The 57,200-nt window shown below is 58.2% G+C and carries 50 protein-coding genes, 4 tRNA genes and 1 pseudogene (1 of these 55 running past the window's edge); 21 read left to right on the top strand and 34 right to left on the bottom strand.

Going from position 1 to position 57,200, the window contains the following annotated elements:
* The 7 genes from ADG881_RS01835 to ADG881_RS01805 form a co-directional block, all read left to right on the top strand.
* On the top strand, window positions 1-1,051 hold the 3' end of the coding sequence (locus ADG881_RS01835; protein ID WP_007149192.1) for a heavy metal translocating P-type ATPase. Its footprint begins 1,316 nt before the window's first position; only the last 1,051 of its 2,367 coding nucleotides appear in the window; the start codon falls outside the window, past its left edge; its stop codon occupies window positions 1,049-1,051.
* Window positions 1,030-1,272 (top strand): cbb3-type cytochrome oxidase assembly protein CcoS, encoded by a 243-nt coding sequence (gene ccoS / locus ADG881_RS17310; protein ID WP_083787443.1) that lies wholly within the window; start codon window positions 1,030-1,032, stop codon window positions 1,270-1,272. Before ADG881_RS01835 ends, ccoS begins: the two co-directional genes overlap by 22 nt.
* Window positions 1,262-2,044, top strand: coding sequence for a sulfite exporter TauE/SafE family protein (locus ADG881_RS01825; RefSeq protein WP_007151454.1), 783 nt, complete (start codon window positions 1,262-1,264; stop codon window positions 2,042-2,044). Before ccoS ends, ADG881_RS01825 begins: the two co-directional genes overlap by 11 nt.
* A gap of 73 nt (window positions 2,045-2,117) precedes the next feature.
* Complete coding sequence (gene hemN / locus ADG881_RS01820; protein ID WP_007150135.1) at window positions 2,118-3,491, top strand: oxygen-independent coproporphyrinogen III oxidase; 1,374 nt, start codon at window positions 2,118-2,120, stop codon at window positions 3,489-3,491.
* A gap of 35 nt (window positions 3,492-3,526) precedes the next feature.
* Entirely contained in the window at window positions 3,527-4,282 is a 756-nt protein-coding gene (gene fnr, locus ADG881_RS01815; RefSeq protein WP_304411966.1) for a fumarate/nitrate reduction transcriptional regulator Fnr, read from the top strand.
* On the top strand, window positions 4,279-5,211 hold the full coding sequence (locus tag ADG881_RS01810) for a universal stress protein (RefSeq protein ID WP_007149746.1): 933 nt from the start codon (window positions 4,279-4,281) through the stop codon (window positions 5,209-5,211). The genes fnr and ADG881_RS01810 overlap by 4 nt, the downstream gene beginning before the upstream one ends.
* Window positions 5,212-5,232: 21 nt before the next feature.
* A complete protein-coding gene (locus ADG881_RS01805) occupies window positions 5,233-5,538 on the top strand; it encodes a hypothetical protein (protein WP_007149397.1) in 306 nt (101 codons plus the stop codon).
* A 48-nt stretch (window positions 5,539-5,586) separates the two neighbouring features.
* Here the strand turns inward: ADG881_RS01805 and yaaA are convergent, their stop codons facing one another.
* Window positions 5,587-6,366, bottom strand: coding sequence for a peroxide stress protein YaaA (yaaA, locus tag ADG881_RS01800; protein WP_007150213.1), 780 nt, complete (start codon window positions 6,364-6,366; stop codon window positions 5,587-5,589).
* Between the two features lie 74 nt (window positions 6,367-6,440).
* Here yaaA and ADG881_RS01795 point away from each other — a divergent pair, with 74 nt between their 5' ends.
* Both ADG881_RS01795 and ADG881_RS01790 read left to right on the top strand, forming a co-directional pair.
* Complete coding sequence (locus ADG881_RS01795; protein ID WP_039925943.1) at window positions 6,441-6,923, top strand: hypothetical protein; 483 nt, start codon at window positions 6,441-6,443, stop codon at window positions 6,921-6,923.
* 72 nt (window positions 6,924-6,995) lie between these two features.
* On the top strand, window positions 6,996-7,832 hold the full coding sequence (locus ADG881_RS01790) for an MBL fold metallo-hydrolase (RefSeq protein ID WP_007150739.1): 837 nt from the start codon (window positions 6,996-6,998) through the stop codon (window positions 7,830-7,832).
* 51 nt (window positions 7,833-7,883) lie between these two features.
* Here ADG881_RS01790 and corA read toward each other — a convergent pair whose 3' ends face one another.
* Complete coding sequence (gene corA / locus ADG881_RS01785; RefSeq protein WP_039925941.1) at window positions 7,884-8,834, bottom strand: magnesium/cobalt transporter CorA; 951 nt, start codon at window positions 8,832-8,834, stop codon at window positions 7,884-7,886.
* Between the two features lie 55 nt (window positions 8,835-8,889).
* Here corA and ADG881_RS01780 point away from each other — a divergent pair, with 55 nt between their 5' ends.
* The gene (locus ADG881_RS01780) at window positions 8,890-9,537 is read left to right on the top strand and encodes an alpha-ketoglutarate-dependent dioxygenase AlkB (RefSeq protein ID WP_050760102.1); all 648 of its coding nucleotides are present in this window, start codon (window positions 8,890-8,892) and stop codon (window positions 9,535-9,537) included.
* 26 nt (window positions 9,538-9,563) lie between these two features.
* Here the strand turns inward: ADG881_RS01780 and ADG881_RS01775 are convergent, their stop codons facing one another.
* Window positions 9,564-10,787, bottom strand: coding sequence for a nucleoside recognition domain-containing protein (locus tag ADG881_RS01775; RefSeq protein WP_007151274.1), 1,224 nt, complete (start codon window positions 10,785-10,787; stop codon window positions 9,564-9,566).
* A gap of 163 nt (window positions 10,788-10,950) precedes the next feature.
* Between ADG881_RS01775 and ADG881_RS01770 the strand changes: the two genes are divergently transcribed.
* Window positions 10,951-13,059 carry a carboxy terminal-processing peptidase gene (locus ADG881_RS01770; protein ID WP_007150227.1) on the top strand — a complete coding sequence of 703 codons (2,109 nt, stop codon included), beginning with the start codon at window positions 10,951-10,953 and terminating at the stop codon, window positions 13,057-13,059.
* Between the two features lie 129 nt (window positions 13,060-13,188).
* On the opposite strand, the gene ADG881_RS01765 is transcribed toward ADG881_RS01770, so the two are convergent.
* Window positions 13,189-14,331, bottom strand: coding sequence for an oxygenase MpaB family protein (locus ADG881_RS01765; protein WP_007150024.1), 1,143 nt, complete (start codon window positions 14,329-14,331; stop codon window positions 13,189-13,191).
* A 94-nt stretch (window positions 14,332-14,425) separates the two neighbouring features.
* Entirely contained in the window at window positions 14,426-15,196 is a 771-nt protein-coding gene (locus tag ADG881_RS01760) for an alpha/beta fold hydrolase (protein WP_007149135.1), read from the bottom strand.
* 90 nt (window positions 15,197-15,286) lie between these two features.
* Between ADG881_RS01760 and ADG881_RS01755 the strand changes: the two genes are divergently transcribed.
* From ADG881_RS01755 to ADG881_RS01740, 4 genes are all read left to right on the top strand, one after another.
* A complete protein-coding gene (locus ADG881_RS01755; RefSeq protein WP_039925938.1) occupies window positions 15,287-16,714 on the top strand; it encodes an AarF/ABC1/UbiB kinase family protein in 1,428 nt (475 codons plus the stop codon).
* A gap of 232 nt (window positions 16,715-16,946) precedes the next feature.
* Complete coding sequence (locus tag ADG881_RS01750) at window positions 16,947-18,170, top strand: Re/Si-specific NAD(P)(+) transhydrogenase subunit alpha (protein ID WP_007150483.1); 1,224 nt, start codon at window positions 16,947-16,949, stop codon at window positions 18,168-18,170.
* Window positions 18,170-18,445 (top strand): NAD(P) transhydrogenase subunit alpha, encoded by a 276-nt coding sequence (locus ADG881_RS01745; protein ID WP_007151153.1) that lies wholly within the window; start codon window positions 18,170-18,172, stop codon window positions 18,443-18,445. Before ADG881_RS01750 ends, ADG881_RS01745 begins: the two co-directional genes overlap by 1 nt.
* Window positions 18,446-18,448: 3 nt before the next feature.
* Window positions 18,449-19,831, top strand: a complete 1,383-nt coding sequence (locus ADG881_RS01740; protein ID WP_007151206.1) for an NAD(P)(+) transhydrogenase (Re/Si-specific) subunit beta — start codon at window positions 18,449-18,451, stop codon at window positions 19,829-19,831.
* A gap of 279 nt (window positions 19,832-20,110) precedes the next feature.
* Here the strand turns inward: ADG881_RS01740 and ADG881_RS01735 are convergent, their stop codons facing one another.
* Both ADG881_RS01735 and ADG881_RS01730 read right to left on the bottom strand, forming a co-directional pair.
* A complete protein-coding gene (locus tag ADG881_RS01735; protein ID WP_039925934.1) occupies window positions 20,111-20,896 on the bottom strand; it encodes a YdiY family protein in 786 nt (261 codons plus the stop codon).
* Between the two features lie 10 nt (window positions 20,897-20,906).
* A complete protein-coding gene (locus ADG881_RS01730) occupies window positions 20,907-21,725 on the bottom strand; it encodes a mechanosensitive ion channel family protein (protein ID WP_007148906.1) in 819 nt (272 codons plus the stop codon).
* 300 nt (window positions 21,726-22,025) lie between these two features.
* Between ADG881_RS01730 and metH the strand changes: the two genes are divergently transcribed.
* Window positions 22,026-25,727: a methionine synthase gene (gene metH / locus ADG881_RS01725; protein WP_039925930.1), complete on the top strand. Its 3,702-nt coding sequence runs from the start codon at window positions 22,026-22,028 to the stop codon at window positions 25,725-25,727.
* A 103-nt stretch (window positions 25,728-25,830) separates the two neighbouring features.
* On the opposite strand, the gene ADG881_RS01720 is transcribed toward metH, so the two are convergent.
* From ADG881_RS01720 to ADG881_RS01710, 3 genes are all read right to left on the bottom strand, one after another.
* Window positions 25,831-26,628 carry a DUF2189 domain-containing protein gene (locus ADG881_RS01720; RefSeq protein WP_007150116.1) on the bottom strand — a complete coding sequence of 266 codons (798 nt, stop codon included), beginning with the start codon at window positions 26,626-26,628 and terminating at the stop codon, window positions 25,831-25,833.
* An 84-nt stretch (window positions 26,629-26,712) separates the two neighbouring features.
* The gene (locus tag ADG881_RS01715; RefSeq protein ID WP_007149953.1) at window positions 26,713-28,746 is read right to left on the bottom strand and encodes a PEP-utilizing enzyme; all 2,034 of its coding nucleotides are present in this window, start codon (window positions 28,744-28,746) and stop codon (window positions 26,713-26,715) included.
* Between the two features lie 63 nt (window positions 28,747-28,809).
* Entirely contained in the window at window positions 28,810-29,559 is a 750-nt protein-coding gene (locus ADG881_RS01710; protein WP_039925928.1) for a DUF1461 domain-containing protein, read from the bottom strand.
* Window positions 29,560-29,606: 47 nt separating this feature from the next.
* Between ADG881_RS01710 and ADG881_RS01705 the strand changes: the two genes are divergently transcribed.
* Window positions 29,607-31,292 carry a CocE/NonD family hydrolase gene (locus ADG881_RS01705; RefSeq protein WP_232211667.1) on the top strand — a complete coding sequence of 562 codons (1,686 nt, stop codon included), beginning with the start codon at window positions 29,607-29,609 and terminating at the stop codon, window positions 31,290-31,292.
* Here the strand turns inward: ADG881_RS01705 and ADG881_RS01700 are convergent.
* The 21 genes from ADG881_RS01700 to uvrY all read right to left on the bottom strand — a co-directional run bounded on the left by ADG881_RS01700 (window position 31,281) and on the right by uvrY (window position 51,281).
* Window positions 31,281-32,564, bottom strand: a complete 1,284-nt coding sequence (locus tag ADG881_RS01700; protein WP_039925926.1) for a hypothetical protein — start codon at window positions 32,562-32,564, stop codon at window positions 31,281-31,283. The two genes, ADG881_RS01705 and ADG881_RS01700, sit on opposite strands and share 12 nt — an antisense overlap.
* 43 nt (window positions 32,565-32,607) lie before the next feature.
* Complete coding sequence (gspM, locus tag ADG881_RS01695) at window positions 32,608-33,126, bottom strand: type II secretion system protein GspM (RefSeq protein ID WP_007150511.1); 519 nt, start codon at window positions 33,124-33,126, stop codon at window positions 32,608-32,610.
* Entirely contained in the window at window positions 33,123-34,262 is a 1,140-nt protein-coding gene (gspL, locus tag ADG881_RS01690; RefSeq protein ID WP_007150935.1) for a type II secretion system protein GspL, read from the bottom strand. The genes gspM and gspL overlap by 4 nt, the downstream gene beginning before the upstream one ends.
* A 118-nt stretch (window positions 34,263-34,380) precedes the next feature.
* Complete coding sequence (gspK, locus tag ADG881_RS01685; RefSeq protein ID WP_198004981.1) at window positions 34,381-35,442, bottom strand: type II secretion system minor pseudopilin GspK; 1,062 nt, start codon at window positions 35,440-35,442, stop codon at window positions 34,381-34,383.
* Entirely contained in the window at window positions 35,433-36,092 is a 660-nt protein-coding gene (gene gspJ, locus ADG881_RS01680; protein WP_007148524.1) for a type II secretion system minor pseudopilin GspJ, read from the bottom strand. The genes gspK and gspJ overlap by 10 nt, the downstream gene beginning before the upstream one ends.
* On the bottom strand, window positions 36,089-36,469 hold the full coding sequence (gene gspI, locus ADG881_RS01675) for a type II secretion system minor pseudopilin GspI (protein WP_007148932.1): 381 nt from the start codon (window positions 36,467-36,469) through the stop codon (window positions 36,089-36,091). Before gspI ends, gspJ begins: the two co-directional genes overlap by 4 nt.
* Window positions 36,466-37,194, bottom strand: coding sequence for a type II secretion system minor pseudopilin GspH (gene gspH, locus ADG881_RS01670; RefSeq protein WP_007148805.1), 729 nt, complete (start codon window positions 37,192-37,194; stop codon window positions 36,466-36,468). The genes gspI and gspH overlap by 4 nt, the downstream gene beginning before the upstream one ends.
* A 1-nt stretch (window position 37,195) precedes the next feature.
* Window positions 37,196-37,621, bottom strand: a complete 426-nt coding sequence (gspG, locus tag ADG881_RS01665) for a type II secretion system major pseudopilin GspG (RefSeq protein WP_007149656.1) — start codon at window positions 37,619-37,621, stop codon at window positions 37,196-37,198.
* Between the two features lie 9 nt (window positions 37,622-37,630).
* Complete coding sequence (gene gspF / locus ADG881_RS01660; RefSeq protein ID WP_007148325.1) at window positions 37,631-38,848, bottom strand: type II secretion system inner membrane protein GspF; 1,218 nt, start codon at window positions 38,846-38,848, stop codon at window positions 37,631-37,633.
* A 15-nt stretch (window positions 38,849-38,863) separates the two neighbouring features.
* Window positions 38,864-40,366 carry a type II secretion system ATPase GspE gene (gene gspE, locus ADG881_RS01655; RefSeq protein ID WP_007150248.1) on the bottom strand — a complete coding sequence of 501 codons (1,503 nt, stop codon included), beginning with the start codon at window positions 40,364-40,366 and terminating at the stop codon, window positions 38,864-38,866.
* Between the two features lie 3 nt (window positions 40,367-40,369).
* Window positions 40,370-41,506: a response regulator gene (locus ADG881_RS01650; RefSeq protein WP_007149262.1), complete on the bottom strand. Its 1,137-nt coding sequence runs from the start codon at window positions 41,504-41,506 to the stop codon at window positions 40,370-40,372.
* A 7-nt stretch (window positions 41,507-41,513) separates the two neighbouring features.
* The gene (locus ADG881_RS01645) at window positions 41,514-42,059 is read right to left on the bottom strand and encodes a chemotaxis protein CheB (protein ID WP_007149002.1); all 546 of its coding nucleotides are present in this window, start codon (window positions 42,057-42,059) and stop codon (window positions 41,514-41,516) included.
* Window positions 42,060-42,091: 32 nt separating this feature from the next.
* On the bottom strand, window positions 42,092-42,574 hold the full coding sequence (locus tag ADG881_RS01640) for a two-component system response regulator (protein ID WP_007149919.1): 483 nt from the start codon (window positions 42,572-42,574) through the stop codon (window positions 42,092-42,094).
* A gap of 13 nt (window positions 42,575-42,587) precedes the next feature.
* On the bottom strand, window positions 42,588-43,451 hold the full coding sequence (locus ADG881_RS01635; RefSeq protein ID WP_007151311.1) for a protein-glutamate O-methyltransferase CheR: 864 nt from the start codon (window positions 43,449-43,451) through the stop codon (window positions 42,588-42,590).
* 60 nt (window positions 43,452-43,511) lie between these two features.
* Window positions 43,512-47,186 (bottom strand): response regulator, encoded by a 3,675-nt coding sequence (locus ADG881_RS01630; protein ID WP_007150685.1) that lies wholly within the window; start codon window positions 47,184-47,186, stop codon window positions 43,512-43,514.
* Window positions 47,187-47,507: 321 nt separating this feature from the next.
* Window positions 47,508-47,594: transfer RNA gene (locus tag ADG881_RS01625), tRNA-Leu, on the bottom strand.
* Between the two features lie 133 nt (window positions 47,595-47,727).
* Window positions 47,728-47,801: transfer RNA gene (locus ADG881_RS01620), tRNA-Cys, on the bottom strand.
* Window positions 47,802-47,855: 54 nt separating this feature from the next.
* Window positions 47,856-47,931 (bottom strand) — tRNA-Gly (locus ADG881_RS01615).
* 95 nt (window positions 47,932-48,026) lie between these two features.
* On the bottom strand, window positions 48,027-48,632 hold the full coding sequence (gene pgsA / locus ADG881_RS01610) for a CDP-diacylglycerol--glycerol-3-phosphate 3-phosphatidyltransferase (RefSeq protein WP_007149445.1): 606 nt from the start codon (window positions 48,630-48,632) through the stop codon (window positions 48,027-48,029).
* 93 nt (window positions 48,633-48,725) lie between these two features.
* Complete coding sequence (gene uvrC, locus ADG881_RS01605; RefSeq protein ID WP_007150067.1) at window positions 48,726-50,558, bottom strand: excinuclease ABC subunit UvrC; 1,833 nt, start codon at window positions 50,556-50,558, stop codon at window positions 48,726-48,728.
* A gap of 69 nt (window positions 50,559-50,627) precedes the next feature.
* A complete protein-coding gene (uvrY, locus tag ADG881_RS01600; RefSeq protein ID WP_007149235.1) occupies window positions 50,628-51,281 on the bottom strand; it encodes a UvrY/SirA/GacA family response regulator transcription factor in 654 nt (217 codons plus the stop codon).
* 282 nt (window positions 51,282-51,563) lie between these two features.
* On the opposite strand from uvrY, the gene ADG881_RS01595 reads away from it, so the two are divergent.
* The 3 genes from ADG881_RS01595 to ADG881_RS01585 are packed head-to-tail and all read left to right on the top strand — an operon-like array spanning window position 51,564 to window position 54,546.
* Window positions 51,564-53,237 (top strand): carbon starvation protein A, encoded by a 1,674-nt coding sequence (locus ADG881_RS01595; RefSeq protein ID WP_007149430.1) that lies wholly within the window; start codon window positions 51,564-51,566, stop codon window positions 53,235-53,237.
* Window positions 53,237-53,503, top strand: coding sequence for a cory-CC-star protein (locus ADG881_RS01590; protein ID WP_039925920.1), 267 nt, complete (start codon window positions 53,237-53,239; stop codon window positions 53,501-53,503). Before ADG881_RS01595 ends, ADG881_RS01590 begins: the two co-directional genes overlap by 1 nt.
* Window positions 53,503-54,546: an ArsA family ATPase gene (locus ADG881_RS01585; RefSeq protein WP_007151486.1), complete on the top strand. Its 1,044-nt coding sequence runs from the start codon at window positions 53,503-53,505 to the stop codon at window positions 54,544-54,546. Before ADG881_RS01590 ends, ADG881_RS01585 begins: the two co-directional genes overlap by 1 nt.
* 101 nt (window positions 54,547-54,647) lie before the next feature.
* On the opposite strand, the gene ADG881_RS01580 is transcribed toward ADG881_RS01585, so the two are convergent.
* Window positions 54,648-54,735: transfer RNA gene (locus tag ADG881_RS01580), tRNA-Ser, on the bottom strand.
* Window positions 54,736-54,838: 103 nt separating this feature from the next.
* The gene (locus ADG881_RS01575; RefSeq protein WP_007150614.1) at window positions 54,839-55,522 is read right to left on the bottom strand and encodes a hypothetical protein; all 684 of its coding nucleotides are present in this window, start codon (window positions 55,520-55,522) and stop codon (window positions 54,839-54,841) included.
* A 223-nt stretch (window positions 55,523-55,745) separates the two neighbouring features.
* Here ADG881_RS01575 and ADG881_RS01570 point away from each other — a divergent pair, with 223 nt between their 5' ends.
* Window positions 55,746-56,429, top strand: coding sequence for a Bax inhibitor-1/YccA family protein (locus ADG881_RS01570; protein WP_039925918.1), 684 nt, complete (start codon window positions 55,746-55,748; stop codon window positions 56,427-56,429).
* 18 nt (window positions 56,430-56,447) lie between these two features.
* Here ADG881_RS01570 and ADG881_RS01565 read toward each other — a convergent pair.
* Window positions 56,448-57,200, bottom strand: a pseudogene (locus ADG881_RS01565) (BREX-1 system adenine-specific DNA-methyltransferase PglX); the annotation flags it as partial.

Raw genomic sequence — 57,200 nt, 5'->3', positions numbered from 1 at the left:
GCACTGGCCCGCCGGCGCGGCCATGGCGTTCGAACATACCCTGGCCGTACTGGTGGTGACCTGCCCTTGCGCCCTGGCTCTTGCTGTTCCCCTGACTCTGTCATCGACGCTGGGCACTGCATTGCGCGAAGGCATCCTGGTTGCTTCCCCCCGACAGCTTCTGCGCTGCACCGCGGTGAAAGGCGTACTGTTTGATAAAACCGGCACGCTCACCGCCGGCCAGTTCCGGATTGTCGACACCGAAACCGTCAACAGTCTGCTGCCAGAACAGGACCTGCTGACGATTGCCGCCGCACTGGAGTGGAATAATCCACACCCGCTGGCAAAGCCCTTTCAGCAATACTCCCGGCATCCCGACATTACCGCACTGCACGCGGACCATAGCGGGGTCAGCGGAGCGTTGCAGGGAGCGACATGGCGTATCACCGGTGCGCCGGATCAGGCGCGTCCCGACACAACATGCCTGCAACTGCTTTGCGATAATGAAGTACGGCTTTACGTATGGCTGCAGGACCCGATTCGTCCGGAGGCTCGCGCTGTGGTGAAGAGCCTTGCTGATCTCGGCATTACCTCGCGCCTGGCCAGTGGCGACAATGTTCACGCGGTGAACGCGGTGGCCGATCAGCTGGAGATTGGTGAGCGACGCGCTCAACAACGCCCCGCCGAGAAGGCCACCTGGCTCACACAACTGGAAAGCGGTGCGCCGCAAATGATGGTCGGTGACGGCATCAATGATGCCCAGGCCATGGTCGCCGCATCGGTCTCCGTTGCGACGGGAAATGCGACCAGCCTGGCGCAGCGTGCTGCCGGGCTGTTTCTGCTCCATGACACGCTCAACGCCGTTCCAGCCTTGCCCCGACTTTCCCGGCTTTGTCAGCGTACCATCCGGCAAAACCTAGCCTGGGCATTGCTTTACAATATCCTTGCCGTCCCGTTTGCTGTCAGTGGTTTGCTGCCGCCATGGGCCGCAGCGCTGGGCATGTCAGCCAGCTCGCTTCTGGTCACATTCAACGCCACCCGGGTGACTCGATGGAAATTGTCTTCCTGCTGATACCGCTAGCCTTGCTGTTCCTGGCTGGTGCCATTGCTGCCCTCTTCTGGGCACTGCGCAAGGATCAGTTTGATGATCTGGACAACGCTGCCTGGCGAGTTGTATTCGAGGACAGGGAGCAGCGAAAACAGGCTAGAACACAGACTCCAAAAGAACAGCACCACGCTGACAGAACAGATAGCACCCAGGATTCACCATCGAGCCCTCGCGATGACCATTGAAGCCCTTGCCTCCTTGATTGCCAGTGCCGCCCTGATCGCCAGTGCAGGTTCCGTCCATTGCATTGGTATGTGCGGAGGCATCAGCAGTGCCCTGACCTTTTCCATCCCGGAATCCCGCCGCCAGGGAATCGCCCTGTGGGGCTGGCAGCTGTTATTCGGGCTGGGCCGCGTCGGCACCTACAGCGCCCTGGGTGCATTAGCGGGCCTGCTCGGCGGCGCCTTCCTGACACAACTTCCCGGCCCCTCCATGGCGGTGGGACTGATACTGTCCGGCCTGTTGATGTTGTTGCTCAGCGCGTACCTGCTCGGTCGCGGTGGACTGCTTCAGCGCGTGGAGAAAATTGGCCAGCGTCTGTGGCGGCGTCTGCAACCGGTTACCCGCAAGTTGATGCCCGTCGATCACCCGGCAAAAGCCCTGGGGCTGGGGGCGCTGTGGGGATTTCTGCCCTGCGGGCTGATCTATACCGCCTTGGCACTGGCGGCCACTGCAGGCACGGCCCTGGCGGGGGCGCTGGTTATGCTCTGTTTCGGTGTCATTACCGTGGTGCCAGTCGCCACCACCGGCGTGTTGGCGTCTCAACTACAGCGTTTTCGCCGTGGCGCCTGGCCCGTTCTGGCCAGCATCCTCACCCTGTGCCTGGCACTGGTGTTCTTCTGGCAAGCCATGAGCATGATGCAGCATGGCCATGGCCCACACGCCATGCCCTCTCATTCTGCCGCCGAACATGATGAACAAAGGCACAATACGCATCAGCATCACGCCCACCCTTGATCTGGATCAAATAGCGCCGCGCCGGCAGGAGGATAATCAGCCTCACACTGATGTGCGGCCGCAGGAGGCGCCCATGATTCGCTGGAATACATCACTCATTCGGCAGTACGGCGGCCCCGGCCCACGCTACACATCGTATCCGCCGGCCACCAGTTTTCACGCTGATATCAGTGAAGAGGACTTCTGGCTGGCACTGGATGAAGGCAATGTGGCTCGCCGGCCGTTGTCGCTATACATGCACATCCCTTTCTGTGACAGCGTCTGCTATTACTGTGCATGCAATCGCATTGTCACCGCCAACAAGGCGCGAGGGGCGGAGTATCTGCAACTGCTGAAACGCGAAATCAAACGCAAGGCCACGCGAGTCGACAAGCGACGGCCGGTAACGCAGATGCACTGGGGCGGCGGCACCCCCACCTTTCTCGATGACGGGCAGCTCACCGAGCTGGTATACGACCTGGCCCGCCACTTCAATCTGCGCGATGACGAACGCAGTGATTATGCCATCGAGATCGATCCGCGCACCGTGGATCAATCCCGGCTGGGATTGCTGCGCGGGCTCGGTTTTAATCGCGTCAGCCTGGGTGTGCAGGATCTGGATCCGCGTGTGCAGAAAGCGGTAAATCGTGTCCAGCCCTATGAGCTGATCCGTGACACCATGGCGTGGAGCCGCGACTTTGGCTTTCGCTCTATCAATACCGATCTGATTTACGGCCTGCCCTGGCAATCGGAATCGAGTCTGGCGCGCACGCTGGAGCGACTGCTGCCACTTCGGCCAGACCGCATCTCTTTGTACAACTATGCCCACCTGCCTTCACGGTTCAAGGTTCAGCGTCAGATCCAGGAACAAGCCCTGCCCGGCCCGGAAGAGAAGCTCGGCATGCTCACCCGGGCCGGAAAAATGCTTCAGGAGCAAGGCTACCGCTATATCGGCATGGACCATTTTGCGCTGGAAAACGACAGCCTCTCAGTGGCACAGGAAAACGGACTGCTGCATCGCAATTTCCAGGGTTACACCCTCCACGGTGACGCCGATCTTTTGGGGCTCGGCGTGAGCGCCATCAGCCAGCTCGGCAATCTGTATGCCCAGAACCACAAGACGCTGGACGACTGGGGCCACGACTTGTCGCAGCGTCGTCTGCCGATTGAAAAAGGCTTCATTCTCAATCGCGACGACCAGATCCGTCGGGCGCTGATTATTCAGTTACTGTGTGACCTGTCCGTGGACATGTCCGTATTCAGCGAAACCTGGGGAATCCATTTCCCGGATTATTTTGCGGATGCCATGGCTGAATGGGTGACATTTGAAGCCCGGGGGCTGGTGGCAGTAGAAAAGGATCGGCTCCAGATCACCGACAGCGGCCGTCTGGTCAGTCGGGCTCTGGTGATGCCCTTTGACCGCTACACCCCACAACAGCAGCAAGCCCGGTTCAGCCGGATTATTTGACCTTTATTCTACTATTTTCACTCTATACTCTAAGAGTGACGCTTTACGCAGCGATCAACCGGAGTCTGACCGTGTCTCATCATGTTTCCTGCAACGACTGCAGCCTCAGCCCCATTTGCCTGCCCCTGGCAGTGGCCCCGGCACAACTGGATCAGCTGGATCGTATTATCCACCGAGGCCGCCCACTGAAACGCGGCGAGCACCTGTTTCGTGCCACAGACGGATTTGATTCTGTGTATGCCGTGCGCTCTGGCGCCCTGAAAACCTATGTGGTCAGCGATGAAGGAGAGGAACAGGTCACCGGGTTTTACCTGCCCGGCGAGGTGCTGGGCATGGATGGCATCAGTACCGCGCACCATGTTTCCAATGCCAAGGCGCTGGAGACCGCCACGGTGTGCGAGATTCCCTTCTCACAACTCGAAACGCTGTCCCAGCAGATCCCCTCTCTGCAGCATCATTTCTTCCGTTTGATGAGCAATGAAATTCGCTCGGATCGGGAGCTGCACATGCTGCTCGGCAAGAAAAGTGCGGATGACCGCGTGGCCTCCCTGTTGCTGTCACTGTCTGCAAGACATCAGCGCCGAGGACTGAGCGATCATCGTTTCCGTCTGCCCATGTCCCGCTACGATATCGCCAATTACCTCGGCATGGCCGTGGAAACGGTCAGCCGCATTTTTACCCGTTTCCAGCAACAGCAATGGCTTCGGGTAACCGGCCGCGATATTGAAATTCTTGATCGTGCCCGCCTGTGTGGCCAGAACCACGATCCCGCTTTGGAGTTCACACTGTGACAGCACCTGTCGTTGCGATTCTTGATCGTCATCTGAAAGCCGACCAGCCCGCCCTGAGCAAGGCGCAGCACATCGCAGCTGCGGCCGGGGCGCCGCTACAGATTATTATCAATGCGTATTCTTCCGCGATGGTGCGTGCCGTTGGCCTGGATACCGAACGCCAACAGGCGGCCCGGCAGCAGATCAGCAAAGCTTGGCACAAACGCGTCACCGCACTGCTGGGCGAAGACGCAGGAGAGATTTGTGTTCTTTGGGAAAAAGACAGCATGGATGGGTTGCGCAAGGCCATACTGGCGCTGACTCCGTCATTGGTGGTAGTGCATACCAGCGACGACAGTGCCCTGCGTCGCCACCTCTTTACCCCACGGGACTGGCAATTAATTCGCAAGGCGCCCTGCCCGGTGCTTTGCGTGCATAGCCGGGAGTGGAATGCTCCCCCTCGCATTCTTGCCGCGCTGGACCCGGGCACCGGGGAAGCCTCCGATGACCGGCTCTCTGTGCGGGTGCTGGAAGGCGCACGCCAGCAAGCCGCTCTGCTTGGCGCTGAGCTCACCGCATGCCACGTGCTCGATGAAATGGATGAAGGCCTGATTATGGTGGCGGGCGAAGCCATTCCGGACTACACCGGCAGCATGGAAAAAGTCCGCGCCTACCATCGTGATAATTTCTTTCAGTTCGGGGCCGCCCAGGGGCTGGACCAGAACCAGCTGGTGACACTGAATGGGCCCATTGCCCATAGCTTGTCCAGCTACTGCGACAAGGAAGATGTGGATCTACTGGTGCTGGGGACCGTCCACCGCAACCTGCCGGAACGGTTACTGCTCGGTTCCACTGCGGAATCCGTGATTACTCGCGCCAATGCCGATGTGCTGGTGATCAAGCCTGACGATTTCCAATCGCCCTGGCGTGACAATGACGATGACCAATGACGCTCACACTAGAGAGGCTCCATGATGTCAGATAAAAAGGACTTTACTGCCCGCGCCCGTCAGCAACTTGAAGATTGGGACTATCAACTCGATCGCCTGTCAGCACGGCTGAATGATTTGCGTGATGAATGGCGAGATGAGGCCCGGGAAAAACTCAACGAAATGAAAGGCCGGCGCAGCGAGTTCGAGGAAAAACTGGAGCGGCTGGAATCCCATGGCGATGACGCCTGGGATGACATCAAGGCCGGGCTTGAAATTGCCTGGGATGGCCTGAAAACCGGCTTCCTTGCGGCCAAGAGTGAATTCGAGGATAACAAGAAGCATTGATGAACGCGATGACGCGGCCAGCTTGACCGCGTCATCGTTGGGTGCCGGTCAGGCGCCCTGCTCTGCCCGGCGAAACACCGGCTTCAGCGCGGTGGATTCCGCCTCACAATAGCGGTAGCCCGCCACATCAAATTGTTTCAGCTTGCCCGGATCTTTCAATCCTTTCCTGATAATCCAGGCCGCCATCAGGCCGCGCGCCTTCTTGGCATAAAAACTGATAACCTTGTACTTACCGTTTTTTTCGTCCTGAAAAACGGGCTCGATGATGGTGCCGGCAACGTCCTTCTTCTTGACCGATTTGAAGTACTCGTTGGACGCCAGATTCACTAGGGTATCGGTTTTGGCCGCCTTCATGTCCTTGTTCAGCAAGTCGGTAATGGTGCTGCCCCAGAAGGCATACAAATCCTTGCCGCGAACGTTATCCAGCCGTGTGCCCATTTCCAGCCGATAAGGCTGCATCAGGTCCAGTGGGCGCAGCACCCCATACAAGCCGGAGAGCATACGGAATCGCGACTGGGCATCGTTGAGCTGGTTGTCAGTGAACGATTCGATATCCAGGCCGGTGTACACATCGCCCTTGAAAGCAAACGCCGCCGGGCGCGCATTTTTCTTGTTGAAGGGGCGAGCCCACAACGAAAAACGTTCTGCATTCAGATGGGCGATTTTGTCACTGACACTCATCAGGCTGCTGATATCTGCCGGCGAAAGCTGGCGTGCACGCTCAATCAGCACCTCGCTATCATCAAGCAAGCGGGGTTGCGTGGCTTTCAGTGCCGGTAATTCACTCTCGTAATCCAGCGTTTTTGCCGGCGAGACAACAATCAACATGCCCTTCTCCTTTACATATGCCTGCTGGGATTATATGAATCAGGAAAGGTCAGGTCTGCATCTGTGGAGGATAAATGCGCCTATTGCTTGTATTAACTGTGGTTATCGCGGTCTCTGCCCTGTTATGGGGGAGCTGGCAGTGGGGCCGGCGTCCGTTTTTGCTGATCGCCAGTCTGGTTCTGGCCGGATTGATCGTGCTGGCCGTCGGTGTGTGGCAAGGCGGGAAGGATGATCAGGTATATTTGCCACCCGAGGGAGTGGAACTGGCCCTTTCGGAAATTCGGGACTCGGAATCCGGCGTGCGCCTCAGCGGGACGGTTCGCAATGAGGGCACGCAGGATGTTGCCGCACTTTCACTGCAGGCACAGGCGCTGCATTGCCAGTCAGCGGAGGATTGTCAGGTCATTTATCAGCAGCCTATTACCCTGCAGATGTATCTGCCCCGGGGCAGTGAATATCAGTTTGCGGTTGTCAGTCGTCACCCGGAGGAAAAAACGCGGGTGGATCGCTGGCAACTGAGGGTGGTGGAAAAGCTGGCCTACCCGGAACAGAAATAAGGGTGCGAGACCGGGCTGGCATGATCTGGCATGAATCGTCACAATGCGGCTTCCAAACTCCCAGGAGTCATTATGGCATCACTGATTCCCGGCCAGCTCACCCCCATCGGCGACCACGCCTGGCGGGTACTGGCGCGCAACCCGGGCATGATGACCGGGCCAGGCACCAACAGTTATTTGTTTGGCAGGGACAGCCTTACCGTTATTGACCCCGGTCCGGAGGACCAGGAGCATCTGCAGGCGCTATTGCAGGCCGCCCGCACTCTGGACAAACCGATCACCCAGGTCATCGTCACGCATACTCACCGTGACCATTCTCCGGGTGCACTGGCTCTGGTGGCCGCCACGGGCGCTCGCTGCCTGGGCCCTTCTGTGCCGGATGACGGACTGCAGGATGAAAGCTGGAATGCGGATCGACTGCTGGGTGAAGGTGATACGGTGGACTGTGGCGGCGTCAGCCTCACCGCCATTGAAACCCCGGGCCATGTGGGAAACCACCTCTGCTACCTGAGCGAACAGGGTTTGCTGTTCACCGGCGACCACCTGATTCAGGGCTCCACCGTGGTCATCGCTCCCCCTTCCGGTTCCATGCAGGCGTACTTTGCGTCACTGAGAAAACTGCAGAATCGCGGCATCACCCTGATGGCTCCAGGACACGGCGATGTCATCAGCCACCCGGAAGACACCCTTTCCCAGACCCTCGCCCATCGCCAAAAACGCGAAGACAAGGTGGTTGGCTGCCTGACGGCAACGGCACAACCGTTGGCGACCCTGGTAACGGCGGTGTATGACGATGTGCCGGTATTTTTGCACGGGGTGGCACAGCTTTCGCTGAGCGCGCATTTGATCAAGCTTGCCGCAGAAGGCAAGGCATCTGAAACGGCGAGTGGCTGGGCGTTGCAATCCTGACGCCCGACGCCGCGTTTTACCAAAGATCAGGACCAAAGGTCAGGCCACCCGCTATAACCAGCCCTTTCGTTTGAAATACCAGTACGGCGCCATGCCGGACAGCACCATCAGCCCAATGGCCATCGGATACCCAAAGCGGAAATCCAGCTCCGGCATGATCTCGAAGTTCATCCCGTAAATGCTGGCAATCATGGTGGGTGGCAGGAACACCACCGCCGCGATGGAAAAGATCTTGATGATCTGGTTCTGCTGGATGTTGATGAAGCCCTGGGCAGCATCCATCAGGAAGTTGATCTTGTCGAACAGGAAGGTGGTGTGTGACAACAGGGTATCCAGGTCGTGCTGGATTTCCGCACAGGTACGCCGGCGCACCTTGTCCGATCGCACATAGCGCTGAATAAACGAGATGGATCGTTGGGTATCCATCAGACACAGGCGGATTTTCCCGTTGGTGTCTTCCAGCTGTGCCAGGCGTTCAATGTCCTCTTCCAGCTCCCCGTTTTCCTCTTCGAGCACGCTATAGCCGACTTTTTCCAGGTCCCGGTGCACGTCTTCCAAGGCATCCGCCAGGTTTTCCACTTTCTGGTCGAGAATACTCAACAGGATATCCAGGGGTTGCGATACCTTGACCCAGCCGCGCCGCACTCGCAGGCGCAGCAAGCGGAAATCCGGCAATCGGGAATCACGGAACGAGAGCAGCCGCCCTTCCTGTACCACAAAGGCCACCGTGGAAGTCCGGGCCCGACCTTCCGACTGGAACAGGAACAGGGAGTGAACGTGGAGCCCCTGCTCATCACTGAAAAAGCGGGCCGAGGCTTCAATTTCTTCCATGTCGTCGGAATCGGGCAGTTCCGCCTGAAGAAATTGCTGGACCAGGTTCCGCTCGTCTTCCTCGGCATCAACCAGGTCGATCCAGCTACCGTCCTCTGCCAGTGATGGCATGATGGTGTCCACATCCTTTTCGCGCAGAACACCATTTTCGATCCGAAAGATATGCAGCATGATGTTTCCCTGATCATCCTCGCCGGCAGCTGCCGGCAATCTTTGTAGAGCCGTTATGTGTTTACCGATAACCGGGCCCCAGGCTCGGCAAACTGCTTCCCTTATCGACCTGAGCAGCGATGCGCAGCTGCATCGCTGGGCGGGTTTGATGGGACCATCGCAAGCAGACCGCCTGCTGGCTACGTTAAGCCAGACTCTTGATTGGCAACAACCCAAGATTACCGTGTATGGGCGGCAGCACCCAGTCCCGCGGTTAACCGCCTGGCACGGTGACACCGGGCTACGTTATCGCTATTCCGGGCATACGCATACCGCGAGAGGATGGCCTGCTGCCCTATTACCGATCAAGACAGCTGTCGAGCAAGTGACCGGCAAAACCTTCAACAGCGTCCTGGCCAATCTGTACCGTAATGGTGACGACTGCATGGGCTATCACAGCGATAACGAACCGGAGCTGGGCCATGCGCCCTGGATAGCGTCCTACAATCTAGGCGCTTGCCGGGAGCTGACTTTTCGGCCGAAAGGCCCGGGCAGTCAGCGTCAGTGCCTGAGTGTACCGCTTCATCATGACGATCTTTTGTTGATGTCGCCGGCAGTACAGGCCCACTTTGAACATGCCCTGCCCCGCCGCCGCAACCGGCCGGACCCGCGCATCAACCTTACCTTTCGGTACATTGTTCCTGAACAGAGCGCGGGCATTTGAAGTCGCGCCCTGCTGCACTGCAGCGTTCAGGCAAAAAACAGGTAACTCAGGAAAATGGCGCTGACCAGCCCGGCGGCATCTGCCGCCAGCCCGCACCACAGCGCATAACGAAAATCACGGATGCCGACGCTGCCGAAATACACGGTCAATACATAAAAGGTGGTTTCCGTGGAGCCCTGCATCACCGCCGCCATCCGCCCGGCCAGCGAATCCACGCCATGGGTCTGCATCACATCCACCATGGCGGCCCGCGCTCCGGAACCGCTCAAGGGCTTAAGCAGCGCCACGGGCAGTGCATCCACAAAGCGGGTGTCCAGCCCAAGCGCGCCAACCCCGCTACGAATGCCGTCCAGAAACAAGCCCAGCACGCCCCCGGCCCGCAGCATGGCAATGGCTGCCAGCATGGCCACCAGGTAAGGAATGATTTTCACCGCAAGCGTGAAGCCCTCCTTTGCCCCCTCGACAAAGGCATCATAGCTATCCACCCCGGACCGCCAGGCGGCGATAAAGAACACACTCAACACAAGCAGAAGAATGCCATTGCCCAGCAGGCTGGCGAACGTGTTGGCGGCCTCTGCCGGGGCCAGTAACACAACGGCGCCAAGCAAACCCAGAACCGCCAGCCAGACACCCATTACCGTGAGCAATAGCGGGCTGGCCAGGGGCAGCTTTTGCACCCTGGCGGTAACAATCACGCCTACCAGGGTGGAAATGGTGGTTGCCATCAGCAAAGGCAGGTACACCAGCGCCGGGTCTTCTGCGCCTTGCTGAGCACGAAAAAGCAGTACTGTGACCGGAACCAACGTCACCGATGACGTATTGAGTACCAGAAACATGATCTGGCTGTTGGTGGCGCTGCGTGGGGACGGGTTGTCTTTCTGGAGCGACTCCATGGCCTTGAGCCCCAGTGGCGTCGCGGCGTTATCCAGCCCCAGCATGTTGGCCGCCAGGTTCATGGACACCGGAGCGGCGGCCTCCGGGGTTCGGGCAATGCCTGGCATGACACGGGCCAGCACCGGCGTCACCCAGCCGGATATCCGATCGGCCAGCCGGCTGGCTTCCGCCAGGCGAAACAGGCCGCTCCACAGGGCCAGCACCCCGATCAAGCCCAGGCTCACTTCCACCGCCAGATCAGCAGATTCCCACAGGGCATTGATAAGGCGCCCCGGTGCCTCCATGTCCCCGGCCATGAGCTGGATCACAGCCCCGGCGATACCCGCCAGGAAAAACAGGCTGAACAGTCTGTGCAAAGTATCTCCCGTGCGCTAGGGTCATAGAATTACGCCGATAGACGGCGCCAGGCACTGCAACTTCGTGCCATCACGATAGTCTACACCGATAGCCGGCGATTCAACCCTGAATGACCGCTCCCGGGCTGTCGGCTATACTGAAAAAAACTGTTTGAGAGCCAGTATGTCATTACTCCGTAAGCTGTTCCCTCTTGCACTTGCCCTGTTGCTGCTGGGCGGGGCAATCAAAGGCGGCGGCGCCCTTCACGACTCATCGCCGGATATTCAGGGCGACCTGAAGCCGACGGAAGAGCAACTGGAAGCGGCTGAAGAAATTGCTGACAAGCTCAAGTATCACTATCGCCAGCTCGATTTCGACGATCAGCTTTCCGAACAGGTACTGCAACGCTACCTGAAGGACCTGGATCCCAATCGTCTGTATTTCCTGGCGTCCGACATCAAGGACTTCCAGCGCTATAACGAGATCCTGGATGACCAGCTACGCAAGGGCCAGCTGGAAGGCGGTTATACCATTTTCAATCGCTTCCAGCAGCGCCTGGAAGAGCGCCTGACCTGGTCACTGGAGACCATCGCCAATGACCTGGATTCGCTGACCTTCGACAGCGAAGAGTCGGTAAGAGTGGATCGTGAGGATGCCCCCTGGGCCAAGGACAAGGCGGCTCTGGATGAAATCTGGCAGCGCCAGCTGAAAAATGCGGTGCTCTCCATGCGCCTCAACGATTCCAGTGCGGAAGATATCGAAACGCGGCTCACTCGTCGCTACGAAAGCCAGTTGAAGCGGATCAAGCAGAATACCCCTGAGGATGTGTTCCAGGTGTACATGAATGCGCTGACGCAGACATTTGATCCCCACACCACCTACTTCACCCCGCACAATTCGAAAAACTTCGACATCAGCATGAGCCGCTCACTGGAAGGCATTGGTGCAGTACTTCAATACGAAGACGGCTACACCAAGGTGGTGCGTCTGGTCCCCGGTGGCCCCGCCGCCAAAGGCGGCCAGCTAAAGCCTGCGGACCGCATCGTGGGTGTCTCCCAGGATGAAGAAGACCCGGTACCGGTAATCGGCTTGCGTCTGGATGAAGTGGTCGACCAGATCCGTGGGCCCAAGGGCACCAAGGTCAATCTGGAAATTATCCCCGCCGGCAGCCCCAGCGAGCATGACACTCGCACCATCACCATTGTGCGCAACAAGGTGGTACTGGAAGAACAGGCCGCCAAGAAAGACATCATTCACGTTGACCGTAATGGCCAGGATCTGAAACTGGGCATTATCGAAATCCCCGCGTTCTATCTGGATTTCGACGCCTACCATCGCGGCGACCCGAAATACACCAGCACCACCAGCGATGTGGCGAAACTGCTGGTCGAGCTGCGCAAGGAAAATATCGATGGCCTGGTCATCGACCTGCGTAACAACGGCGGCGGCTCGCTGCTGGAAGTGAACAAGCTGGTCAGCCTGTTTATTAATCGGGGCCCGACGGTGCAGGTTCGCGAATCCAATGGCCGGGTCAGTGTCGAAGGCGACAAATTCCCCGGTGTCCTGTTCGCCGGCCCCATGGCTGTCATGGTGAACCGCTACAGCGCCTCGGCATCAGAAATTTTTGCCGGCGCCATGCAGGACTATGGCCGCGCGCTAATCGTCGGCGACCAGACATACGGCAAAGGCACGGTGCAAACCCTGCTGGATCTCAATCATGGCAAGCTGAAGATGACCAATGCCAAGTTCTATCGGGTGTCGGGCTCCAGCAACCAGAACCTGGGCATCGTGCCGGATGTGGATTTGCCCTCCCTGGTAGACAAGGACGACGTGGGGGAAAGCTCTCTGCCCAACGCCCTGCCCTGGGATGAAATTAAATCGGCCAATTTCCAGCGTGTCACTGACCTGGTGCCTTTCCTGCCACAACTGCGTGAGCGCCATGAAGAACGCACGGATAGCGACCCGGAATTTGTCTACGTGCATTCCCTGCGCAAGCTGCTCGACGTGAACCGTAACCGAACGGAACTCTCGCTGAACGAAAAGGCGCGCACTCAAATGCAGACCGAGTTCGACAAGGAACGGCTGGCCATCGAAAACAGCCGTCGTCAGGCCCGCGATGAAGACCCCCTTGAGAGCATCAAGGAGCTGCGCACGCTGGAAGAACAGCGGGCGCTGGATCCGGAAAGCCATGACGAAGCCATGGATGAAGACCCGTACGTCCGTGAAACCGGCGAAATACTGGTGGATTACATGGATTTGCTGCGAGAAAACCAGGTCGCCCGCAAAGGCTGACTTTCGCCGCAGCGCAAACGCAAGACATAAAAAAACCGGCTTCAAGGCCGGTTTTTTTATTTGCCATTATCGGCAGGTCAGCAAGTCAGGAAAGAAATCGCCTGGCATTCACGCTGTGCGCCGCTGCTATCAGGCCAGAGCCTTGAATCCCCAGCGGGCCGGGTTGTCGCCCAGTCCGGCTTTCAAGGTGCGCCGGCCCAGCTGGTGATTCAGCCCTTCCAATGCCCGTTTGGCCGGGTCCGGCAACAAGCGCAAACCGAAACTGGCTGTGGTGATCGCTGTCTTCACCACTCTGACGGCGGCGGAGGCAGGAATGGTGCTGTGAATATTCAGATCATCCGCCACCTGGTCACCGATCAGGTAACGGCTGAACGCCAGCAGCACATCGTAGGAAAGATTAAAGGGCGGCTTGCCGGACATGTCCTTGAGCAAGGCCTTGGCCAGGGACTCACTATCCGGCGTGGGATCGTAGAGATGCGAGGTCAGCTGCATAGCCAGGACACTCTGCTCTTCCAGTGTGCTGGTCAGCAAGGCCTCGTTCACGCCCAGCAGATACCCGGCATAACGCCAGAAATAATGCATGGACTCATGCTCACGCCGGGAAATGGGCAATCCGAGGCGCTTAAGCCCCCGAACCACCATGAAATCAAACTCCAGCACCGTGCCGGCCATATCTTCCTGATTGATCGGCAGGTCATACTTTTCATTGTCCCAGCGCGGGTTGCTGGCCAGGAATTGCCGGACCGCCGCATGTAGCAGCCGGACTTCCATCAAGGTTCGGTGCCCCAACCCGCCGGGGCGAATGCCGTCATCCCCGACAATATTGTGCAGCATCTGCCCGGTTTCATAGATCCGCCGGGACACATCCTTCTGTAGCCGTCCGGTGGCAACCAGCACCTGGGACGGCTTGTTGTGCGCATAGCCTTCAACCAGGCTGGAACACATCAGCACCAGCCCCTGCAGGGCGCCATTGCGACGATACATGCGTCGCCCCAACTCCATCTCCTCGAAATCCACCCAGCTCGGTACGGTATGGCAATGATCCAGGAAGGCCTGAAAATCGCCCCCCTCCGTTTCAGCGCGCCGCTCCACCTCATCAAGCAACCCGGACGGCCGGGTGAATTTAATCTGTGCGGCACAACGATCCGCTAGCGGGTCCTGTACCTGGCGCCAGGCATTCAGCTTCTCGTGGGAATAGCGGTCCCACCAGATACGCTCCTGGGGGGACTGTGGGCCTTTCGCAAAACGGGTCAATTCCTGCGGCGTTGCCATGCATACCTCTTCATTGTTGCTCTATTCAGAATCCACACCAGAACTCGCGGGTTCTGAATAGAACTTAGGGCAGCGGGCAGTTGCGGTCAACACACTAAACAGAGGAATCTGTTACCCCCTCAAGAAGCGTATTGATAAGCCATCGGGGCGCATCCAGCGGAAGATCATGGCCCGCTTCAGCATGCACTTTCAGTGGCAGTTGCCAGGCGGCGGCCAGGCGGCGGGAGCAGCTGGGGCTGACCAGGCGATCCCCCTGCCCGTTAACAATGATTACCGGCACAGAATCCGGCAGCGCCACCGGCGCCCTGAAGCGTATGGCAGCCAGAAGCTGGCGCAGGCTGTTGTTGAGCGACACCGGCTGCGAGGCTGCATAGTCAGCCCATTTTTCCGCCAGGGCGTGAAGAAAATCACGCTCGCGCATATTCGAGGTAATCTCAAGGATGGCGGTCTCTTTGCGCAGGGTGTCGCGGCTGAACACGGCCTCTCGCAACAATCGGCGGTAATTCATGGGTCGCAAGCGCTGCCAGAAAGGACTGAAGCGGCTGGCGCTGGTATTGATCAGGCCGGCAAACGCCACCTCATGGGGAGCCTGGCAAAGCCACTGCACCGCCATCATCGCCCCCAGCGACAGGGCCACCACATGATAAGGACCGCTATGCCCTTGCGAGTGCAGCTGCTCACGGGCATGGGCCACCATGGCCGCAATCCGCGTCGGGCTGCGCTCCTGCCAGAATTCGCCGTTACCGGGCAGGTCCAGCGTAATCACCGTATCCTGCGGCACCGCAGCCTGAAACTGCTCCGGGAACCCTTCCCAATGCCGCTTTTCACGAACCAGGCCTCGCAATAACACCCAGGTTCTCGCCATTTGTTATCTCCTTGGGACAATGACCCGCTTTGCAATACGGGCTAGAATGCCACCGGCTTTCAGGATGGCAAATGGAGTTTCCTCGCGACTATGGCACGTAAAACAGTAAAACGGGTTAAAACAGGTTCTGTGGAGCGGCGCTTCTCAATGGCCAAAGCCGGCTTTCTGGCTGGGGCCAAGTATGCCACCGCCAGCGCAGGCACACTGTTCACCGCTAAAGACAAACGTGATGACCGGCGCAAGGAAATCTTGTCTGCCCGTGCCCAGGAGCTGGTGGAAGAGCTGGGCAGCCTGAAAGGTTCGGTGGTGAAAATTGGCCAGATGATGGCATTGTTCGGCGAACACTTCCTGCCAGAAGAGGTCACCACTGCCCTGCATACACTGGAAAACCAGACAACCGCACTGGAATGGCCAGCCATCGAGCGGCACCTCAAACGCCAGCTCGGTGAAGTTAAACTGGCTGAGCTGGAGATTGAAGAGCAACCGCTGGGGGCCGCCTCGCTGGCGCAGGTGCACAAGGCCGTGCGCAAGTCAGATGGCAAGGAACTGTGCCTGAAGATCCAGTACCCCGGCGTCGCTGACGCGATTGATTCCGACATGCGTGCGCTGGTGCGCCTGCTGAAATTGAGCCGCCTGGTGCCCATGACCGAGCAATTCAACATGTGGCTCGATGAAGTGCGCGAGATGCTCAAGCGCGAAGTGGATTATGACCTTGAGGCTCATACCACCCGCCATTTCCGTACCGCACTGGCCGATGACACGCGTTTTGTGGTTCCGGAAATTGTTCCTGAATTCTCAACGCACAACATCATGTGCATGACCTTCGAGCGAGGCATTGGCGTCAATGATCCCGCCGTGCTTGAGTTGTCCCAGACCCGCCGCAACTTTATCGGCCGCGCCATCATGGAGCTGTGCTGTCGGGAAGTGTTCGAATGGAACAAGATGCAAACGGACCCGAATTTCGGCAACTACCTGCTGCGTATTGGGGAAACCCCGGAGCAGGACCAGATCGTGCTGCTGGATTTCGGCGCCATCCGTGATTTCGACAACGAAGTGCTTGGCCCGGGCCGGGAGATGATTCGTGCCTCCTTTTACCACGATACTGACCGGCTGATCCGGGCGCTTAACGCCCTGGACTTTCTGGCCCGTAACGCCCCGCGCAAATTGCTTGAGGAATTCTCCGAACTCTGCTTCGAAGCGGTTGAAGTGTTACAGGACCCGGACCGTTTTCCGCCCCCGGCCTCCGTACTGAATGAGAATGGCGAGTACTGCTGGGGCAAGAGCAACCTGCCCAACCGCATCATGAATCGTGCCGGCCGCAACGCCCTCTCGGTGCATTTCGATGTGCCGCCCAAGGAGTTCATCTTCCTGGCCCGCAAGCTGCTTGGCGCGTACACCTTTTTGCATGTAATCGAGTCTGAGGTGCGTGGCAACACCATCCTTGAGCCCTTCATTCACATGCAGGAAGAGGACGATATCGCCCTGGTTGATCAAAAAACAATCAGTCCGGGCGGATAATCCCATGATAACGGGTGCCGATAGGCCAAAACGCTCATTTATCGGCCACTTATCGGTACGATAACCATTTGTCATTTGCCAAGCTGGCACGTGCACAATAAGGTTAGCACCCTGCTCATCGGCCGGTTCACCTGAACCGGCCGTTTTTCGAGGCTTTCAGAGGTTTCGGGTTGCCAATATCCTCCCTCCTGAATAGCCAATTATTTGCGAACCACAGACGGGGGTAACGCAGGTGATTATCGGTGTTCCCAAAGAAATCTGCCCTGGCGAGCAGCGCGTTGCTTTAACGCCTGCCAATGTCAGCGCACTGCTGAAAAAACAAGGTGTCGAGATCATCATCGAGCGCGGCGCCGGCGATATTGCCGGTTATCCGGACAGCACTTATGAAGCTGCCGGAGCCAAGCTGGTTGATCGCGATGAGGTGTTCTCTTCCGCTCAAGTTGTTCTGCAGGTGCAAACGCCTGGTAGCAACATCAAGAACGGTGACGAGGATCTGAACAAGCTGAAGGAAGGCCAGGTTCTGATCGGCATGACCGATCCGCTGGCCAACCCGCAATTTGCCCAGTCCCTGGCCGAAAAGAAAGTTTCCGGCCTGGCGCTTGAGCTGGTACCGCGTATTACCCGCGCCCAGGCAATGGATGTACTGTCTTCCATGGCCATGATCGCAGGTTACAAGTGCGTACTGCTCGCCGCGACCGAATCCCAACGCATGTTCCCCATGAACATGACCGCTGCCGGCACCATGAAGCCGTCACGCGTGTTCATCATGGGTGCGGGTGTTGCCGGCCTGCAGGCCTGTGCCACCGCCAAGCGCCTGGGTGCTGTCGTTGAAGCCTACGACGTTCGCCCTGCTGCCCGTGAACAGATCCTGTCTGTTGGTGCCAAGCCGGTCGAGCTCGATCTGGATACCGGCGAAGCGGAAGGCTCCGGCGGTTACGCCAAGGCCCAGGGCGAAGACTTCCTCAAGCGTCAGCGTGAGCTGATGACCGAAGTCGTGAAGGAAATGGACGTTATCGTCACCACCGCGGCGGTTCCCGGCGCCAAGAGCCCGATCCTGGTTACCGAAGACATGGTGAAAGCCATGAAACCCGGTTCCATCATTGTGGATCTGGCTGCTGAGCGTGGCGGCAACTGCGACCTGACCGAGTCCGGCAAAACAGTAGTGAAGCACGGCGTGACCATCATCGGTCCGGAAAACGTGCCCTCCTCTGTGGCGTTCCATGCCAGCCAGATGTTTGGCAAGAACATGGAAAACCTGCTTAACCTGCTGATCGACGATAACGGCGAGCTGCAGCTGGATTTCGAAGACGAAATCGTTGCCGAAACCGTGATCAGTCACGATGGCGACGTTCCCCAAGCCCGTCTGCGCGACATTCTGGGTCTCCCCGCTCTGGCCAAGCCTGAGCCGGAAGCCGCGGAAGAAGCGTCCGACGCGGACAGCAAGGAGGAAAAGTAATGGATTTCGTAGCCCAACTTACCCTGTTTGTGCTGGCGATCTTCCTCGGCGTGGAGCTGATCACCAAGGTTCCGCCGACCCTGCACACCCCGCTGATGTCCGGTTCCAACGCGATTTCCGGTATCACCGTGGTGGGCGCCTTGATTGCGGCCGGGTCTGATTCCGGCATGTTGATCAATGTGCTGGGCTTTGCCGCGGTGGTTCTGGCCACCATTAACGTGATTGGCGGCTTTATGGTCACCAATCGAATGCTGGCGATGTTCAAGAGGAAGTAAACCATGCACGTTTCTCAGAACTGGATTGATATCGCCTACTTGATCGCCGCCTGCCTGTTTGTGCTGGGCATCAAGGGGCTGACCAAGCCGAAAACAGCGGTACGCGGTAACCTGCTGGCAGCAGCCGGTATGGGCGTAGCCGCCTTGGTAACCCTGCTCAACGAGCATATCGTTACCTACGAAGTGATCATTGCCGGCGTCGTCGTCGGTGGCCTGATTGGCGCCATCATGGCCAAGAAGGTTCAGATGACCTCCATGCCGCAGATGATTGCGCTGCTCAACGGTTTTGGTGGCGGTGCCTCCTTTGCTGTTGCCTCAGCGGAATTCTTCCGTGGTTCCGCCAACGATACGGTATCCATCATCGCCACCGGCGCGGCCGTATTGATTGGTGCTGTTACCCTGACCGGTTCTCTTGTGGCGTTTGCCAAGCTGCAGGAACTCATCGACGGGCAGCCCATGGGCTTCCCCGGCATGAAACTGGTTAACGCCATCCTGTTTATCGGCTCTCTCGTCGGCATCGGCTACCTGGTGGCTAACCCGGGTAACGAAATCGTGTTCTGGAGTCTGGTGGCAGCAGCCATGGTGCTCGGCCTGTTTCTGGTACTGCCGATTGGCGGTGCAGACATGCCCGTTGTGATCGCCCTGCTGAACTCCTACTCCGGTGTGGCAGCCTCTGCAGCCGGTTTTGTCATGGGCAACAGCGCCCTGATCATTACCGGTTCCCTGGTGGGTGCATCTGGCCTGATCCTGACCAGCATCATGTGTAAAGCCATGAATCGCTCTCTCACCAATGTGCTCTTCGGTGTGATGGCAGAAGCCGGCGAAGCCATGGATGCGGACGAAGTCTACGCAGGCAAGGTGAAGTCCACCTCTGCTGACGAAGTAGCGATGATGCTGGAAACCGCTCGCCGCGTCGTTATTGTTCCCGGCTTTGGTCTGGCAATGGCCCAGGCGCAGCACGCCGTTCGCGAAATGGCAGACACCCTGGAAGCTGCCGGTATCGAAGTGGAATACGCGATTCACCCGGTAGCGGGCCGCATGCCTGGCCACATGAACGTACTGCTGGCCGAAGCGGAAGTACCGTACGACAAGCTCAAGGATATGGATCAGATCAACCCAACCTTCGAGCAAACCGACGTGGCTATCGTGCTGGGCGCCAACGACGTAACCAACCCCATGGCCCGCGAAGACAAAGGCAGCCCGATTTACGGCATGCCCATCCTCAACGTGGACAAGGCCAAGACCGTGGTTGTGGTAAAACGCTCCCTGAGCGCTGGTTTTGCTGGCCTGCCCAACCCGCTGTTTGCCAAGGACAACACCCTGATGTTGTTCGGCGATGGCAAGGGTGCAGTGCTGGACATTACCACTGCCCTGAAAGAAGGCTAATCCACTGCCTTCGTAAAAAAGGAGCCTTCGGGCTCCTTTTTTTATGCCGCTTCGCGGCCGCAGCACGCTAACCAGGCCCTCCTCCCCCTGCTGCGCCCTGTCCAGGGCCTCAAAAGCTCTATCGCAGAGTCGATTCTCCGGGGTAATGCTTTGCCATTTTCCACCCGGTGCGATGCTTTAGCCCACCACCATTTTGCTATCCAGTCTCGCCCACTAAACGCCACCCATAAAAAAACCCCGAACCTGAAAGGCCGGGGCTTTTGCGCTACCAGGGACGTTCTACTGAAGGGTGTAAACCACACCGACCGAGAACGTATGGTCCGTTTCCTTGGTGCCTGGCGGTACCGAGGAATTATGCTCCAGCAAGTGGCGCAGGCGCAGGGCAAAGCTGGAATTAATCGCCGTGGTCAAAGACGTTTCAGCACGTGTGTCAGAGCCCTCTTCACCTACCTCGGTAGAGAAATCTTCCTTGAAGGTGGTGTTGTCACTGACACGCAGCTCGTACTTGATACCAATACGCGCAATCGCATCTTCTTCGGAGTTATGACAGGTCATATAGGTGTCCTGGGGCTCCAGACACTTTACGCGATAACCCGGACCGATTTCTGCATCCAGAGTCTGCAGATCCGAATCAATCCAGCGGCGACCCACACCGATGGCATAACTGGCTTCGTAGTGATAACCCGAAAAATTATCTTTCTGGTAGGTCAGCACATTGAAGAGGTAGTTCTTGGCATCTTCGCCCAGCTTGCGGTCCAACTTGTAGGAAGCGAAGTAGTTCTCATCCGTACGGTTATATTCTTCCGTATCGGGATCCTCTTCCTTCTCGTTATTGGCGTCAGCCTTGAAGGTATGGCGCCATTTCTCGCTGTCCCGTGCCATATTAACGTTGGCATTGGTAGAGTCGGAATTGGTGTTGCCACGCTTGAACAACAGCCCGATACCAATATCACCAGACCATTTTGAAACTTCACTGCCCTCGTCGGTGGCTGCATCTTCTGCAGCCACCGAAACCGCCGGAAGTCCGGCGGCCAGCAGCATGGCAGCGATTGTCTTACTGCGCATGAATAACTCCTTAATCGTTTTTGTCGAGATGTACGTCCATCTGCGGGAACGGAATGCCAATGCCCGCTTCATCAAAGCGGCGTTTCACGATTTCCGTGGTATCCCACAGAACCGGCCAGTAATCCGCGCTGTTTACCCAGGGACGGCACAGGAAGTTAACCGAGCTATCCGCAAGTTCGCCTACTACGATGGTCGGCTCAGGATCCTTGAGCACGCGCTCATCTGCAGCCAGAACCTCCTGCAGCACTTTCTTCACTACGGAAAGGTCCGCATCGTAAGCGACCCCAAAGACCATATCCACTCGACGGGTCGGCTTTTCAGAATAGTTGACGATATTTCCGGACATGATTGCGCCGTTGGGCACGGTCAGAACCTTGTTGTCCGGGCTGTTCATGATCGTCGCAAAAATACGGATTTCCTTGACGGTACCGGAAGCTCCCCCTGCTTCCACGTAATGCCCCACGCGAAACGGCTTGAACATGATAAGCATGACGCCGGCCGCAAAGTTGCCCAGCGAATCTTTCAGAGCCAGGCCCACAGCCAGACCGGCAGCACCCAGAATCGCCACCAGCGAGGTTGTCTCGATACCGAGCTGATCCAGAGAAGCGATAACAACGAACACGAACAGCAGAATATGAACAATGCGGCCCAGGAAAGTGGCCACCGTCTCATCCATACGCTTGTTCAGCAGCTTTTGCACCCAGCTGCTCAGGCGGGCAACAATCCAGCTACCAATAATGAAAATAACCAGTGCGGCGGCAATGCTCCAGGCATAAGGCACCAGATTTTCATTGGCAAAGGTTTCCAGTTGGGTCAGATATTGATCCATTAAGCGTACTCCTCATCCTGTGAGCGCGAATTATGCCCGTTCCTGCGGCAAGCCCAAGCCATGCTGATGCCACCGCGCGGGATTTTACAAAGATTTCATCTGCTGGCTGCGGGAAGTGCCAGTCATCCCGTTACCAAGCATGCCCAATAATGAAACCTAATGGCTCTTATGGCCAGTCTGCAGCCGCCGACAATGCCGTTTTATCGCTATTTTCCCCGGAAAAAGCACCACATATTGGGTATCTGCGCCCTGCCCCGCTATAATGCACGCCCCAATTTCCCGCCTTTGCCGGAGCCATCGATGTCACAGAACCCGCGCGCGAAACTTACTGCCCAACTCCAGGAACGCATTCTGATTCTTGATGGCGGCATGGGCACCATGATTCAGCGCTGCCAGTTCAGTGAAGAGGAGTTCCGCGGCACCCAGTTTGCGGATTGGCCCAGTGACCTGAAAGGCAACAACGACCTGCTCAGCATGACACAGCCCGAGCGGATCAAGGCGCTGCACAAGGGCTATCTGGACGCGGGCGCGGATATCATCGAGACCAATTCGTTCAATTCCACGTCCATCGCCATGGCCGACTACGACATGCAGGACCTGGCCCGGGATATCAATGTTGCCGCTGCCCGTGTCGCCCGGGAGGCCGCCGACGAAGCCTCCACGCCGGACAAGCCCCGCTACGTGGCCGGGGTACTCGGCCCCACCAACCGCACCGCCAGTATCAGCCCGGACGTGAATGATCCCGGCTACCGCAACACGAACTTCGATGCTCTGGTAAACGCCTATCTGGAGGCCCTGGACGGCCTGGTAGAAGGCGGCATCGACATGGTGCTGATCGAAACCATTTTCGACACACTGAACGCCAAGGCGGCGGTCTTTGCGGTGGACCAGTACTGCTACGAGAACAATCTCGACTTGCCTGTAATGGTGTCCGGCACCATTACCGATGCCTCAGGCCGTACCCTAACCGGCCAGACCACCGAAGCGTTCTACAACTCCCTGCGCCACGCCCGCCCAATCAGCTTTGGCCTGAACTGTGCGCTGGGGCCCATGGAGCTGCGTCCGTACATCGAAGAGCTGTCGCGCATTTCCGAGACCTATGTATCCGCGCACCCCAACGCCGGGCTGCCCAACGAAATGGGCGAATATGACCTGGATCCGTTCACCATGGCGAAAGAAGTGCGCGCCTGGGCAGAGAAAGGCTTTCTAAACATTATCGGCGGTTGCTGCGGGACCACACCGGAGCATATCGCAGCCATGGCGGATGCCGTTGAAGGGCTCGCGCCACGCCAGCTGCCCGACATTGAAGTGGCATGCCGCCTGTCCGGGCTGGAACCCTGCACCATCACCAAGGATTCCCTGTTCGTGAATGTGGGCGAACGGACCAATGTGACCGGCTCCAAGCGGTTCCTGCGACTGATCAAGGAAGAAGACTACGATACCGCACTGGAAGTGGCCCGCGACCAGGTGGAGAACGGCGCCCAGATCATCGATATCAACATGGATGAGGGGATGCTGGAATCCGCCGAGTGCATGGTGAAGTTCCTCAATCTGGTGGCATCCGAACCGGAAATCTCCAAAGTGCCGATCATGATCGACTCCTCCAAGTGGGAAGTGATCGAAGCCGGGCTGAAATGCATCCAGGGCAAGGGGGTGGTGAACTCCATCTCCATGAAGGAAGGCGAAGAGGCATTCCTTCATCAGGCTCGACTGCTGCGCCGCTATGGTGCCGCCGTGATCGTCATGGCCTTCGATGAGGAAGGTCAGGCAGATACCCGTGAGCGCAAGGTGGAAATCTGTACCCGTGCCTATAAATTGCTCACCGAAGAAGTGGGTTTCCCGCCGGAAGACATCATTTTCGATCCCAACATCTTCGCCATTGCCACCGGGATCGAAGAGCACAACAACTACGCCGTGGATTTCATTGAAGCAGTTGGCGACATCAAGCGTACCCTGCCCCACGCCATGATTTCCGGCGGGGTCTCCAATGTGAGTTTCTCTTTCCGGGGCAACGACACCGTTCGTGAAGCCATCCACGCCGTGTTCCTCTATTACGCCATCAAGAACGGCATGGACATGGGGATCGTCAATCCCACCATGCTGGCCATTTATGCGGACATTCCCGAAGAACTGCGCAATGCCGTGGAAGATGTGGTGCTCAACCGCCACGAAGACGGCACCGAAGTCTTGCTGGATCTTGCCGAGAAATACCGTGGTAGCGGCGGCGAGAAAGCCAAGAAGGAAGACCTGGCCTGGCGTGAATGGGCCGTCGAAAAGCGCCTTGAGCATGCCCTGGTGAAAGGCGTTGCCGACTACGTGGAAGAAGACACCGAGCTGGCCCGCCAGAATGCCGCCCGCCCGCTTCACGTCATCGAAGGCCCCTTGATGGATGGCATGAACGTGGTCGGCGACCTGTTTGGCGAAGGCAAGATGTTCCTGCCCCAGGTGGTCAAATCCGCCCGGGTCATGAAGAAGGCGGTCGCCTACCTGATGCCTTTCATGGAGAAGGAAAAGGAAGAACTGGGCACCCAGGATGAAGCCAACGGCAAGATCCTGATGGCCACCGTGAAAGGTGATGTGCACGACATCGGCAAGAACATTGTTGGCGTGGTGCTGCAATGTAACGGCTATGACGTGGTGGATCTGGGCGTCATGGTGCCCTGCGAGACCATTCTCGAGGTGGCCAAAGAAGAAAAAGTGGACATCATTGGTCTCTCCGGGCTGATCACCCCCTCCCTGGAAGAAATGGTCCATGTGGCCAGCGAGATGCAGCGCCTGGAAATGAACCTGCCGTTGATGATCGGCGGTGCTACCACCAGCCGCATTCACACCGCAGTGAAGATTGATCCGGCCTACAACGAGGCCGTGGTCCACGTGGCCGATGCCTCCCGGGCGGTCGGCGTGGCCTCCAAGCTGCTCTCCAAAACGGCCAAGGACGACTATGTCTCCGAGCTCAAGGAAACCTATGAGGCACTGCGCGTACGGCGCAAACAACAGCAGGTGGATCGCAGCCTGATTTCCATTGATCAGGCCCGGGAGCACCGCTTCCAGCCAGACTGGCACGATTACACGCCGCCCGAGCCCAAGGTGAAAGGCCTGAAGGTGCTGGACGATTACCCACTGGATGATCTGGTGCAACGCATCGATTGGACGCCGTTCTTCCGTGCCTGGGAGCTGGCCGGCAAATTCCCCAAGATTCTCGACGATGAAGTAGTCGGCACAGAAGCCACCAAGCTCTACCGGGATGCCCGGGACATGCTTGAGAAAATCGTTGAGGAAAAGTGGCTAACTGCCCGCGGTGTAATAGGTTTTTGGCCTGCCAACTCGGACATGGACGACATCAAGCTCTACCGCGAGCCCGGTGACAAAGAGGCGTTCATGACCCTTCATCACCTGCGCCAGCAGCTGGACCGGAGCAAGAACGACAAGCCGGATTTCTGCCTGAGTGACTTTATCGCCCCCAAAGAAACCGGACTCACCGACTGGCTGGGCGGCTTTGCGGTCACCGCCGGCATTGGTATCGACGAGCATGTCGCCCGCTTCGAAGCCGACCATGACGACTATTCCGCCATCATGCTCAAGGCACTGGCTGACCGGCTGGCGGAAGCGTTCGCCGAGCGTCTGCACGAAAAAGTGCGTAAGGACTACTGGGGCTACGCCAGCGATGAAGCACTGAGTAATCAGGACATGATCAGTGAAAAATACCGGGGCATCCGCCCTGCCCCGGGTTATCCGGCGTGCCCGGACCATACCGAGAAAGCCTTGCTGTGGCAGTTGCTGGACCCGGAAACCCATGCCGGCATGACGCTGACTGAAAGCTACGCCATGCTGCCCACTGCGGCGGTATCTGGCTGGTACTTCTCCCACCCACAGGCCAAGTACTTCGGCACCGGCAAACTGGCGAAGGATCAGATGAACGACTACGCCGCCCGCAAAGGCATGACACGCAAGGAAATCGAACGGATGGTGCCCCACCTGCTGGGCTACATGGACGAGGACTAGCCGGCTGCTGAAAAAATGCGGGAACGGCTGCCTTCTGCGCAGCCGCTCCCGCATACAGCGGCTCTTACGATCAAACCTGCTCCACGCTCCAACCGTTAAGCGCTCAATTCACTTGCTCAGCAGGGAGTTCAAAGCGCGGATCCCAATCACTGGCGTCAATCACTTCGCGGTAGGCGTGCCAGGTGGCATAGCCAAGCACCGGAAGCAGCACTACCAGCGCCAGGTAGGCCGTTAACAAGCCCACCAGCAGGCAAACACCAATCAGGCAGGCCCACACAAACAGCGCCGGCTTGTTGCGTAGCACCGCGTTGGTGCTGGTAATGACCCCGGTCACCATATCCGTCTTGCGATCCATGATCATGGGCAGCGAGAACGCACTGGCGGTGAAAACGATGGCGCAGAACAATGCACCCACACTGCTGCCCACCCCGAAGAACAGCAGTACATTCTCCAGATGCCACTCATTAACCGGGTAAAAGATATAAATCAGGTTGGCCGCCCGGGCCCACACCAGAAACACCACCACCAGAATCACGGTAAAGGTAAGCGCGTCGCCCATGCAGGCCCGCGCCTGCCGTAAACTCTCGAACAGGCTGGGCTTGCGCCCTTGCTGCAGCTGGATGCTGATATCGTAGAGGTTGAGCGCCAACAGCGGCCCAAGAAAGACAAAGCCGGAAAGCAGGCCCAGATACAGGCCCATATTACCGAACCACCAGGTGGCGGCACTGATCAGGTAGCTGATGACGACCATGATGCCGCCATACACCAGGCTTGGCCCCGGCGCCGCCCGGAAATCCTGCCAGCCCTTGCGCAGCCAGCGCAGTGGCGCGCGGGTATCGACCGTGTGGCATGGAGCCACAAACGGGCGAGTGTCTTCTTCCTGATTCGGTGGTTGCGTCATGGAACCTGCCTCTGTGGGACAAGAACAACACGTGAGCTCTGCACTTTTCGCCTTCCAGCCTTCCAGCCTTCCCGCCTGATCGTCCTAGCTGGCGTTATCGTCATCCATAACCGGAGCGACATCAAGCTGACCCTGGGTGGCGTCCAGGGTTGCCTGCAGATTGTCCTGCACGCTATGCATGACATCACTGGCAGACCAGATGGCAGGAATACCATAGGTCACCGCCAGGCTGGCGGCGCCGTTGGCGGGGTCCTGCTCGGCAATCACCAGGCCCGCTGCCTGCACCAGCCAGGGCAGCCATGCCGGCTCCACCTGATCCACCACCACGATATCACCGGGCTGGATCTTGTTCAGGCACCAGGCGCTGCATACCCGCCGTATCGGCCCTTCCACAGAGCCTTTGACCAATGGCAGACCGCGCAGCAAGGGGCTGAGGCGCTGTCCGCCACCGAAACCATAGCCCACCTGATCCATCTTCCAGTCAGGCGCGCCTTGCAGGCCATCATCCAGATAACGGAGTTTACGGTCACCAATGACTTCTTTGCCGGCGCTGGCTGGCAGCTTTTGTCCCATCCACAGCTGCCAGAGCTCATCAAAATACAGGAAATAAATATCGTCCGGATGCTGCAACATGCCCTGCTCGACCGCGATAGCGCCCATGGAACGCAGCAGCTGGCGCAGCCGGTTGCCGATGGCAAAACGCAGCCCTCTGGCCGTACGCGCCATACGCAAGGCATTGGCGTCCTGCTCACTCGGTTGCGCCAGTTGCGCGTCACTGACCACATCCGGTTGCTGCAGGCTATTAAGGGTCGCGGCCTGGGCCGGTCCGTCACTTAACGGCGCATGCACTGGATCAGCCCCCGGCCGTAGCCCGGTATGCCGTACCGACTCCAGATCACCGCGGGCAAGCGCTTCCACAGCCTGCAATTCCGCAGGGGTTGTCAGCAGCGCTAGTGGTAACGGCGCGCTATAGCGTGGCAAGGCGTCGGCGAGGGTCAGGTAGGCAAGCTCGCCATCCACACGGCTGAGCGCCTCCCCCATGGCATCCAGCCGCATAAAAGCCCGCCACAGCCCTTCGCGAGTCACGTCGGGCTCTTTCCAGTGGCGCACATCCAGTGACAACTGCATCAGGGTCCAGCGATGACGCCACGGAGTCACAACGTTGCGAAGGCGCGAACGCGGGCGCGGGCGCGCTGGTGTTGCCTCATCATGGATCTCCAGCTGCTGCCAGGCCGGGGGCACAAAGCGGCTCGCCCCTTGATGCTGTTGCTGGAGTTCGCGAAAAAAGGCGCAATTGGTATAGATGTGGCTGTGCTGGCGTCGATAAGGCTCGATCTTGGCCAGTCGGCTCCAGCCGGCCTGCTCAACCAGCGGCTCCCAGAAAGCCGCCTTCAGCCAGCGGCCCGCCAGGGTGTACCACAACGGCGTTTCCACCTGATTGAACAGCCCCACCCCGGCACGCCGTGTCCAGGCCTCCCTGGGTTCCGGGAGCGAGCCCACCGGCAACGTCTGCAGCAGCCACAGCTGCTCGCCATCAAATACCCATTCTCCGGCCTGGGGCCGGTCAAAATTCTGTTTGAGTTTGCTGTGCAGCTGGCACAGCAGGGCTTCATCAACCTGCTGGCTCAGGGGCATCGCAGCTTGCGACGCATGCACCAGTCGGCCACTATCATCGAAAATCAGCCGCTGACGCTCATTGCTGCCATCCACTACGCCCTCTACCACCATGTGTGGCAGATCCTGGCGTAACGGATGACGGGTGAACAGGACACCCGCCGCCTGTTGCCGCGGCAGCGCCTGAATCACCACATGATCCGGCCCTGGTTCACGATCAAAAATGCTTCGCAGTGCCGCCGCCAGGGATTCATCAGAATCCAGGTTCAACAGGCTTTCCCGGCGTGAATCCGGGTTCATAGGCCCCTGCTGGAGCACCCAATAGCGGTTATCGGTAAACATGCGCGGCAAGGCGCGCAACTGTTGCGTCAACGATGCGGCAGAACTGTCTGCCACCACGCTGCGGTCAATGCGCCAGCTGGGCGGGATTGGCAACCCCATTGCAGCCCAGCGTTGCAGATTTTCGCCACCCTCAACATCGGCAGTCAGTACTTCAATGCTCATGAGCCGTTTCTTATTGGTCGAAATGGTCTGTTATGTACGCGCACGGTTATTACATCCGCAATGTTACAGCCGCAAACCCGGCGCAAACCGTCGCACACCCCACAGGCCCAGCCAGTAAATGGCTGGCGTGAGCAGCAATGCCCCCAGAACGATTACCGCCGCGATCCCGCCAAACAATACCGGTGCTTTCATTAGCGTACTCATCAGCGAGTCCTGCCAATAGAAAAACCATTGGTGATCAGCGGGAAAAATCCATAGATGAAACTGATAGAAAACCTGAGTCGGGCCGGCAATCAGCAACCACGCTAACACAGCCCCCACAGTGAAAACAGTAATGCCAAGCCGCCACCGCATGGGTGGTGGTTTGAACCAGACGCAAAGCCAGGCGAGCGGCAGCCAAAGGAGCAACAGCACCCAGAAAAGCACACGCCCCGCATCGATGAAATCGGCCACATCCTGAAGATGTTGAACCTCCGCGTTGTGCAGTAACGGGCGGGCGTTTTTCCCCGGCGGCTGGTATTCAATATCCGCCAATCCCGTACCGCTGTTATGCACCGCATCACGAATTTGCTCAAATGCCTTCCAGTGCTGCTCGGGGGGCAATTGTTCAAATCCGGATTTAAAGCGATTCTGAGGCCCGTAGATTTGTATATGTTGGGCAATATCCAGCTGCTGATACCAGAAGCGGTAGCCATAGTTCGACTGGCTGTACAACGCCCAACTCAATGTCACTGCCAACGACACGACAATGACAGCATAAAAGAACCACACTAAAGTGGCAGCGACCTGGCTTGGTTGAGCCGTTTTTTTCATAACACCCTCACAGTAATAACAGAATAATAAACAGAGGACGTAGCCACATGCGACCGCTCTTCATGTCCATGGCCCTGTTGGCGGGCTTTTTTGTGTTATCGGGTTGTACCACCACCCTGCCGCAAACCAATGCTTCTCGCACGATCCAGGCGCAAAAACAGGATTATTACCAGGTGCGCATCCCTACCCGGGATGGCAAAAAACTGGCTGCCACTGTCTATCAGCCTGAGCTTCAGGCTGGCGAAAACGCCCCGCTGATTATTGCGACTCACGGCTTTGGCGGCTTCCGCGCCAAGCGCCCCATGTCGATTTACGGCAAGTCCATCCTCACCGGTGAAGCGGCCATCGCCGCATGGAAGGCCGGTTACTGGGTGGTCTTCTACGATCAGCGAGGTTGGGGGCAATCCGATGGCCACGTACACATGATGGATCCGGACTACGAAGTCGCGGATCTGAGCAACGTGATCGACTGGTCACTGGGCCACCTTCCCGGCGTCAAACGCATGCCCGACGGACAGCCGGCCATCGGCATGATTGGCGAATCCTACGGTGCCGGTCTGCAGACACTGGCCGCGTTTACCGAGCCTCGCTTGCAGGCACTGGTACCACTCACCGGTTGGCACGATATGAACAGCATCGCGCCAAACGGCGAATTTCGCAGCGCCTGGGGAGCGGTTTTGCTGGGCGTAGGCGGCATTAACAGCGGCTTTGATGTGGGCGTGATGTTCTCGGCCCCGTGGCGCAGTGCCTTCGATGGCACCGTCAATCAGGACCTCAAAGACCTGATGTATCAACGTAGCCCTGCCGCTTTTTGTGATCAGGGCAAAGCCCCCCACGCCGATGCCCTGTTCATTCAGGGATTCACCGACACCATGTTTCCGTTCCAGCAGGCCGAACGTAATTACGAGTGCTGGCAGGAACAGGGACGAGATGCACGCATTATCGGTATGCAGGCTGGCCACGTAATGCCTTGGCCCATGCAGCAATGGCGCGGCTGGCTACCCTTCTACCAGACCGACGACATGGTGCACTGTGGTGATTACAGCGAAACGACGGTGGATACCATTATCAACTGGTGGGACGAGAAGCTGCAGGGAGGCGAACGCCAGGTGCCGCAATACTGTATCAATGTCACCGAGGACCGGGGCATCGCCCTGGAGGAAGGGCTACCGATTAACAACACGCAGTATGTATTGCCCCGCACCAAAGTCACCGTGCCGCTGGCCGGTGCGTTCGAGTGGCTGATGGTGGGTGTGGATACCGGCACAGACTTGTTCCGTGCCATGTGGCCGGGGGCCGATCTGCGTGACATGAAACCCAACGGTGGCTTTGGGCGGCCAAAATTCGTGCCCATGTATATTGCCCGCGGGGATGACGAAGTCCTGCTCGGCAAGCCACGTATTGATCTGAACCTGGGTGGCACTTCCGGTGGGGACAGCATGCCCGTTTTTGTGGGCCTCGGCATTCAGCACGCCAATCGCCGTCGGGTTCATGTGGCCAGCGAACAGCTCACGCCCCTGCCGGAGAAAGGCATTTATGAGCTGGAGTTACCTGCGGTTAGCCAACCACTGAAAGCCGGGGACCGTGTCGGACTGGTGATCTACGGGTTTACCACGCAATTTCCGCTGAACTCTGCGTTTCTCGCGCGTAACGCCAGCGTCAAAGGGGATGTCTGGCTGCCGCTCACTCGTGAAGAGGTTCTCTCACTAAAGCCGGATCGCTCATTCCGATAACGGCTCACTGACCGCGTAAGGCACGGCAGCACTTCGCTGCTGTGCAAACGCCCCCGCCTCCATGCCATGCAGCCCTTCGTCAAAATACAGGCTGACGGTAAACCGCAACTCCTGTGGCTCCGGCCAGCCTTGCAGGGAATACCCCAGGTTAGGCAGTTGACCGGTAAACTGTTCAGGCTCGACCCGCAGCGCCCGGTCATCTTCATAGATCAATTTTACCGGCGTCTCCAGTAGCTCATCCGGCACCGTCATGGCGGTCAACAGGGAGAACTGCTTGCGGCTGTCAAACAGAATCCAGTTCTCATGCATGCTCAGCGATTGATTGGCAAAGCGCTTGTCAGCATCGTCTATTTTGCCATCCACGGTCACCGGCTTGTCCGCAAAGCCGGCGGTATAAACCCGTGCGCCGATCTGCGCATTGCCATCCACAGTCACCGCCACTTCCGGATCCTTGAGGGTGGCGCGGTACAGATCGGGAATGCGGGCAAAGGTATGCGCCTCGTAATGAGCGGCATACCGCATGGCCTGTACCTGAATCGTCATCACCGGGATACCGGCCAGCACCACCTTGGTACGTAGATGCATGACTGAGCGGATTGGGCCAAGCAAATGCCCTACCTGTTTGGGCCGCAGGTTGTGATTATCCAGCGACATGCGGGTAAAACGCGAGAGCACCCCGGCGCTCATGCGCATTTTCAGGGTGTCGATTATCGAGCCATCCCCCTGGTAGCCCTGATACCCGAGATACAACCAGTTCAATTCGTTTTCCGGCTCCACGTTCAACTCATACAGCGCCGTGCGGGTCATGCCGTTGTCGATATCGTGGGCAACGTAATAATTCTGGCTACGCTGGCGGTTGCCTTCCACCAGATAGAAATAGCAATTTCTCGCCACCGCGATATCGGCAACGATGGATCCCTGGGCTGGGCGGAGCGTGGCAGGTGCCTGCGGGCCTGCATCGGTGAGCATCATCAACAACTGGTCCGCCTTATCCAGCTGCCCGGCGTCGCCAGCCATGGCGAATTCACTCCCTTCAAACCACACCATGCCATGCTCATCCAGCTCATCGAACTGGTAAGCCACAGGCACAAAGCGCCCCTGTTCAACCCGCATGACGGAGAGTGTATCCAGCGCCTTGCCTTCAACAACGGGAAAATCCTGCCCGGAGAGTTTAACCACGCGGCCGCGATCCAGAGGATCAAATCGGCATTGCCCATGAACGGTCAGTGCCGGAATAAAAAGGCCAAGCGCCAGAAACAGGCGTAGGGTCATAGTAATGGCTGCTACCTGATTGTTTATTCTTGTGTGGCGACGGCTATTTTTGCAGCGTCGCCCGCACCGTGGCAGTACCCGGTTTTTCACCCGGCGTCATTTCCAGATTGGTCAACTGCACGCCCTCTTGCTGGAGAGATTGCAGCCAGAGCACCGTTTGCGAGGCCACCTGATTTTCCATCTGGATTCGCACCGCGCGATTGCCGTCGGGGGAAAACCCTTTCAAGGTCAGGCCAAACTGGTCAGCGCTGCGGCTCACATTACCGGTCCAGTTGCCCGTTGGCCGCGCGGCGGAGGTATCCCCACGCCGGGCGGCAATAACAGCGCCGCGGTTATCCTGGATCCACTGCAGTGTTTGTTGATTGGAGACAAAGCGCTTCTTCGCCTGATCCCGCGCGGCCACCGAAGGCGCCCAAATCAACCAGTACAGCACGACCAGAAACGCCACCGCTGCCAATACCTGAAGAATACGTTGTTCACGGGGCTCTCGGCTTTGGTACCAGTTAACCGCCTGATCGCGCCGGTGTGCTGCCAGCTTTTTCAATTCTGCCGTATTACTCATCCTGGCTGCTCCACCTTGATGCGGGCGCTGACACCCTGGGCCCCATTGCGATAGTTGGCGATCGAGGCCCTTGCCCCTTGCTGTTTCAACGCATTTTGAAGCTGTTCCAGCTGGGCGTAGTCCTTGGCCCCCACGTCCAGCAACAACGTATTGTCACGCTGGTCATACTGCAGCCGTTTGGGTTCAACCTTGATCTCTTTCAACACTTGCGCCACCGGCCCCAGAAGCGGGAAGAAGCGAGCCTGCCCGCCCTCGCTGCCGCCTCCAAGGCGGGCAAGGCGCCCCTGGAACTGACGGCTCAGAGCCGTGGTGGCCTTGTCACCGGGGAAGAGCTGTTCGTAAAGGCTTTTGGCATCGGCAAAGGCCGCTTCCGACGCCTGGTCATAGCGCCACTGCTGGACCCAGATTGCCACCAGCGCCAGCACAAACACTGACGCAGCCAGAATGCTGACGGGCTTCCAGGGCGTAAATGCCGTGTTGGGCCCTTTTTTCTGTTTCGGTGCATACGGACCGGTCAGCAGCTCCTGCCCCTCCCCACTCCGCAAGGCGTCCAGAAATGCCGGGGTGCCGGATAAAACGGTGGCGCCGGCAAGGCTCTCGCCAAATAACGCCTGCATGCCGTCACGCTGGTCGGCATCCACTACCAGACAACGGTCACGATCGGCCATCAATAACGCCTGCCCACCATCCAGCTCGGCAATCAGTGGCGCCTGGCCCTGTAGCCGCTCGGCATCCACCTGAAGCGAGCCGAGCACAGCTCCCTGTTCCGCCGCCCACTGCTTAAGCTGCACAATCAACTCACGGGCGATGGCGGTCACTTCATAGTCGTCCCCTGTTCCTTTGCGGGAGACAAACCAGAGCGACTCCGGGCTGTCCAGCATCTGCTCTTCGAGCAGATACGGCAGCACGCGCTGCAAATGGCGCGCCTGTTTGCGGGTCAGGGAAACATGGGTCAACCGGGCAAAGGCCACGCTGATAATGACATGGAGGGTCTGCCCGGCACACTGTTCCAGCGCATCGCGCAGGCTAACGGCTTGCACATCCTCAGTTGTGCTGCGCTGCAACAGCACCGGAATCTCAAGATCCGGGTCTGTTCCCCCTGCACCGCTTAAATAAATCAGTGGAGCATCTGCCACGCTGCTGTGTCCTTTCGTTGTTATCTGCGTTGTTATCTCTGCATGTGCCGCCGGGCCAGTGTACCAAGGCGGGCATCATTCCACAGTGTCGTAACGGCCCATTGCATCTGCCGGGCCTCTACTGGGTATTGTAGAAGGGATTGCAGGCCGGTTCGAGCGGGGTCAGCAGCGGGCTTACCTGCCGGCTGAAGACATCGGTAGACGCATCATTACCGCTACGCCGGCGCAAACGACTCACCAATCGGCTTAATTGACCGTCTACTTCCACGTCCACCATTACCTGGAAATACTCACTGCTTACCCCCAGAAGGTCGCTAACTGCCTGCTTTTCATCGGCGTCCAGAGCGCTCAAAGCGGCAAGCTGCATCAGATCGCTCACTGCTGTAATCGGCTCTTCTTCACGGGCTTTGACAATCGCCTCTGCCACGCCGGTACCTGCTACCCCGCCCAGTACCGCATCCAGCACCTGGGGCGGCGCCGTATTCACATTCAATGTAGTCCCCAGCGGTAGCGCGGTAAACAGCCCCCAGACCATGCTGTCCTCGGGCTGATTGGCCACCTGGAAGCTGAGCAAGGCACGCATTTCCGATTCATGGGCCGCCGGCATGTTGGGAGTCCGGCGGTTACGGTAATCCGCGTCTTCGGCCCCCTCGACGCCGTCCACAATATTGTTGGAATCCAGCCAGTCCGCCATTTCGTTGGCCAGCCGTGACGCGTCTGTTTCCTGAGGGAAAGTCAGCTCGATGAGCCGGGCAAGCCGGTCAATCGCCTCCGGATCGCGAACAAAGGTATCGCCTTGAGCGGTAATCAACCAATTCAGGTTAAAACGACCCTGCAGATCCTGAACGCTGGCGCTGAGCATGGCGTCTTCATAGGGAGTGGGCGGTAATTGCACTGCCCACTGCTCTTCCACGCAGTCATCAACCAGCGCGTTATTGTTCTGGTCATCCTGCAGGTCATCCACCAACCCCTGCTGCGCAACCACTTCTGCCGCCATGGCATATTGGTAACGTTTGTCCCATTGCAGCAGGTTGTCCGCACGGGTAAGAAAGCGGTCCTGGCGAAACAGCACCTCCACGGTAATGGTGGTCAACAGGGCCAGTAGCAGCAGCACAATCACCAGCGCCATTCCCCGCTGCCGGTGCGCACGATTATTACGCTTGCGCCGTATCAGCTCCATGGGTTCACCACGGTCCGGTAGAAGCGGTGCACGATGTCACCGTTTTCCAGTTCAATCTCCAGCTCAATACTCTTTGGCAGGCGCTGCTGCCACACGGGAACGGCGGCCATGGCCACATCCGGCCATAACTCCAGCCACTGCCATTCCCCCTGGGGCGTCAAATCCAGATAGCGGACGGTAAAACGCTCCACGCGATCTATCAACACGTCTTCCTGATACTCAGTAGCGACGTTGGTGTCGAGCACCGGCCAGTAACGACGGAATAAAGTGCCATCTTCCAGGGTATAGACCACCCGCTGCATCTCACTGCGTTTACGAAGCCCAAAGGGGTTGGACCAGCCCAGGCGGGTGAATTCCACATAATTATCACGGCCCAGAATGGCCGGCTGCGGGTCGCCGTAGGGGTCACGAACCGGGCGATTGATCAGTTGCTCGAAATCCAGGGTAAGGAATGTGACAGCCCGCTGGGTGCGCTCCATTTCATCGGCACTGTCTTTTAGCTGTTCACGACCCTGCAAGGCGCTGCCGAGAAAACTGGCGACCCACACATAGATAAACGCAAAGATGGCGATGGTGATGACCATCTCCAGCAGGGTAAAGCCCCGCTGCGCCAGGCGCCTGGAAGAAAACGGATGGAGAGCTTTCATCATCCGGACGCCGGTTTGCCGATCAGGCTCGCCAGGTGATACGCCATTTGCCCCTCGTCATCGTCCTGCATCATGCCCACCTCGATATCCACACGCCGGGTATCCGGGTAAGGGCCCTCGCTGACACGGGTATTGATCCACCATTCACGTCCGTTGCGGGTCACCGTGGAATCCGATTCGCCAGTGGAGGGCCACTGTTGATACACCTGCATTTCTACCAGCTTGTCGGAGGCCACCAGAAAGCCCAGATGGGTTTCATTGATATTGGTATAGGCGCGCGCGGTGGAGCCCATGGTCTGACCAAGCACCACCATAACCAGCGCCAGAATGGAGACAGCAATCAGCACTTCCACCAGAGTAAAGCCACCCTGCCGCTTCATTCCTGCACGTCCTCGATCATTCTTGAACGCCGCTCCAGCCACTCCTGTTTGTCCTGCTGGTCGTCATTGTCCTGCTCGCGGTCCGGATCGGTAATCTGCCCGAGAGCCGAAATTTGCCAGCGCTGCACCTGCTCCAGATCGTCCTGGCTCTGCATGGCGAGGGTCACAGGAGACACTTCACCGCTGGGGAAAAAGAAAATCTGCGGAAACGCCTTTTCGTCCTCTCCCTCTCCCCCTACCTCGGACTCGCTGTTGCTGCCCTGCTGGCGCGCCTCTTCCTCGTCACCCTCGCCCACTGTGTCTTCACCCAAATCCAGCGAGGTGTCTTTCTTGACCAGGGTCTCGGCAACCTGACTGAGGCTCGCCTGTTCTTCATCAGCCAGTTCGTCCAGCTGCCACACCAACTCCAGGGACGGCGGGATCTGGCGAGGCTTGAGGGCGGTATCTTCGATAGGCAGAAAATCGGCAGCGGCGATGTCGTATGCCAGGGGCTCCCAGCCATCATGACGCAGACGCAGCGCCAGCAGTTGCCCCGAGAACAGGCTGCGCTCGTTGAGCAGGGCCAGAGTATCCTTCAACCGGGCGGATTCTTGTTCCAGCTGCCGGTCGTCAGAAGTCCAGTTGCCCTGGCTAATCACCACGGCGCTGAGCAGTGCAATCAGCCCCACCACCACCATGATTTCCAGCAGGGTGAAGCCGGACTGCAGCGTGCGGGGCAAGCGCATCTTACTGAACGTCGCGCCAATTGATGTCCGCGTCGGAGCCTTCACCGCCCTCAACACCATCGGCGCCCATGGACAGCAGATCGAACGGCCCTTCAACCCCGGGGCTGATGTAAACGTAATCGTTGTTCCAGGCATCCAGGGGGACTTTCGGCAGGTAGCCGCCATCAGGCCATTTGCGGGCTGAATTAGGGCGCTCCACCAGGCCGTTGAGGCCTTCTTCACTGGTGGGGTAACTACCATTGTTGAACTTGTAGAGGTCCAGCTGCTGGACGATCTTGCCCATATTGGCTTTGGTCAGATCCACCTTGGCGGCTTCACCCTGCCCGATTACGTTGGGCACAATCACCGCAGCCAACAGACCAATAATGGCCACCACCACCATAATTTCCAGCAGGGTAAACCCCGACATGGCACGCTTTGCTTTCATTCCTTCACCTTAACCGGCTAGTAAGTTATTCATTTGCATGATCGGTAACATGACCGACAGGACGATCATTACAACCACCCCCGCCATCACCAGCAACATGATTGGGCCGAGCAGCCCCACCATGGTATTGATCGTGCTACTCAGTTCCCGTTCCTGATAATCCGCTGCCCGGGTCAACATATTGTCCAGTTCACCGCTGGTCTCACCGCTGGCAATCATCTGCACCAGCATGGGCGGAAAGTAACCGCTGGCATCCAGAGCCCGGCTGAGACTGCCGCCCTCGCGTACCTTGGCGGCGGCATTTTTCACCGCGTTGCGGACCGCCAGGTTGCCTACGACCTGGGCGGCAATAAACAGGGCATCCACCAGCGGCACACCGGAGCGGCCGAGAATGCCCAGGGTGCTGGCCAGCCTGGCACTGTCGCCAGCGCGCAGCATGGTGCCCACCAGCGGCATATTCACTAACCGCTGATGCACCCGCAAGCGGAAACGCGGGTCACGCATGGCGCGCATGAAGACCACCACAGCCACCACGATCAACAGCACCACCAACCAGCCCCAGCCACGGGCAAAATCACTCATGGCCATGACAATACGTGTGAGCAACGGCAACGCCTGGTCTCGCCCTTCGAACACGGCCACCAACTTGGGCACCACGAAGGTCATCATCAGCATGATAACGATGGAAGCAAACACCATGATGAAGGCGGGGTAAATCATCGCCTGGGCCACGGAACGCCCGGTGTCGTGCCGGGTTTCCAGGTAATCGGCGAGCTGTTCCAGTACCTGTTCCAAGTGACCGCTCTGCTCACCGGCGGCCACCGTGGCGCGGTACATTTCCGGAAAAGCCCGGGGAAAGGATTCGAAGCTGCGTGCCAGGCTGTACCCCTCGCGGACCTTGGCACGTACCGCGAGCATGATGCGCTCAATGCGGTCATTGGCGGCCTGCTTGGAAACCGCAGACAGGGCCTGCTCCACAGGCAGGCCGGATTTCAACAACGTGGCCAGCTGGCGGGTAATCAGCGCCTGTTCGGCGCCATTGATCTTGCCGGAGCCGGCAAAACGGCCCATTCCCTGGCTGTTGGTATCGCTGGCTTCGTTAACCTCCAGCGGGACCCAGCCCTTGTCACGGAGTTGCTGGCGAACCTGGCGGGCACTGTCTGCTTCCAGAGTGCCTTTGTTGATTTTGCCCCTGTGATCCAGGGATCGGTATTCGAATGCTGGCATGCGACTGCTGTCCCGTCAGTCCTCGCGGGTCACCCGCAGGACCTCTTCTACACTGGTATGTCCGTCGAGCACTTTGCGCCAGCCATCCTCACGAATGCCACTGGTCAGTGTCCGGGCATGGCGGTTGAGTTCCAGCTCGCCGGCGCGGTCGTGGATCAACTGGCGCAGGGTGTCATCCACCAGCACCAGTTCGTAAATCCCGGTACGGCCCCGGTATCCCTGATTATTACAGGCTTCACAGCCATTAGGGTGATACAGCGTACAACTTTCATTGGCCGGCAGGCCCAGCATTTCCAACTCGCTGGCACTGGCCTGGTACGGGGTTTTGCAATCATCACAGAGGACTCGCACCAGCCGCTGGGCCAACGAGCCCAGCAGGGAGCTGGAGAGCAGAAACGGCTCAATCCCCATATCCTGCAAACGAGTGACCGCCCCCACCGCCGTATTGGTGTGCAGGGTAGACAGCACAAGGTGGCCGGTGAGAGAGGCCTGCACCGCAATTTCAGCGGTTTCCAGATCCCGGATCTCACCCACCATGACCACATCGGGATCCTGGCGCAGAATGGCACGCAGGCCGCGGGCAAAGGTCATATCGACCTTGGTGTTGACCTGGGTCTGACCGATCCCTTCCAGCTGATACTCAATGGGGTCTTCCACCGTCAGGATATTGCGGGAGCTGTCGTTGAGTTCGGTCAGCGAGGCATAAAGCGTGGTGGTTTTACCGGAGCCGGTCGGGCCGGTGACCAGAATAATACCGTGGGGTTTGTGGATCAGATCGCGCATGTGGGCATCACAGGTTTCCCCCATGCCCAGGTGGGACACCTGCAGGCGCCCGGCCTGCTTGTCCAGCAGCCGCAGCACCACCCGCTCGCCGTTACTGGCGGGCATCGTGGACACCCGTACATCCACGTCCCGGCCGCCAATGCGCAAGGAAATCCGGCCATCCTGGGGAATCCGCTTTTCAGCGATGTCCATTCGCGCCATCACCTTGATCCGCGAGACCAGCAACGGTGCCAACTCCCGTTTCGGGGTCAGCACTTCACGGAGCACACCATCCACCCGCATGCGCACTACCAGGCGGCGCTCGAAGGTTTCCACATGGATATCCGAGGCATCTTCGCGAATGGCTTCCTGCAGCAAGGCATTGATCAACCGGATAATGGGCGCGTCGTCTTCCTGCTCCAGCAAATCCGAGGTTTCCGGCAGGGAGTCCGCCAGGCTGGCCAGGTCGAGCCCTTCCAGATCATCCGCCGCTTCCGCCGCCGCGCCGCGCTGCTGCTCATAGGTGATCGCCATGGCTGCGGTGAAGGCGGTATCGTCCATGGGCACCAGCCGCGGCAGGCGCCCGATGTGGCGCTGCACTTCCCCCAGGGCGGCCACGGAAACATCCTGCCGGTGGCACAGCTCTTTGTGACCATCACGCTCGCGCAACAGGACACCATAGCGCCGCGCGAAGCCGTAAGGCAGCAGCGACGGAGGAAGTTCCATATTTTCCGGCGTCTCCAGATGCTCAGTCATAGCTCAGTATTTTTCCATTAGGTTCTCGACCACATCGCGGGTGACCGCATTCAGCGTCAGGAACTGAAAGCCCACTTGGTACTCGCCGGGGGCATCCAGGGTTTCAGCCCAGACCACCCGGGCATCGAAACTGACCGTATTGACCCCGGCTATCTGGTCCGGCAATACCATACCCAGCTGCAATTCTTCGCCATGGGGCAGTTCCCGACGGGAAAACAGCTTGAAGCCATCCACGCTCAGGTTCATCAAGCGCCCCACGTTACCACCGGTGCTGCGATCAAACACTACCATCTCGCGGAACAGTTTCTTGCGGGGGTTGCGGCGATGATCGCGGGCGCTGTCCTTGACGCCGTTTTCGTCATCGGCGGGACGCAGCACCACCACCACGCCCGTAACGTTGCCAGCGTCATCGGTAATAGCGTTGGCACGCACCGCCAAGGCCAACAGTCCGTCTTCGTCCGCTGTGTACAGGCTGTGTTCGTTTTTCCAGCTTTCACTCTGCAGACAGGCCTCCCGCAGTGGGGAGTCATCCCAGCCCCAGCGCTGCTTACCGGTATCATCATTGAACAACAGGTCCGCCATATCCCTGCCTACCAGGGCATCGCGGCTCTGTCGCAACAGGGCGCAGGCGGCCTCATTGCAGAAGGTGACCCTGCCCTCGGCATTGGCCCCGATCAGGGCCTCGCCCAAGGCATGCAGCAAGCGCTCGTTTTCGTCCTTGAGCCGCTTCATCTGCACCACCGCCTGCTGTAGCTTGCGGCGCTGGCGATCGAGTTCCAGGAAAACGCTGACCTTGGCTTCGAGTATTTTCTGGTCAATGGGCTTGAACAGATAGTCCACCGCGCCACATTCGTAGCCCTTGAAGACATACTTCTGTTCTTTGGAAATCGCCGTAACGAAAATAATCGGAATATGGCGGGTTTTCTTGTTCTTGCGCATGAGTTCGGCCACTTCGAACCCATCCATCTCCGGCATCTGCACATCCAGCAGTACCAGCGCGAAATCGTGCTTCAGGGCGAGGGACAAGGCCTCGTTACCGGACTGGGCCATAACCAGATTTCGGCCGTCAGCATCCAGAATCGCTTCCAGCGCGATCAGGTTTTCCCTGTGATCATCCACAACCAAAATATTTTGTTTCATAGGCTTACTACCCTGCAACCTGTTCCGCCAAAAAGGGCCCGATTGCCTCAAGATCGAGTACCCTGGAAATCGCACCTGTTGTTATTGCCGCTTCGGGCATTGCGGGTGCTTCCGAGCTCACCGGTGACTGGGCGATGGTGTATCCGCCTCTACGGTGTATATATTCCATGCCTGCGGCGCCGTCTTCATTGGCCCCCGTGAGGATCACTCCCAACAAGTGGCGGCCATAAACCGCGCCGGCAGAGTAAAACAGTTCATCTATTGCTGGCCGGGAAAAGAGTACAGGCCTTCCTGTAGAGAAAGCCAGTGTCTGGTCCTCTTCCACCAACATATGGTAGCCCGGTGGCGCCACATAAACATGCCCCCCGAGGATGGGCTCCTTGTCTTCCGGGGCAACCACCGGCAGTGCGCAATACCGGGCCAACAGCCACGGCATGCGATTATCCGCGCTGGCATGCTGGTGTTGAACCAGCATGATTGGCAACGGAAAATTCTCGGGAAGCGCTGACAGGATGCGCGTATAGGCATTCAGCCCGCCCCACGACGCGCCCATTACGATTGCCCTGACTGCTCCCTTGCGAGTGCTCACGATGAGTGGCCGCTGCCCTCCTCGCCTCGGGTCTTGCCAGCTTCATAGGCAGCACGGTGTGCCTGTGCTTCTTTGAGCTTGGCCTGGAGTTCACGGCGCTGCTTGTCCAGCCCCAGGAAAAAATCCACCTTGCTCGTGAGGATCAACGGATCCAGGGGCTTGAACAGATAATCCACGGCCCCGGCCTGATACCCTTTAAAAACGTACTTCTTTTCCTTGCTAATCGCCGTCACGAAGATAATGGGGATGGTCTGAGTGTCCTTGCGCTGACGCATCAGCTCGGCCACTTCAAAGCCGTCCATGCCCGGCATCTGCACGTCCAGCAGCACCAGGGAAATATCTTCCTTAAGCAGAATTTTCAGCGCCTCCTGCCCGGAGTGCGCTTTCAGGAGGGTGCGGCCCTCCCCTTCGAGGACAGCCTCAAGCGACACCAGGTTGGCCGGCTGATCATCCACCAATAGCAGTTTCTGCTCAATCATCGGTTGTCTCTAGTCATGCGTGGTGTGGAAACTGCCGCTTGCGAAAGATTCGCAACGACTTGTTGATAACATCGAACGTGTCTTCCTGGCCGCTGAACCGCAGGCTTTCCTTGGTTCCCAGGCACAGGTAGCCGCCCATATCCAGGCTCTCGCTGAAAAGCCTGATCACTCTTTCCTGCAAAGGCCGATCAAAGTAGATCAATACATTGCGGCACAGGATAACGTGCATTTCCCCAAAGACCTGATCCGTTGCCAGGTCGTGATCGGCAAAAACGATATTGCGTTTCAGCCGCTGTTCCATGATCACGCTGTCATAACGTGCGGTGAAATAATCAGACAGGGAGTGCTTGCCACCGGCACGTCGGTAATTATCACCATACTGTTTGACCGCCTCGATGGAGTAAATGCCCTTCTTGGCTGACGCCAACACATTCTTGTCGATGTCGGTGGCGTAGATCATGGCCCGGTCGTAGAGCCCCTCCTCTTCCAGCAAAATCGCCATGGAATAGATCTCTTCGCCGGTAGAGCAACCCGCATGCCAGATCTTGATAAACGGAAACGTCTTGAGAACCGGTACCACGTCTTCGCGGAAGGCGCGGTAAAAATCCGGGTCCCGGTACATTTCCGTCACATTTACGGTCAGGTCGTTAAGCAGCGTGACGAAGAAGGGCCGGTCGCGCAGAACCTTGTCGGTCATTTCCATGATCGATGCAAAACCTGACATGGTCAGGCGATGCATGATTCGACGACGCATGGAAGCGCGGCTATAGGACCGGAAGTCGTAGCCGTACATCTGGTAGATCGCCTCAAGCAACAGGCGAATTTCGATGTCCTCGACACTGACTTCGTCATCGTCGATCGGGTATGTTTCAGCCATAACGCTATTCCGCCACGGTTCTCGTCTTTATAAAGTGACTGCGGGCACGTTTTGCGCCCACTACTTGTGCAGCCAGACCCGTAGCAACGAGGTAAGCTTTGCCATATCGATGGGCTTGGAGCAGTAATCATTGGCCCCGGCTTCGATGCACTTGGCGCGGTCGTCCTTCATCGCCTTGGCGGTCAGCGCCAACATCGGCAGCTTGCTGAAACGAGCCTGTTCACGAATCCGCCCCATGGCTTCATAGCCATCCATTTCCGGCATCATGATATCCATCAGCACAATGTCGATGGACGGATTATCATCCAGCGATTCCAGCGCCTCGCGGCCATTGTTGGCAATACTGATGGCAAAGCCCAACTCTTCCAGTTGCGCAGACAATGCATAGATATTCCGCATGTCGTCGTCCACCAGCAGCAATTGCTTGCCTTCGAAAATATCATCGCGGTGCTCGATGGATTCCGCAGTCGGGCGACGATTGGCCGGCAAGGTGGATTCCAGCCAGTGCAGGAACAGGGACGCTTCATTGAGCAGCCGCTCGTGAGAGCGCTCCGTCTTGAGGATGATGCGGTCCGCATACTTGCGCAGTTTCGCTTCTTCTTCGCGGGTCATGTCCTTGCCGGTATAGACCACCACGGGAACACTGTCGTAGTCGTCGCTGGCATGGAGTTTCTCCAGCAGCTCGAAACCGCTCATGTCCGGCAACGTCAAATCCAGGATCATGCAGTCGAACACGGTATTCTGCAGGGCATCCAGGGCTTGCTGACCACTGGTGGCCGCTGTGATTTCCACCCCTTTCTGGTCAAACAGTTCACGGATGCTTTCGTGCTGGATTTCACTGTCTTCCACCACCAGAAGGCGGCGCACATTGGTTTCAATCGCCCCTTCAATCTTGGCGAACGCAGAGAGAATGTCGTCCTGATTGGCCGGCTTGGTCATGAAGTCCAGCGCACCCAGTTCCAGCGCCTTCTTGCGCTCATCACGCCCGGACAGGAAGTGCACCGGGATGTCCTTGGTACGCGGGTCCGCCTTGAGCTTTTCCATGACTTCCCAGCCGTCGATACCCGGCAAACCGATATCCAGAATAATCGCGCTGGGGCGGTAATGGCTGGCGTATTCCAGGCCATCCTCGCCATCGTGGCAGATATGCCCTTCCAGGCCGTAATCCGATGCCAGTTCCACCAGTACCCGGGCAAATTCTTCATCGTCTTCGACGATCAGCACGGTTTTCTCACGGACCACGAAGTCGTCGTTGCCGGTATCCAGCGGGGTCATCGAGGCAGTGTGGGCTTCCGCATTGCTGCCGATACCTTCATCGGCGTGGCCGGCAGCGGCATTATTGATTTCCAGCGCATCGGCACTGCCCACGGGCAGGTAGAGCATAAAGGTAGCCCCCTGCCCTTCACCGTCGCTGTGCAGACCAATTTCCCCGCCCAGCAACCGTGCCAGTTCGCGGGAAATGGTCAGCCCCAGGCCGGTACCGCCGTATTTGCGACTGGTCGTACCGTCCGCTTGCTGGAAGGCCTCGAAAATCAGCTTTTGTTTTTCATCCGCGATCCCGGTACCGGTATCGATCACCGCAAATTTCAACGTCTGCCCCGGCACCAGATGGCGTGAAGGCAGGGTTTCACTAACGTCCGGCTGTGTAATGCTCAACGTCACCGAGCCTTGCTCGGTGAATTTCAGTGCATTGGAAAGCAGGTTCTTGATGATCTGCTCAAGGCGCTGGCGGTCCGTATAGAAGTGTTCAGGCAACGTATCGCCAAGCTCGACCTTGAAATCCAGGTTGCGGCTTTCGGCCACGTGGGCAAAGTTGCGCCGGAAATGTTCGATGATTTCCGGCGGCGACAAGTCGTCGATAATGACATCCATCTTGCCTTCCTCGATCTTGGAAATATCCAGGATGTCATTGATCAGGCTAAGCAGGTCTGCCCCGGCAGAATGGATAACCTGGGCGTGCTCGACCTGTTTCTCTTCCAGATTGCCGCGCTTGTTCTGCCCCAGGGCGTTGGACAGAATCAGAATCGAGTTAAGCGGTGTGCGCAACTCGTGGCTCATGGTGGACAGGAATTCGGATTTATAGCGCGAAGACATCTCCAGCTCGCGAATTTTGTCTTCCAGCTCATGGCGTAACAGCTCGAGCTCGTCATTCTTCTGAGCCATTTCTGACTTCTGCTCGGTGAGCATGCGCGCCTGGGCCTCGAGCTCTTCATTGGTAACGCGCAGCTCTTCCTGTTGGGCCTGCAGGCTTTCTTCAGATGCCCGCAACGCCTGGGTCTGTGATTCCAGCTCTTCGTTGATGGCTTTCAGTTCTTCCTGCTGTTGTTGCAGGCGGGATTCAGACGCAGACAGCTCCATGGCCTGCTCTTCCAGGTCCTCATTGGCCTGGGCCATTTCCGTTTTTTGCCGTTCCAGAGCATCCGCCTGGGACTGCGTCTGCTCCAGCATCAGGGCCAGGCGGAAACGGCTTTGTGCACTGTGCAACGACACGGAAACGACCGCCACGCACTGCTCCATAAAGGCCAAATCGTCATTGCTGAAGTCACGGAATGCACCGATTTCCAGCACCCCTTTCACTTCGTCTTCATGAACAATGGGCATCACCATGACATTGCGTGGCTGGCCGGCACCGGTGCCGGAAGCAATGCTGATGTAATCATCCGGCACTTGCTCCAGCAGAATGCTCTTGCGCTCCAGGGCGCACTGCCCCACCAGGGATTCCCCCAGACGAAATTCATTGGCCAGATGCTTGCGCCGCTGCATGGCATAGGAGCTGCTCAGGCTGAGCAGCTCGGTGTCAGGGTCATAGCTGTAAAATGCGCCCACCTGCGCCTCAACCACCGGCACCAGGAAACTCAGCATGTTGTTACCGAGCTGTTCGAATCCCATCTCCCCGCGCATGCGGTTATTCAGTTCGGCCAGATGGTTCTTCACCGTTTCCTGGCGCCGGTCTTCCGTATGCCGAGCCACCAGCGCATCACGCATTTTACGAATAGCATGCAACAAGTGACCGGTTTCATCCCGGCCACCCTTTTCAATGCGGGTATCCCATTTGCCATTGGCAATGTTATCCGCGGCATCAACGGCGCCTTCCAGAGGCAGCGTAATGGCCCGGGTAACACGCAAAGCAATCAGCGCCAGCAAGGTAAAGGCCACCAACCCCAGGAACAGCCCGATTTTCTGGGTGCCCAGGTTATCCGAACGGCTTTTGTTCAGGGTTTCGCGAAACGCTTCGTAGCGCTGCTGCTCGAACGCCTTCTGATTGCCCTCGTAGGTGTCCTGCAGCTCTCGTACGTGTGCAATGCGCTGGTACAGATCATCCGAGGTGCCGTTATTGGTGATCAGGTTACGGGCCAGCGCAGTGGCCTCATTGATATAGGCGGTAAAATTGCGGCGCAATTCTTCCACGCCAGCGGAAAGCGTTGGGTCGGTCCGGCGGATGTCTGCCAACCGTTGCTCAAACGCCGAGGCTCTGGACTGCGCCTCTTCAAGCAGATCCGGATCAGCCTGGGTAATCGCCGCGATATAAGACTCGCTGATGGCGATAAAATCCACATTGTTGGCATTGATCAATTCCAGAACCGGAAAGTCCTGACTTTCAATCCGCTTGAGATGATCAATATTGGTTTCGGCGATGTAAAAGCTGTAGGCCGCGTAGACCACAAACAGCACGATCCCCAGCCCGGCTACAGACAAAATCTTCAGCCGCACGGACAGGTTCTGGAACCAGTTCATTCAGATAGCCCTCATGCCTTTTCCGGCTTGTTGTTATCCAGGCCCCTTTGCAGGGCTAAGACTAAAGTGTGAGGCTACCAGAAACTGACAGAAAGCGGCAATAAATCACATGAATACCGCAGGCTAGAAAGTTGATTTTTCAGGGATAAAACAGGCCAAATCGATAAACCAAGCGCAATAAAATGCAATAGCAGGAGCACAAAGCTTATTGCGGTCAGGCACTTAACAGGCTGCTGAAAAACCGGGCTATCCGACGGACCAGCACAACGGACTCACAGGCGACAATACCAGCATGGTGCAAAGAGGAGAGAAAGAGGAAGTTGGTGCGGGTAGCCGGACTTGAACCGGCATGACCTAATGGTCGACAGATTTTAAGTCTGTTGTGTCTACCAATTTCACCATACCCGCAGGAAGATCATCGTGCGCGTTAAGCGTGAAATAAAAACAGGGACAGGTTAAGCGACTGTTTCTATTTATCTTTCTGTTGAAATGACGACATCGAGCTGTGCCTGTCACTTCATCGCCCGTGTGGGTCGGTAATTGGAGGCGCGGGTCGGAATCGAACCGGCGTTAACGGAGTTGCAGTCCGCTGCATGACCACTCTGCCACCGCGCCATTTAACTGTTTTACCAAGAAAAAACCTCGGCATAACCGAGGCTTTCAAAATCTTGGAGCGGGAAACGAGATTCGAACTCGCGACCCCAACCTTGGCAAGGTTGTGCTCTACCAGCTGAGCTATTCCCGCTTTTTCCACAGCGGAGACACTGCTCCGTTGCGGGAAAGAATTCTACTCATCACCCCCCGGGTGTCAACCCGGCACCGGGTGTTTTTTCTGACTTTTCAGGACTTTGACTGACTTTTGAGCAATTGCGGTGCTGCAGCGCGAAGATACGAGCCCATGGACCACAAAGTGAATGCCGTGGCCAGATACAGCAAGCCATAGCTGAGCCACAGCCAGGGATTCATGATGATGTCGCCGTCCGCAGTAAAGTCCGGTTTTTGCGCCAACAGCAAGGTAATCGCCGTCATCTGGGTCACTGTCTTGATCTTGCCCAGCTGGCTGACCGCCACTTTTGCCCGCTCACCGAGCTCCGCCATCCACTCACGCAGTGCCGATACCGTAATTTCCCGGGACACAATCACCATGGCCGGCACCGCCAACCAGGCGGTGGCATGAACCTGCACCAACATCACCAGGGCCACACCCACTATCAGCTTGTCTGCCACCGGGTCCAGAAAGGCACCAAAAGGGCTGGTCTGATTGAGCTTGCGCGCCAGATAACCGTCCAGCCAGTCTGTAAGCCCCGCCGCCAGAAACAACAGGGCCGCGCAGACATCACTCCACTGAAACGGCAGGTAGAACACCAGCACCAGCACGGGAATTGCCAGCACCCGAATCAGGGTGAGGATATTCGGCAAATTCAGGATGGGGTGCACTTTCTGCATAGGGAGGAACTACCGGCCATGAAAATAAGCCACCAGTATAGCGGAAAGCCGGCTATGACTCATTTCCGATTTTCAGATTAAAAACTGAACACGCTATTGATGAAACCAGTCGTACAATGTCTGCGCCATCTGGGCATTGATTCCCGGCACCCGGGCCAGCTCGCTGGCGGATGCATTGCGCATCTGCTTAAGGCCGCCAAAGTGGGTCAGCAATGCCTTTCGGCGTTTGGGGCCGATACCGGGAATTTCATCCAACGTGGATTGCTTGCGTGCCTTGCCACGGCGGGCACGGTGACCGGTCAGGGCAAACCGGTGCGCTTCATCGCGAACCTGCTGCAAAAGATGCAGTGCGGAATCCGCCGGGCCGGGGACCATTTCTTTCCCGCAGGGAAGATAGAGCGCTTCGAACCCGGGCCGTCGACTGGGACCCTTGCCGATCCCCATTACCCGCACCCGGGCTTGCAGGTCCAGCTCCTGAATAACCTTCCAGCCTCGCTGCATTTGCCCCTTGCCGCCGTCGATAAGGAGAAGATCCGGCAACCGGCCCTGTTCTTTCAGCACGCGCTGATAACGGCGCCGAATGGCTTCTTCCAGGGCCTCGTAATCGTCACCGCCCGCTGCCGGGTTCACATTGAAATGCCGATACTCCTGTTTGCGGGCGCCCTGCTGGTCAAACACCACGCAGGAAGCCACCGCTTTCTCGCCTTGCGTATGGCTGATGTCGAAACACTCAATGCGCCGTACCGGCTCGCTGCTTTCCAGTAATGTTTCCAAGGCCAGAAAGCGGGCCTCCATATGCTCGCGGGCAGCAAGCTCGGCCGCCATGGACTGCTGGGCATTGGTTTGTGCCATGGTGATCCAGGCGGCGCGATCACTGCGCACTCGCCAGGCCAACCGGACTTTCTTGCCCCACTGACTTTCCAGTGCCTGCTGCAGCGCATCGGCCCCGGGAATCTCCATGCTCAGCAAGATTTCCTGCGGTTTGACCGGATCTTCCCGGTCGCCCAGATAATATTGGGAAAGAAAGGCCTCGAGAATTTCGCTGCGGTCTTCCTCGCCCCGGGTATCCGGCCGAAAGGTGCGGTGGCCCAGAATGCGGCCATCACGAATCATCAGCACTTCGATCACGGCCAAGCCATGCCGGGTTTCAATGGCAACCACGTCCAGATCGCCCTGCCCGGTTTCCGCGTACTGCTTTTGTTGCACGGATTGAATGGCTGCCAACTGGTCCCGCAGGATCGCAGCTTTTTCGAACTCCAGCGCCACCGAGGCAGCCTCCATGTCGGCGCTCAGCTGTTCCACCACTTCCCGGCTGCGCCCATCCAGAAAGTCCGCCGCCATCTTCACCTGGCGCGCATAATCGGCTTCACTCACCAGCCCTACGCACGGGGCCGTACAACGATTGATCTGGTGCTGGAGACACGGGCGGGTACGGTTGCGGAAGTAGCTGTCACTGCAGTTGCGAACCCGGAACACTTTCTCGATCAGGGACAGGGCTTCCCGCACCGCACCGCCACTGGGGTACGGACCGAAGTACTGGCTGCCAGCCCGGCGTGTACCGCGATGAAAGGTGACGCGGGGAAAACGGTCGGCGCTGGTGATACGGATATACGGGTAGGATTTGTCGTCGCGCAGAAGAATGTTGTAAGGGGGTTTCAACTCCTTGATCAGCGACTGCTCCAGCAGCAGCGCTTCCGCCTCACTGCCGGTCACCGTTGTCTGGATATCACGAATTCGCCCGACCAGTGCCCGGGTTTTCGCACTGGATACATTCTTCTGGAAGTAGCTGTTCAGGCGGGCCTGAAGGTTGCGCGCCTTGCCCACATACAAAACACCCCCGTCCCCGTCCAGCATGCGATAAACGCCGGGTTTGCGAGCACAGTGGGCAAGGAAGTGTTTGGCGTCGAAATCTGGCAAGGGGAACATCTCAAAACAGGTTAAACAGAAAGTGTATCAGTCCTGCCCTGATGATTTCCCCCTGCAGCGAACCGGCAATCAGGAAGCCGTGTTTTCTACCGCATCGAGCATGCCGTGACGCACGGCCAGTAACGCCATTTCCACATCGCTGGTCACACCCAGCTTGTCGAAAATACGGTACCGGTAGGTATTCACGGTTTTCGGCGACAGGCAAAGCTTGTCTGCCACATCCTGCACCTTGTGACAGTTCACGATCATCATCATGATTTGCAGTTCGCGCTCGGAGAGCATATCCAGCAACGAACCTTCATCACCGGTATAGGGCTTGAGCGCCATGGCCTGGGCGATTTCCGGGCTGATATAGCGCTGCCCGGTGGCGACCACCTTGATGGCGCGCACCATTTCTTCCAGATCGGCCCCCTTGGTCATGTAACCGGCAGCACCGGCTTTCATCAGGCGGGACGGAAACGGCTCTTCCTCGCACATGGTCACCGCGATAACGCGAACCCCCTCGTCAACGCGCAACAATTTACGGGTGGCTTCAAGGCCACCAATTCCCGGCATCTTCAGGTCCATCAGCACCACTTCAGGTGCCAGCTCCCTGGCCATTTGCACGGCCAACTCGCCTGAATTCGCCTCGCCGACAACGCGCAGGCCCTCCACTTCGCCCAGCATGCGAGCAATGCCGGTACGGACCAGATCATGGTCGTCCACTACCAATACTTTGATCATTACTGCGTCCCCCGGGTAGTTCCTTTACCCGTTAATGTTCTGTTTTTCTGTTGGTTTGTAGGCACAAGAATACCGCTTGTCCACAGGCATGCATAGGGCGCCGTTAACAAAGGATGGCACACTGTGCACGCCCCAGGCTGCCCATTACGCTTGCGCTATTAGCCTTTAGTCGCGTTGACCGGTCAGTCAAAAAAGCGAACCATATAGACACCATCGCCAGTATTCAGCTGGCCGCTGATCGACGCTGCTAACGACATAGTCAACAATGACAAAAGGCAACCCATGAGCGCAATCATTTTGCTCCTGCTGGGGCTGGGTGGCATGGCCGCCGGCTACTTCGTCTACTCCCGTTTTATTGCATCGCGCATCTACAAGCTGGACCCGAATTTCCGCACCCCTGCCCACGAGTATGAAGACGGCGTGGATTTCGTGCCCACCAACCGGTATGTGCTGTGGGGCCACCATTTCACCTCCGTGGCGGGTGCGGCACCGATTGTCGGCCCGGCCATTGCCGTTATCTGGGGCTGGCTACCCGCCTTTCTCTGGGTGGTCTTCGGCACCATCTTCTTTGCCGGTGTGCACGACAGTGGCGCCCTGTGGGCCAGTGTCCGCAACCGGGCGAAATCTGTCGGCGCGCTCACCGGCGAGGTGGTCGGCCTCCGTGCACGCACCGTCTTCATGATTGTTATCTTTCTGGTGTTATTGATGGTGAACGCGGTATTTGGCGTCGTGATCGCCAAACTGCTCATTAATAACCCTGGCGCGGTCGTCCCGGTGTGGGGCGCCATTGCTGTGGCACTGGTGATTGGCCAGCTCATCTATCGCCGGGTAATTGGCCTTGGCCTGGTATCTGTACTGGGTGTGGCGGCGCTGTACAGCCTGATTTACGTGGGCCCCATGGTTCCCGTGACCCTGCCCGATCAGGTCATGGGGCTTTCTGCAAACGCCAGCTGGATACTGATGCTGTTTGCGTATGCTGCGGTGGCCTCACTGCTTCCCGTCTGGATGCTCTTGCAGCCCCGCGACTACATCAACGGCCTGCAATTGTTCGTCGGGCTGATCCTGCTTTACGGTGCTGTCCTGCTGGGCAACCCCCAGGTTGTCGCGCCGATGATCAACAGTGACGTTCCTGCCGGCACGCCTTCCTTGTTGCCGCTTCTGTTTGTCACCATCGCTTGCGGCGCCATCTCCGGCTTCCATGGTTTGGTCGCCTCCGGCACCAGCTCCAAGCAGCTGGACAAGGAAACCGACTCCCGCTTCGTGGGCTATTTCGGTGCTGTGGGCGAAGGCGCGCTGGCACTGGCTGCCATCATTGCCGCCACCGCTGGTTTTGCCTCCCTGGCAGACTGGCAGGCGGTATACACGGCCTTTGGTCAAGGCAGCCTGACCGCCTTTGTGGATGGTGGCGCCAATATTCTTGCCAATGGCATGGGCATGGATGTGGGCGTTGCCGCCACCCTGCTCACCGTGATGGCGGCCCTGTTTGCCGGCACTACCATGGACACCGGCCTGCGCCTGCAGCGTTATATCTTCCAGGAATGGGGCGAAATCTATCAGCAAAAATGGATGACCCGCCCCCTGCCCGCCACACTTCTGGCGGTGCTTAGCTGCCTGTTACTGGCGTTTGGTGCAGGCGGTGCCGACGGCTCCGGCGGCCTGCTTATCTGGCCGTTGTTCGGCACCACCAACCAATTGCTTGCCGGGCTGACTCTGCTGGTGATTACCATCATGCTGGTGAAACGGGGTCGCCCGGCCATTTATACCCTGGCGCCACTGGTTTTCCTGCTGGTGATGACCCTGTTTGCCCTGTTGATGCAGCTGAAAAGCTTCTATGAAAAACAGGACTGGTTCCTGCTCGGGCTCGACCTTGTTGTCTTGGTGGCGGCCCTGCTGGTTACGCTGGAGTGCACCGCCGCCCTCAAGCGCGCCTTCAAGGCACCACCGGAGCCTCTGTAATGGCAACGCCGACACAGTGGCTCAAACGCATCAGCGATCTCGGGGCGCAGTATTACAATGCGCCCTATCGAGCCGCCATTGCCCGCGCCAAACGGGATGAAGAGGACCTGTTCATGCTGCTGGTATTCTCGGAAATGATGGGTGTTCCCAACCCGGCAGCCTGGAGCACACTGGAATTGCAGCCCCTGCTAATGGAGCGCTTTCATGAGTGGCACACCCGCATGGGTATGGAGCGCTCCCCCCTTGATCACTTTCGCTGCTGCTGATGGCTGACACCGACACCACCGCACAGCCTGTGCTTGATCTGGATGCCCTGCTCGCCTCCCGCACCCTGCTTATGGTGGGTGGCAAAGGAGGCGTGGGCAAAACCACCACCGCCTCGGCCCTGGCCATCCGCGCTGCCGACCAGGGTCGCAAGGTGCTGCTGGTCTCCACCGATCCGGCCCACAGCCTGGCGGACGCCTTTAACCGCCCCATCGGCAATTCGCCCACTTGTCTGGCACCCGGACTGACCGCCCTGGAGCTGGACCCGGATGACGAAGTCGAGGCCTACCTGGACCGGGTCAGCGCCCAGATGCGCCGCTTTGCCACTCCAGATCAATTCCGCGAGCTGGACAAGCAGTTACGCCTCAGCCGTCAGTCCCCCGGTGCACAGGAAGCCGCGTTGCTGGAGCGCATCTCGCGGTTAATCGATGTCGACAGCCGCGACTACGACCTGTTGATCTTCGACACCGCGCCCACCGGCCACACCCTGCGGCTGCTAAGTCTGCCGGAAGTCATGGCCGCCTGGACCCAGGGCCTGCTGCGTCACAGCGACAAGGCCCGCAAATTGGGCCAGGTACTCGGCCACCTGACACCGGACAAGAGCGTGGACAGTCCCCTGCAAGACCCCACCGACCACGCCACCGCAGGCCTGGACTCACGCAGCCAGGAAGTGGCCGATACACTGATCGCCCGTCAGCGATTGTTCCACCGCGCCCGCCGCCAGCTGTCCGACCCTGTGCAAACCGCTTTTGTCTTTGTGCTGACCCCTGAACGGCTGCCTATTCTCGAGACGCAACGCGCCGTTGCCTCCCTGACAGAAAATGGCATCCCGGTAGCGGGAGCCGTGGTTAACCGGGTACTGCCGGATGCCGCAGACAGCGCGTTTTTCGCAGCCCGCCATGCACGCCAGCAACGGCACATGGAAGAACTGGCACACGCTTTGGGCGCGCTGCCTCGCAAGGACTTGCCACTGCAGGAAGATGACATTCAGGGACTGGAGGCGATCCGGGCATTTGCAGGATTGCTCGGCAATGGGGATCACTGAGCTTCAGCCACAAGCGTATTGCTTGCGTGTTACGTGAACCGTGTCGCGACTGCAGAGCGGCACAAAAAAAGCCCGCACTCATCGAGTGCGGGCTTTTTATTTGGCGGAGGGGGTGGGATTTGAACCCACGGACGGTCTCCCGTCGCCGGTTTTCAAGACCGGTGCATTCGGCCACTCTGCCACCCCTCCAAGGTGGCAGCAATAATACATGAGCAATAAGGCCAGTCAACGTCGAAGCCACAATACCGCGCACGACTGGTTGAGTTTTGATCGCTGAGCGGACCCGTTCAGCTCAATCGGAATAACGGCGGAAGATGCGCTGCTTGGCGCGCTCGTATTGCGCCTGGTTGATAGCCCCTTCCTGCATCAGCCGGCGGTGCTCTGCCACTTCTGCCGCCAAACGTTCTTTCCTGTCGGGCAAAAGGGCCCAGGCTCGCTCTCCCCGTAGCTGCAGCGCGCCAACCACCTTTGCGAAACGCTTTCTGTCTCCACGCTGATCAAACAGGTCGAACATCACCACCCGCCCGTTACGGGTATAGAACAGCAGGCGTCGGGAGGAGCCCCGCAGGCAAATGCCGAGCCCCAGCAAGGACACTCCCAGCGCTGCCAGCGCGGCAACGGTCTGCCCCACGGCGAACAGGAGCCCGGCAACAATGAGCGCCAGCAGGGCAACACTCAGGGACCGCCAGGCAATTTCACGATAAGCACTCGGCGAGCCCGCCAGAAACGCCAGATTGATAATGCGCGTTTCTTCACGCCGCCCCCGCTGCTCCGTCCATTCAAGATAGCGGCCATTGAACAGGACGATCCGGCGATGTCGACCCAACAGCCGGTTTTTCTGCTCGAAAACCAGCTCGTGGCGGCGCGATGCCAGGTCCGGCACCTGAAGCAAATCGTTGTACAACGAATGCCGATTCTGTACCGCTGCCAGCTCGATCTGCTCACTTTCAGTGGCAGCCAGCGATAATGCGCTCATAAGGCCCCCTCAGCTCAGACTCAGGCATTTTCAGTACGAAAATAGTATTACGCACTGGCCTTGCCATCCCGAGATAAGGGTCACAAAAGTGCACATCCGTCGTCGCCGTCGATCCGTGGCGGCTAACCAGGCACTTTCTCATGGCGAAAAGCCGGTTTAACGCTTGATTTTGGCCCCCTCGCCCTTATGATCACAGCAACAATTGGCAAGGATGAGTGATATCATGAATAACCCGACCAACCCCTACTCCGCCCCCCACCAGCACGGCGTTGCCGTTTCCGGGGAGCGCGCGGCCCAGGTACTGAAAAACACCTATATGCTGCTGGGGCTGTCACTCGTTGTGGCAACCGGCGCGTCCTGGTTTGCCATGGCCAGCAACATCGGTTTCGTTAACGTCTGGCTGACCCTTGGTGTTTACATTGGTCTGCTGTTCGCCACCAACGCGCTGCGCAACAGCGCCTGGGGCATTCTGGCCGTCTTCGGCCTGACCGGCTGGCTGGGTTTCACCACCGGCCCGATCATTAACATGTACGCCCAGATCCCCGGCGGCATGGAGATCGTAACCACCGCTCTGGCTGGCACTGCCGGTATTTTCGTGGCCATGTCGGCCATTGCCCTGGTGACCCGCAAAGACTTCAGCTTCCTCACCAACTTCATCATGATCGGTATTCTGGTGGCGTTCGGGGCGAGCATCGCCAACATCTTCTTCGCCATCCCGGCTCTGAGCCTGGCGGTATCTGCTGCCTTTGTGCTGCTGTCTTCCCTGCTGATCATGTGGCAGACCAGCGCCATCATCCACGGCGGTGAAACCAACTACATCATGGCGACCGTGACCCTGTTCGTTTCCATCTACAACCTGTTCATGTCCCTGTTGCACCTGCTGACTGCTCTCAGCGGCAACGATTAATGCGTTTCTCGCTACTGGTCAACGCGCGTAGTTGGCCTTCACCCCATCATCGAGATCCAATGTAATGCGCTGGTCGGCGTAGTGGCGGAGGTTTTCGTCGAAGCGGCGGAGTTCGTGGAGTTGTTTGATGAGCTTGTCTTTTTGCTTCTGAAAGCGTTTTTGTTCGGCGCTGGAGGTGGAGGCCTGGATGTCCTGATCCAGGTTGTCGATGCGGGCCTGCATGCGGGACTGGAGAGGCACGACGTATTCCATGCGCATGCGCGACAGCGTACCGGCGTTGTAGCGGTGCAGGTAGACAAGGGCTTCGAAGGCTTTGTGTTTGCCGGAGCTGAACAGCCAGTAGATGGGCCGTTTTTTGTAAGTTTGCAGGTGGTCTTTGTAGAAGTCGCGGCTTAAGTAGCGGCGGATGGTGTCGTCAGCGGATTCGCTGGCTTTGCTGCCGAGGGATTCGGCGAGCCAGGCCATATTTTCAGCTTCAGTGTCTTCGCCCCAGACGACGCGGACGAATTCGCGGATGCGGTTGGCACCGTCGTCGTCGAACCAGGCTTCATCGGTGATCGGAACGATGCCGTCGCCGTCGGCCGGGAAGGTTTCATAGCAGCTAGGGTCGAAGCCTTCGTTGCCGGCATGGGCGTAGATCACGCCGGGGGTGTCGAGGCTGTAGCGACCCATCATGCAGCCGATGGCGTATGAAGCTAGCTCTTCGGAGACCAACTTCCTATGTTCTTCCGCGCCGCTTGATCGATTCTTCCCTTTCCCGCGATAGGCCAA

The sequence above is a fragment of the Alcanivorax sp. DG881 genome (genome assembly GCF_000155615.1).
In the GTDB taxonomy this organism is placed as follows: domain Bacteria; phylum Pseudomonadota; class Gammaproteobacteria; order Pseudomonadales; family Alcanivoracaceae; genus Alcanivorax.
The sequence above is the reverse complement of the archived record's forward strand: the minus strand, read 5'-3'. Positions and strand labels throughout refer to the sequence as shown.

What these genes read in the sequence shown, in the direction of transcription:
- ADG881_RS01740 (WP_007151206.1), top strand. Translation starts at nt 18,449, where the DNA reads ATGCACGTTTCTCAGAACTGGATTGATATCGCCTACTTGATCGCCGCC.
- ADG881_RS01715 (WP_007149953.1), bottom strand. Translation starts at nt 28,746, where the DNA reads ATGAGCATTGAAGTACTGACTGCCGATGTTGAGGGTGGCGAAAATCTG.
- ADG881_RS01755 (WP_039925938.1), top strand. Translation starts at nt 15,287, where the DNA reads ATGGCACGTAAAACAGTAAAACGGGTTAAAACAGGTTCTGTGGAGCGG.
- ADG881_RS01735 (WP_039925934.1), bottom strand. Translation starts at nt 20,896, where the DNA reads ATGCGCAGTAAGACAATCGCTGCCATGCTGCTGGCCGCCGGACTTCCG.
- ccoS (WP_083787443.1), top strand. Translation starts at nt 1,030, where the DNA reads ATGGAAATTGTCTTCCTGCTGATACCGCTAGCCTTGCTGTTCCTGGCT.
- gspE (WP_007150248.1), bottom strand. Translation starts at nt 40,366, where the DNA reads ATGACTGAGCATCTGGAGACGCCGGAAAATATGGAACTTCCTCCGTCG.
- ADG881_RS01825 (WP_007151454.1), top strand. Translation starts at nt 1,262, where the DNA reads ATGACCATTGAAGCCCTTGCCTCCTTGATTGCCAGTGCCGCCCTGATC.
- ADG881_RS01585 (WP_007151486.1), top strand. Translation starts at nt 53,503, where the DNA reads ATGGCTGACACCGACACCACCGCACAGCCTGTGCTTGATCTGGATGCC.
- gspM (WP_007150511.1), bottom strand. Translation starts at nt 33,126, where the DNA reads ATGAGTAATACGGCAGAATTGAAAAAGCTGGCAGCACACCGGCGCGAT.
- gspJ (WP_007148524.1), bottom strand. Translation starts at nt 36,092, where the DNA reads ATGATGAAAGCTCTCCATCCGTTTTCTTCCAGGCGCCTGGCGCAGCGG.
- gspH (WP_007148805.1), bottom strand. Translation starts at nt 37,194, where the DNA reads ATGCGCTTGCCCCGCACGCTGCAGTCCGGCTTCACCCTGCTGGAAATC.
- ADG881_RS01780 (WP_050760102.1), top strand. Translation starts at nt 8,890, where the DNA reads ATGTGTTTACCGATAACCGGGCCCCAGGCTCGGCAAACTGCTTCCCTT.
- hemN (WP_007150135.1), top strand. Translation starts at nt 2,118, where the DNA reads ATGATTCGCTGGAATACATCACTCATTCGGCAGTACGGCGGCCCCGGC.
- pgsA (WP_007149445.1), bottom strand. Translation starts at nt 48,632, where the DNA reads ATGCAGAAAGTGCACCCCATCCTGAATTTGCCGAATATCCTCACCCTG.
- ADG881_RS01705 (WP_232211667.1), top strand. Translation starts at nt 29,607, where the DNA reads ATGCGACCGCTCTTCATGTCCATGGCCCTGTTGGCGGGCTTTTTTGTG.
- ADG881_RS01640 (WP_007149919.1), bottom strand. Translation starts at nt 42,574, where the DNA reads ATGATTGAGCAGAAACTGCTATTGGTGGATGATCAGCCGGCCAACCTG.
- ADG881_RS01710 (WP_039925928.1), bottom strand. Translation starts at nt 29,559, where the DNA reads ATGAAAAAAACGGCTCAACCAAGCCAGGTCGCTGCCACTTTAGTGTGG.
- ADG881_RS01590 (WP_039925920.1), top strand. Translation starts at nt 53,237, where the DNA reads ATGGCAACGCCGACACAGTGGCTCAAACGCATCAGCGATCTCGGGGCG.
- ADG881_RS01645 (WP_007149002.1), bottom strand. Translation starts at nt 42,059, where the DNA reads ATGGGCGCGTCGTGGGGCGGGCTGAATGCCTATACGCGCATCCTGTCA.
- ADG881_RS01805 (WP_007149397.1), top strand. Translation starts at nt 5,233, where the DNA reads ATGATGTCAGATAAAAAGGACTTTACTGCCCGCGCCCGTCAGCAACTT.
- metH (WP_039925930.1), top strand. Translation starts at nt 22,026, where the DNA reads ATGTCACAGAACCCGCGCGCGAAACTTACTGCCCAACTCCAGGAACGC.
- ADG881_RS01630 (WP_007150685.1), bottom strand. Translation starts at nt 47,186, where the DNA reads ATGAACTGGTTCCAGAACCTGTCCGTGCGGCTGAAGATTTTGTCTGTA.
- ADG881_RS01790 (WP_007150739.1), top strand. Translation starts at nt 6,996, where the DNA reads ATGGCATCACTGATTCCCGGCCAGCTCACCCCCATCGGCGACCACGCC.
- ADG881_RS01720 (WP_007150116.1), bottom strand. Translation starts at nt 26,628, where the DNA reads ATGACGCAACCACCGAATCAGGAAGAAGACACTCGCCCGTTTGTGGCT.
- ADG881_RS01765 (WP_007150024.1), bottom strand. Translation starts at nt 14,331, where the DNA reads ATGGCAACGCCGCAGGAATTGACCCGTTTTGCGAAAGGCCCACAGTCC.
- ADG881_RS01700 (WP_039925926.1), bottom strand. Translation starts at nt 32,564, where the DNA reads ATGACCCTACGCCTGTTTCTGGCGCTTGGCCTTTTTATTCCGGCACTG.
- ADG881_RS01795 (WP_039925943.1), top strand. Translation starts at nt 6,441, where the DNA reads ATGCGCCTATTGCTTGTATTAACTGTGGTTATCGCGGTCTCTGCCCTG.
- uvrY (WP_007149235.1), bottom strand. Translation starts at nt 51,281, where the DNA reads ATGATCAAAGTATTGGTAGTGGACGACCATGATCTGGTCCGTACCGGC.
- ADG881_RS01650 (WP_007149262.1), bottom strand. Translation starts at nt 41,506, where the DNA reads ATGAAACAAAATATTTTGGTTGTGGATGATCACAGGGAAAACCTGATC.
- yaaA (WP_007150213.1), bottom strand. Translation starts at nt 6,366, where the DNA reads ATGTTGATTGTTGTCTCGCCGGCAAAAACGCTGGATTACGAGAGTGAA.
- ADG881_RS01760 (WP_007149135.1), bottom strand. Translation starts at nt 15,196, where the DNA reads ATGGCGAGAACCTGGGTGTTATTGCGAGGCCTGGTTCGTGAAAAGCGG.
- gspG (WP_007149656.1), bottom strand. Translation starts at nt 37,621, where the DNA reads ATGAAAGCAAAGCGTGCCATGTCGGGGTTTACCCTGCTGGAAATTATG.
- corA (WP_039925941.1), bottom strand. Translation starts at nt 8,834, where the DNA reads ATGCTGCATATCTTTCGGATCGAAAATGGTGTTCTGCGCGAAAAGGAT.
- ADG881_RS01570 (WP_039925918.1), top strand. Translation starts at nt 55,746, where the DNA reads ATGAATAACCCGACCAACCCCTACTCCGCCCCCCACCAGCACGGCGTT.
- ADG881_RS01635 (WP_007151311.1), bottom strand. Translation starts at nt 43,451, where the DNA reads ATGGCTGAAACATACCCGATCGACGATGACGAAGTCAGTGTCGAGGAC.
- gspF (WP_007148325.1), bottom strand. Translation starts at nt 38,848, where the DNA reads ATGCCAGCATTCGAATACCGATCCCTGGATCACAGGGGCAAAATCAAC.
- ADG881_RS01730 (WP_007148906.1), bottom strand. Translation starts at nt 21,725, where the DNA reads ATGGATCAATATCTGACCCAACTGGAAACCTTTGCCAATGAAAATCTG.
- ADG881_RS01745 (WP_007151153.1), top strand. Translation starts at nt 18,170, where the DNA reads ATGGATTTCGTAGCCCAACTTACCCTGTTTGTGCTGGCGATCTTCCTC.
- gspI (WP_007148932.1), bottom strand. Translation starts at nt 36,469, where the DNA reads ATGAAGCGGCAGGGTGGCTTTACTCTGGTGGAAGTGCTGATTGCTGTC.
- ADG881_RS01595 (WP_007149430.1), top strand. Translation starts at nt 51,564, where the DNA reads ATGAGCGCAATCATTTTGCTCCTGCTGGGGCTGGGTGGCATGGCCGCC.
- gspK (WP_198004981.1), bottom strand. Translation starts at nt 35,442, where the DNA reads ATGGAGCTGATACGGCGCAAGCGTAATAATCGTGCGCACCGGCAGCGG.
- ADG881_RS01770 (WP_007150227.1), top strand. Translation starts at nt 10,951, where the DNA reads ATGTCATTACTCCGTAAGCTGTTCCCTCTTGCACTTGCCCTGTTGCTG.
- uvrC (WP_007150067.1), bottom strand. Translation starts at nt 50,558, where the DNA reads ATGTTCCCCTTGCCAGATTTCGACGCCAAACACTTCCTTGCCCACTGT.
- ADG881_RS01575 (WP_007150614.1), bottom strand. Translation starts at nt 55,522, where the DNA reads ATGAGCGCATTATCGCTGGCTGCCACTGAAAGTGAGCAGATCGAGCTG.